This is a genomic window from Acinetobacter sp. YH12108 (genome assembly GCF_013419055.1).
GTDB lineage: Bacteria > Pseudomonadota > Gammaproteobacteria > Pseudomonadales > Moraxellaceae > Acinetobacter.
The window spans coordinates 1-47,404 of sequence record NZ_VPAW01000027.1; the positions used below are offsets into that span (position 1 = coordinate 1).

A 47,404-nucleotide genomic window follows, 5' to 3' on the forward strand; every position below is an offset into this window, starting at 1 on the left:
TCAGAAGTGAAACCTCTTAGCGCTGATGGTAGTGTGGGGTCTCCCATGTGAGAGTAAGTCATCGCCAGCTCATTATTCCAAAAGCCCTCTGCTCACGCAGGGGGCTTTTTTTATGCGTGGGGTTTAAAAAATTAAGTCAAATTATATTAATTTACAAATAGATTAATTACTGTTTAATAAAAATAAGTGATTAATAATGCTTAAAAAATTATATAAGAATGACGTTAAAGTTCATGAAATCATTATAGTTTTGTGTGTTTTTTTATCAAACTATGTTATAAAAGTTAAAACGGCATGAAAATTGCTTATAAAACGAGATTTTTATTAGGGGGTCATATGAAATTATCAGTGGGATTACGAATTGCCAACTCGCTGTCATTAACTCCACAGTTACAACAAGCAATCCGCTTATTACAATTATCCAGTCTGGAACTAGAGCAAGAAATCCAGCTACAACTTGATAGTAATCCTTTGTTAGAAAAAGTTGAAGAGCAAATCAGTGTTGAAAGTCTTTCTACTGTTGATGCGAGTCAAAAGGATTTAACCAATGAACTCAATGCAGACCATCTTCCGGACGATCTACCTGTAGATACCGACTGGGATGATGTCTATACTCATCAACCGACAAGTCTGGGTGCAGCAGAGTTCGAAGAGCGCGAAGACAATCGTCAAAGCCAGCAAAGCTTACAAGAATATATGCTCGAGCAGGTTAATCTGCTGCACTTTTCTCGCATTGATCAGCTGATTGCATACTGCATTATTGATTCTCTAGATGAAAAGGGTTTTCTGGATGCAGAAATTTCCGAAATTACTGCATCAGTACAACATCTTTTATCTTCCATGGATTATGAGGAAGAAATCGAAGAGGATGAAGTACTCGTTGTTCTTAAGCATATTCAGCGTCTTGATCCGATTGGAGTAGGTTCCAGAAATCTAGCTGAGTGTTTATTGATTCAGCTGGATAGCCTACCAGTTAATACCCCTTGTCGTAATGATGCGGTTAAATTGCTGCAACATTATGAGCTGCTGATTACCAATGAATTACCAAAACTCATTAAGCAAACTGGTTTAAATCAGGAACAATTACGCTGTGCGGTTGATTTGCTAAAAACTCTTAAACCATATCCGGGACTGGAGTTTGAAAGTAAGGAATCTGATTATCAGATCCCCGATGTCGTGGTAATGAAAAAGAATGACTGCTGGCAGGTGACGTTAAACCCTGATGTGATGCCAAAGTTAAGACTGAATTCTTTTTATACCAATATGATTCGTCGTGCTGATCAGAGCGAAGATAATCAATATTTGCGTAATCAGATGCTGGAAGCGAAAAACTTTATTAAAAGCATCGATGAACGTCATAAAACTTTATTGAAAGTAGCCACCTGTATTGTTGAACATCAGAAAAGTTTTTTAGAAATTGGCCCTGAAGGTATGAAGCCTCTGGTTTTACGTGATATTGCTGAAGAAGTGGAACTACATGAATCAACTGTATCTCGTGTAACGACTAACAAATATATGCTGACCCCACGTGGATTATTCGAACTGAAATACTTCTTCTCGAGTCATGTGGGAACGACTTCGGGTGGTGAGGCTTCATCTACTGCAATCCGTGCCAAAATTAAGAAAATGATTGCTGAAGAAAATGCACGTAAGCCTTTATCTGACAATGCAATTGCCAATCTTTTGAAAGAAGAGGGGATTGATGTGGCACGACGTACGGTCGCGAAATATCGTGAATCGTTACATATTCCTTCCTCTTCTGAGCGAAAAGTCTTGATCTAGTTTTTGAAATTTGATTATTCTAGAGATTCATTATGACATCGTAATGAATCTTTTTTTCTTTTGAGGAATGGTAAAAATGATCTGAATAAATGCTTTAAATCACGATTTTGCTTGAGCAAGTTATTGTATTCTTTTCATTTTTAACTGTGATTCTTCTGATCCTAACGAAGGTGAGGGATAGAACTATGCAAATAACAATTCGTGGACATCATTTATCAATTACGCCAGCGATTGAAGAAACTATAAAAACGAAATTTTCACAGATGACCAAACATCTGGATCAGGTGAACAGCATGCAGGTTAAGCTTTCCAAAGATCATCAGATTGATAAGCGCTCAAAAAGAGGCAGTAGTAACCATATCGCAGAAGCGATTGTCCGTTTACCGGGTATTGAGTTTTTTGCCCATGCTAATGCTGATGACATGTATACCTCAATTAAAATTTTGACGGAAAAATTAAAAAAACAGATTGACCGATATCGCGAAATGCAGCTGAATCATCAGAGTTTAGCCATTTAAGCGACCAAATGGGGAAAAAGAGGTTTTTAAAAGCCTCTTTTTTTATATATATAATGTATGTGACTAATGAATTATTTTTTACATTTATAGTAAAATGACTCGTTTTACACCCTTAGTCCTATAAGAGGTCTTGTGATGAATAATGAACAGCTCGCTGAAATTTTAAAAGCCGCTTTTCCTGAGGCGGATGTTGCTGTGAGTGGTCAGGGCGGAAAATTCGATCTCCGTATTGTGGATGATCAGTTTGAAGGTAAACGTCCGGTTGCACGTCAACAAGCTGTTTATGCTCCTCTCAATTCCCATATTGCCAGTGGTGCAGTGCATGCTGTGACCATTCGTGCATTGACCAAAGAAGAATGGCGTAAAGCAAGCTTATTTGGAGCTTAATCAATTAATGGATAAATTCTTAATTCAGGGCGGTATTAAGCTCGACGGTGAAGTGCGTATTTCTGGTGCAAAAAATGCAGCGCTTCCATTATTAGCAGCAATGATTCTTGCTGATACGCCAATCACACTTAAAAATGTTCCAAATCTAAAAGATGTAAATACCTTGGTAAAGCTGATCGCAGGTCTTGGGATCACGATTAGTTATGAAGGCGATACAGTTATTGCAGATACCTCTACTTTGGATAACCAGTTTGCACCTTATGAACTCGTAAAAACCATGCGTGCTTCTATTTTGGTGCTTGGTCCTCTATTGGCGCGCTACGGTAGTGCAAAAGTATCCCTGCCAGGTGGATGTGCGATTGGTTCTCGTCCAGTCGATCAGCATTTGAAAGCACTAGAAGCTTTAGGTGCCGAGATTGAGGTTGAGGCCGGCTATGTCCATGCTAAAGTCGATGGTCGTCTGAAAGGCGGTGAAGTTGTCTTTGATATGGTGACTGTGGGTGGTACTGAAAATATTCTGATGGCTGCAGTATTGGCGGATGGTGTGACCACGATTCGTAATGCGGCGCGCGAACCTGAAATTACTGATCTTGCCCAAATGCTGATTAAGATGGGTGCGAAAATTGAAGGTCTAGATACCGATACCCTAGTGGTTACCGGTGTAGAACGCCTGCATGGCTGTGAATATGCAGTAGTGGCCGACCGTATTGAAACTGGTTCTTATCTGGCTGCTGCAGCTATTACAGGTGGTCGTGTTAAAACCACACATACAGATCCAGCTTTAATGGAAGCTGTACTGGATAAGTTTGAAGAAATGGGTGCAGAAGTCACTCGTGGTGATGACTGGATTGAACTGGATATGATGGGCAAACGTCCGAAAGCGGTGAGCTTCCGTACCTTGCCACATCCAGATTTCCCAACAGATATGCAAGCCCAATTGATGGCAGTCAATGCTATTGGTCGTGGATTTGCCACAATTTCTGAAACGATTTTTGAAAACCGTTTTATGCATGTTCCTGAATTGGCCCGTATGGGAGCCAATATTCAGGTCGAAGGTAATGATGCTGTCGTAACAGGTGTAGAAAAACTTTCTGCAGCACCTGTGATGGCAACAGATTTACGTGCTTCATTCTCTTTAGTTCTTGCAGCACTTGCAGCCGAAGGAGAAACATTGATTGACCGTATTTATCATATTGACCGCGGTTATGAAGATGTCGAAGCAAAGTTACAAGGTTTAGGTGCCCAAATTAAGCGAGTAAGTTAATGAGTGATATGAGAAACGATGATCCAAACTTTGACGTAATGGGCAATTTTGATCATGGTTTAACGTTAGCATTAAGCAAGGGCCGTATCTTAAAAGAAACTTTACCTCTGCTTGAAACAGCAGGGATTAACCTGCTGGAAGATCCGGATAAATCACGTAAGCTGATTTTTCCAACCACGCATAAACAGGTGCGTATCCTGATTTTACGTGCCTCTGATGTGCCGACTTATGTTGAGAATGGTGCGGCAGATATCGGTGTAGCAGGTAAAGATGTGTTGATGGAACATGGCGCGCAAAATGTCTATGAACCATTAGATCTTAAAATTGCCAACTGCAAATTGATGACAGCAGGTAAAGTCGGCATGGAGCGTCCGAAAGGCCGTTTAAAAATTGCGACTAAATACGTGAATCTGACCCGTCAATACTACGCGAGCCTCGGTGAACAGGTTGATGTGATCAAGCTTTATGGTTCAATGGAACTTGCACCATTGGTGGGTTTAGGTGATTACATTGTTGACGTGGTCGATACAGGCAATACACTGCGTGCCAATGGTCTTGAACCACTTGAAGAAATCTGCAAAGTCTCTTCACGTCTGATTGTGAACAAAGCCAGCTTTAAACGTAAGCAGGCATTACTGAATCCGATTCTTGCTCAGCTTGAGCAAGCAGTGGAAGCACGCGAACAGGCGAAAAAAGCTTAAATTTAAGCTTTATCAAAGACCGTCCACTTTGGGCGGTTTTTTATTGCTGATTATAAATATAAGAAGCTCAATGCTTTCATCAATTTTATCAAAAGCTATTTCCAATAAAACTCATAGCACAAGTCTGTTCTAGCTACCGACAAAGTCTTTGAAAACAGGTAAACTAAAGCCTTCGAATTCAAACCTTATGGGTAAATTGATGCGACGTTTATCGACACAAGATCAAAACTTCAAGCAGGCGTTTGCTGACTTGTTGGCTTTTGAAACCGTGAATGATCCTGAACTTTTAAAAACTGTAGACCAAATTATTGCTGACGTACGTCAGCATGGTGATGCTCATGTTCTTAAATTGACTCAGCAGTTCGATCGACATCCAGCGCATCAATTTTCAGATTTGGAACTGACTCAAGAGCAACTTAAAGCAGCTTTCGAAGGCTTAACGACTGAAGTGCGTGAAGCTTTAGAATTGGCTGCAAACCGTATTCGCGAATTCCATCAGGCACAAAAACAGGATGGTTGGACGTATGTCGACGCTCTAGGTAATACCTTGGGTCAGAAAGTGACGCCTTTGGATCGCGTAGGGATCTATGTTCCAGGTGGCTTGGCTTCATATCCATCTTCGGTGTTAATGAATGCTGTTCCTGCACATGTGGCAGGTGTAGGTGAAATTGTTATGGTGGTGCCTGCTCCAAATGGTGAACTGAATCCATTGGTCTTGGCTGCTGCCTATCTGGCTGGCGTACACCGTGTATTTACCATTGGTGGCGCACAAGCGGTTGCTGCATTGGCCTATGGTACAGAAACCATTCCACGTGTCGATAAAATCACTGGTCCAGGTAACCGTTTTGTGGCTGCGGCAAAACGTGCAGTATTTGGTCAGGTCGGTATCGACATGATTGCTGGTCCTTCAGAAATTCTGGTCTATGCAGAAGGGCAGAACAATGCCAAATGGTTAGCGATGGATTTGTTATCTCAAGCTGAGCATGACACTGTTGCTCAAGCTGTATTTATTACGCCTGATGAACAGCTTCTCAATGAAGTAGAACAAGCAATTGAAGAGCATTTGCTAGCTCTACCAAAAGCAGAAATTGCCCGCACTTCAATTGCCAATCGTGGTGCATTAGTGCTTGTGAAAGATCGTGCTGAAGGTATTGAGCTGATTAACCAGGTAGCACCTGAACATTTAATGCTGTGTTTGGATGAAGCTCAAGAAATGGCTGAAGAGATTCGCCATGCCGGTGCGATCTTCATGGGACGTTATACGCCTGAAGCGATTGGTGACTATTGTGCAGGTCCAAACCATGTATTACCAACATCTGGTACAGCACGTTTCTCATCACCACTGGGTGTGTATGATTTCCAGAAACGTTCAAGCCTGATTATGTGTTCTGAAGATGGTGTGAAAACCCTTGCGAAAACTGCAGATGTTCTGGCACAGCAGGAAAATCTGGATGCGCATGCCCGTTCAGCACGCTACCGTTATCAGTAATTAAATACTTATATTAAATAAAAGATATTTCTTTCCCTTCGGGAGAGGTTAGGTAAGGGGAATTATTTGACCTCTCCCTAACCCTCTCCTAAAAGGAGAGGGAATTTGAGAATAGAAAATGTCGAATATCACAATAGAGCAAATGCGTTTTTGGAGCCCTGAAGTCCGTGAGCTAGAGCCTTACGTTCCAGGCGAACAGCCCAAAATTCAAAACCTTTTAAAATTAAATACCAATGAAAATCCGTATCCACCATCACCGAAAGTCGTGGAAGCGGTGCAAAAAGTTTTAGCCAATGGCGCAGATGTTTTACGTCTTTATCCAGATCCAGATGCATCTGAATTAAAATATGCCATAGCTAAACAGCAAAATGTTACTGTTGAAAATGTCTTTGTAGGCAATGGTTCTGATGAAGTCTTGGCACATATTTTTAAAGCCTTCTTTATTCAGGAACAGCCACTGCTTTATCCAGATATTACCTATAGCTTCTATCCGGTTTATAGCCAGTTCTTTGGTGTCAAAACCAAAATCTTGCCACTCAATGAAAATTTTGAAATTGTGGTAGATGATTATAAACAGCCAAATGGCGGCATTATTATCACCAATCCGAATGCGCCAACCAGTATTGCGCTTAGTTTGTCTGGCATTGAAGAAATCCTGCAAGCGAATCCAGATTCAGTAGTCGTCATTGATGAAGCCTATGTAGATTTTGGTGCTGAATCAGCAGTGAGTTTGATTGATAAATATGAGAATCTAGTAGTCTGTCAGACGACTTCAAAATCCCGCTCTTTAGCAGGCTTACGTGTCGGTTTTGCGATTGCCCAATCGCATTTAATTGCAGCACTTGAAGCGGTAAAAAACAGCTTTAACTCTTATCCAATGGATCGTTTTGCGATTGCGGCTGCGGTCGCTTCATTCGAAGATCAGGAATACTTTGAAGCACAAAATGCCAAAGTCATTGCCAGTCGTGAAAAACTGGTTAATCAGTTGAATGAGCTCGGTTTCAAAGTCTTGCCATCAAGTGCGAACTTTATTTTTGCTTCACTACCATCAAAAGATGCAGGTGAGTTAGCGGCTGAATTACGGGAACGTGGCATTATCGTACGTTACTTTAATAAACCTCGTATCAATCAATTTTTACGTATTACCATTGGTACAGATGAGCAAAATCAGCGTTTAGTGGATACATTGAAGAATGATATTTTAGCTTAATTAAATCCACCCTAACCCTCCTTTGATAAAGGAGGGAACCTTTTTCTTTTTAAAGAGAGAATCCCCCTCTTTGTTAAAGAGGGGTTAGGGGGGATTCAAGACTCTATGGAGCCGCTTTTTTATTTATTCGGGTTTATACCAGGTATTGAGTAAATCCAGCATGGCCTCGACTTTATCAAAACACTCCTGATATTCTGCATCACAGTCAGAAGAAATCGTAATTCCGCCACCAGCCCAAAGTGAAACCTCATCTTGATATTTCTGAATCGAGCGAATCAGAATATTCCAGCTTCCTGTTCCATCAAAATTAAAATAACCTAATGAACCACAATACGCTCCACGTGGAGCACCTTCTAACTCTTCAATAATTTGCATGGCGCGAATCTTTGGTGCACCGGTAATTGATCCACCTGGAAGTGCATACAGCAATACCTCAAAAGGATGCACACCTTCTTTTAAAGTCGCTTCGACTTCGCTAACCATATGATGTACTTGGTTAAATGACTCAATATTGAATAACTTAGGTGTCTTGACTGAACCTGTTTCTGCATAAACACTGAGGTCATTGCGTAGTAAATCTACAATCATGACATTTTCAGCCTGATCCTTCTTTGAGTCTTTTAAGCGTTGTTTGGATTGTTCATCAAGCACCGGATCGGCAAAACGTGGCATGGTACCTTTAATCGGTTTGGTGACAATTTTTCGATGTGCTTCAAAATCAATAAACAGTTCAGGTGAACAGCTCAATAATTCAAAATCACCAATACGAAGATAGCCCGCATATGGCGCATTGGTTAATGTCCAGAAAGCATGTGCAGTTTCTAATAATGAACCTTCAGCCAGTGCTGTAAATTCTTGGGTTAAGTTAATCTGGTAACAATCACCGGCTAGAATATAATCCTGAATATCCTGGAATGTCTGTGCATAGCGAGATTTGTCCCAACGTGGGCTACAAAGAGTTTTTAATTGAAACTTAGGCGCTATGGAGGCTTGATTTAATAGATTTTGAAGATGATTGAAAATATCTGCTGCTTGCGGATCATGACTATAAAATACCCATTGATCAGCTTCGAACTTGATATAAGAATCAAATTGACCGATAAATAAGCCAGGTTGAGCTCGCTCCGGGTATTGGATGTGCTGTTGAGCAGCGTAATCATAGCCAATAAACCCGACATAACCCCCAGAAAATTCATTCGTTTTAATATCTGGAGTTTGCTCAAGCTCTAAGATGAGTTCAGCTATATCAGCCTGATATTGCTCGATATCCACTCTCTTAAATGCCTGAATTTGTTCATCCTGCACCATAAAATATTTCTGTGCACAGCAGGCAATAAAAGGTTGCCCATTATTATTTAAATATATTAGGTGATCTAAGGGGCTTAATGCATGCAATAGATCTTTAAGCTGAAGAGATGCAAAACTTAAAGGACAATGGTAAGGAGCTTCGTTCATTCAGTAGCGCATATTTCGATATGACCCGGTATTTTATATCAAGAATAGGAAAAAATATTTCTAAATCATCAAATACCGTTTGTCGGTAAGCTCAATATTGCGACCAACGACAGTTGATCAAAATATGACTCGACGTTAAGTTAAGTGGGCGAGCAAAATTACTCAAGGAAAGATGCTTTGCGTTGTCAGAAAATAAAAAACACAACGTCGGCACTGAGTGATTCACAACCAAAAAAAAATAGTACTCTTGGGAGAGTAAACAATGAAAAAATTCACAAAATTGGCTTTAGCTGCTTCAGTTGCTTTTAGTGCAAACGCAATGGCGATGCAATCACTGGACGATGCATCTCTAAGCGCGACTACAGGTCAGGACGGTTTGAAAATCGGTATCGGTATTTCAAAAATTGAAATTGAAAAACTATTTATCCATGATAATGATGGTTTAGCTGAAGATTCTACTGCAACAGCGGGTGTTATTGAAATTTATAATAATGATGGAGTTGTTCTTCGCCCTGGAGAGGCTGCTAATGGTATTGTGGGTGGTACTGGTGAAGCAGGTGCGATCTATATCAAAGCAAATGGTAAAGGAAGAACAACAGCTAATGGTATCGTGATTGGTGCAAACTACGATGACAATGGTGCGTATTTATTAGATTCACGTAACCTTGCAGATTTAACCATTGACTCAGATGCTGGTGCTGGTAACCCGTTTATCAACATTGCCGCTGAAGTATCTGGCTTAGATATCAACATCGGTGAAATTGGGGTTGTAGGATCAGCTTCATCTCTTACAGATTATGAAAGTGGTTTAGCTTCAGCTACTAGTATTCGCCGTGGTGGTGCTGGTAAGGAAAATGCGATTTTATCTGGCCTATCACTTAAAACAGGTCCAATGTCTGCCAATATTCAATTAGGTGCTGCTCCACAGGGTGCAATGATTAAGTTGAATGCAACAATGACTGGCGGCTTAACAATTACAGATTTGGGTATTCTTGATAATTCAACGACTGGTGGACAAGTTGCTGACGGTGTAACCACTTCAGGCCCAGGTGAAATCTTCATTGAAAGCATCAAGTTAACCGATGCTGGTACTAAAGATTTGACATTGAACCAAAGCATCAGTGTATTTGGCGAATCAAGTGCAAACGATGGTTTCATTCGTATTATGAGTACAAGTGGTGCACATGATAACTATGTGAAAGGTATTCACCTAGGTAGCCAAAATGCAGCATCAATTGGTGATATGGAAATTCAAGGTCTGCAAACTTACTTTAGCCCGGCACCTGGCCAATATGCAAAAGGTGCAATTATTACCATTTCTGGTCACTAATTTTTACCTTAAAAAAGCGCGTGTTTACACGCGCTTTTTTTTATGACTACAACATCTATCTAAAAAAATAAAAAAAGACTGTATTTTTTTGAAAAAGAAGGTATCTTTCTAGTTACAGGGAAGTAGAGTGAAGACTCTATAAAAAGAAAAATTAGGCACATCATGCCAATGATAAGAAAAGTAAAAGAATATGTTAGAGATTGCATTGGGCTCGGCATTGATGTATTACGCTGCCAAAGAAGCTCTGGATATTAAAAAACAGCCACCAGGCGCTGTTCACTATACTGAAGTTCTTGATTCAAGAAATGATTCTTTCGTACGTATGCACCGCGAACATGTGGAAGTCAAACCTGCACTGTTAGACCAGTTTCAGGGAATTGTGCGTCAGGCTTATGATTATAGTTGTGGTTCGGCAGCACTTACGACTTTATTAAATGGCTATGTAGGTACCCGGCTGGATGAGCAGCAAGTCATGAATGGCCTAATGAAATTTGGTGAAACGGATAAAATCATCGAACGTCGTAGCTTTTCCCTTCTTGATATGAAACGTTTTGTTGCTGCCTTAGGTCTGGAAAGTGGTGGCTATCGTGGAGAATTTGAAGATCTGGTTAAACAGGGGCAGCCCGCCATTGTTCCTATTTCCTATGCAGGATTTAAACATTTTGTCGTGTACAAAGCTTATAAAAATGGACGGGTGTATGTTGCAGATCCTGCGCTAGGTAATATCAGTTTTGATGAACAGCGATTTAAGGAAATTTGGGAAAACAATACTTTATATTTAATTAATGTCCCTGAACAATATCGAAAAAACTTTTTGGCATTAAAAGAGTCGGATATGCGTCATGTCGAAGATGCAACCATTAACCGTTATGCTTTAGTTGATATGCAGTATCCACAGTTCTATATGGATAAAATTGCCGATAAAGCATCGACTATCCGTATGGATCGTAACCGTAATGTAGATTCAGAAAAATTTGGGGAATATCAATATAATTTTCTCAGACTTTATTACAAGAATAAATAAAACGAAAAGATGGCTATAGAAAAATTAAAAATGGTGAAATGGATATGAACAGTAAATGGATGAACAAGACATTCTTGGCGCTCAGCATTCAGATGGTCATGGGAGTGGCATGGGCTGCGGATGAGCCTGAACTGGGTGAGTATGAAACGGTTGAGGAAGAAGTAGTCGAGACTGCCGCATCCGTTGATATTCAGCCTGAACCAGCAGCAACTCAGGCTGTAGAAGAACCTGAACTTGGGGGGTATGAAACAGTTCAGGAGGAAGCTGTAGCAGAGCCTGAACTGGGAGGATATGAAACAGTTCAGGAAGAAGCTGTTGTTGAAACAGCTGCACCTGTTGAAGCTCCAGCCACTCAAGCAGTAGATGCATCTCAAGCCTTACAGAAAAAAGAAGGAGATGCTACTCAGGAAGCGAGTCTAGAAGAAGTATTTACTTCAAATGAGCGTCAATACTCACTTATTAAACAAGGTGAGATTTCATCCTATTATGATATCGATTATACCTATTATCGAGATACACAACTCGATATGGAAATGGCACAGGGCCAGTTGTATCAACTCCGTGTTCAGGAAAATGCAACACATAGCTTGACCAATACTTTCACTTTTCAGTATGGGGTGAAAGATAACCTGACCTTAACAGCTTCTTTACCTTTAGTCGCTAAAACAGATCTATTAAAAGATACCTCTACAGCAGGATTAGGGGATATTAGTTTAGGTGCACGTTGGGAGCCATTCCCTTTAAAAGCAGGTCGTTTACCACTTATTTTATTTGCTAATTTATCGACTAAAACAGGTGATAGCCCATATGAAATTAATGCAGCAAAAGATCTGGCTGCAGGCAAGGGATATTACTCAGCCGGTGTGGGGGCGAGTACACGTAAATATATTGACCCAGTGGTACTATTTGCCTCTGTTTCTGCAAATTATGGGTTTAAGGAATCTGGCTTAGATCAGCGTCGTGGTACACGAATTATTGAAGAATTTGAACCAGGAATTAGTGGTGGTTTCGCTTTCGGTTTCGCTTATTCATTTAACTATGATGTTTCCATGACCATGTCATATCAGCAAAGCTTTAATACTGGTGCCGAATTTAAGTATCACACGGGTGAAAGCTATTCAGCCGCTGATCAGACTAGCTCGACTTTTGCGATTTCTTTAGGAGTGCGTGTATCCCCAGAAACCATTGTAAATGGTACGGTCGGATTAGGGCTGACCGAAGATGCACCAGATGTTTCACTGGGACTTTCATTCCCACTTGATATTTTAGGTTTCGGTAAGAAATTCAGTTAATAGGGGTGTCGTATGAAAAACATTCGACTTAGCCCGTTATTAACAGGAATTATTCTTGCGGGCTGTTCAAGTTATACCTTTGCACAATTAGGGACCAACCTTTCTGTTGACCTGCGTGCATTGTCTATGGGGAACGCAGTTACTGCAGATCCGCCAGGAGTGAATGCAATTCACTTTAACCCGGCTGCATTGGCTAAAATTGAAGGCTTACAAACCGAACAGCAAATTATTGTTGCGAACTTTGATATTCAGCGTGAATTTACGGTTCCTGCTGGATATAACGTTTTTGGTTATTCAGATGATCCAATGGTCTGTAATGATGGACCTGAAGTGTCTTCTGATTTATGTACAGATTTTAAGGGCCCAGTGAAGGGTGATGTAGAGTATGTCAGTCTCTACGTACCAATTTTGAAAAAAATGGTGGATTTGGGTGAAGGCCTCCCGATGGCAGCACCTACCATGGGGGTCTCTTATAAACCACCAGGCTCTAAAGCAACTTATGCAACTGCCGTTTATGCACCGCTAGTTGCAGGTTTTGGTCATGAAGATGGTAATCCTGCCAATTTTATGGGACAACAGGTTGCTCTGGAGCGGATTACATATTTATCTCCATCAATTGGTTATGAAGTCAACGACCAGCTTTCGATTGGTGCTTCAATCGGGATGTCTTATCAAGCCATTGCCATGAAAACAGATTTACGTTTTCCCAATGAGCTGATTGGCATGTTGCGTATGATTGATGAAGTCGTATGTACACCATTTAAAGAAAATTCTGACATCATTACTGACATCTTGTTGCTCGGGATCTGTAATGCTGATGAAGGAATGAACCCATTTGGTAAATTTGGCCAAATGCAACTTTCATTAGAACAAAATTTAAGTCCAAGCTATAACCTGGGTGTTCTATGGGAGCCTACTGAAGATTTCAGTTTTGGTATGGTTTACCAGAGTGCGGCCAAAATGCGCTTAAAAGGTAAATATCATATCGATAATGCCAAAGCGCCACAGGAAATGATTAAAGGTCTGATGACCTCTCCAACTGGCCAGATTTTAGCTGCAATTCTTGGTTTTCCAAATTATATCCCTTCAAGTGAATCGGGTCTGGTTTCCATGGATTTCGAATACCCAGCTCACTTTCAGGCGGGGATCAAATATAAGGTAATGCCAGATCTACAAGTCAATTTTGATATTGGCTGGACAGATTATGCTGCTTGGGACCAATTCAAGTTTGAGTTCGACCGTACCCTGTCTGCCTTGAAGATTGCCAAACTGTTATCTGCCAATGTAACGGATTCTTCACTTGCATTACCGCTTAGGTTTGAGTCGCCATGGAACTTCGGGATCGGAGTAGAGTATTCAGCAACTGACCGACTGAAACTTCGTGCTGGCTATGAACCACGTACCAGTGCCATTCCAAAAGATAAACGCAATACTATGGTACCGATTAATGGTGCACAGCTATTTGGTTTAGGAGTGGGCTACCGTTTTGACGCAGATACGGATCTGGATCTATCTATTGGTTTCTTACGCAGTAAAGATAATATTCCAGCAAATACCAGTAGCCTAGCGAACCAGACCGGGGTAAATAACCTGTTACTGAATCCATATGCAGGCTTGAATGTCAAAACAGATACCAAGATCACAATTTTAGGTTTGAACTATCGCACCCGTTGGTAAGGAAGAAATGATCAGAACAGGGAACTTAGGGATAAAAATGGTACTGGCATTAAGTCTGGTACCATGGTCTTTTTATACAAATGCCAGAGAGTTTATTACGATCATTGGGCCCGATGGGCGACCATTAGTTGTGCCACGTCAAAATAATGAGCAGAAAGAAACAACAAAAAACCAAGCGGCCACTACTCCGAAAAAATTGACTACGCCCGTTACATCTACTGCACAGGATCTGAAAAAATCCGAGCCAAAGGCGGTGGAAAAAAGTGTGACAACAGGTGAGCAAAAAAATAATATGGTTGTACAACCAGTACAACCAGTACAACCAGTACAACCAGTACAACCAGTACAACCAGTACAACCAGTACAACCAGTACAACCAGTACAACCAGTACAACCAGTACAACCAGTACAACCAGTACAACCAGTACAACCAACTAAACACGTTGAGTCTAGATTACCGCAGCACTTACCACCAGTGACACAGCTTCAAACCCCTGAACCTGTCATTCAGGCAGTACCTGATCCTGTTCAAAAACAGGGTTTCAGTCAGATTGAAGGGGTGGAATATGTGGATAGTGAATATCTGGAAAATAAAGAATTTAATCTGGAAGGTAAAAAACGTTTCTATAGTATGCCTGAAGGGATAGTTGATAAAAATATTGGGTCAACACGTGTACAGACGATTGAGCGTGAAAAAGGAGTTGGACAGTCGATTATAAAATCCTTGTTTCAACAACCTGTCATAGATTCTGGTCCTGTTGTACTGGCCCAAACCTACTACCGTATTTCTCAGCCTGAATCTGTAGAAAGCTTAGGTAAGCAGTGTTTTAAAGATAAAAAAGTTAAGAATGCGAAAGAGATTAGTGCAGGTAAATCCATTAATCTGTGGCCACGGGCACCGCTGAAATCAGATGAGTTTGATTATGAAATTGTGAAGCTAAAATCTGATATTAAAAATATTCAGATTCAGTCTTATGCTTCCCGTCAGAATAATCCTGCCTATTACTGGCCATTTGTTGTATTTCTGGATGAACGAGGCTGTGTTTTAGAAGGGGCGGGCGGTTTTAAAAATCAGGAAGCACAAGCCAATATTATTCAACATGAGAAGATACAGGGAATTATTCAGATTCCTGCGCAAAGCCAATATGTATTAATGACCCCACTCGCTTCAGCCATAGATGTTGAAGACAAGATGCTGACAAATTATGGACAACTAAAACTAGTCGCCATTCGATAAGGACGATTCGAGTAGAATAAGATGAAAAATAAAATATTATATCCATTTGCTTTCACTGCTTTATTTGCCGCCCTCAGCGGATGCGGAGGTGAAAGTGCGAATGTCATACCAGAACAAAATGATGAAGCCACCACGAACGGTTCATGCTCTGCTACTGCAACGAATTGTCTGGAATGGGGGCTTGAATATCCAATTGATGGTCTTAACTTTAATTGTAGTGGTGATAAAGAAAATACCTTTATTACTTTATTTGACCAAAATGATGGGGTGGCGTCAGGTACTTGTCAAAAAGCAGATAGTATTGAATTTTATCTAAAAAGTTTTAGTGATACCAAAATCAAATTGGGTACTGTAAAGCTTTCAGAATATATGAACCTCAGTACATCGAGCCAATTACCCCGACTCAGTGTACTTGATATTGCCAAGGGGATTACTGGTCGTAACATTGCCAGAATCGAACAGACAGATCCAACCGTACAGGTGGCGATGAAACTGGTCAAAATCTGGCAGACCTTGGCACTGGAAAAAGGTCGTATCTATAATCCGACAGATGTACAGCCCTTGTATATCACAGAGGATATGCGAAAGAATCTGGGCAAAATTAATAAAGATATCAGCCTGACAGATGCAAATTTAGCAGAAACCCTTAAACCTTTTATTGATATTAGCCAGATTAGTGATGATCAGGCCTTTGAAGTCGTAAAAAAACTGGCCAATATTGCCAGTGCAGCAGTATATCAACCAGAATTTTCTCTGTTCTCAACCTCAGGCATTATTAGCAGTAACTTGACTGGTTCCGATGGTCTGGCGGGTTGTAATAAATCTGTATGTGACATTAAAGATAAAACGACTAAATATTTATTTGGACATTTTATCCTGATTACAGACCGCCAAGGTTATACCTTCGGTAGTGGACTACAGTGGCGTGATACTCAGCTAAAACTGGGCTCCAATAATCTGGGATCTTTGGGTGGCATTAATGCGGAATTGATCCGTAAGGTCAAACCACAGCAAATTACTGCAGTACCGCAAACCAGCTGGATTAGCCCTGCCACGAGAATGCTTTCATCAAATGCACCATATAAAATGAATGTGGCTAACAACAGCAATCCATTAGAAATTTACCAAGGCCGTTTGCTGAGCGATTATGTGATTGCTGGTAAAGAAGCATTTTATAAGATGGCCACAGGTAAAACTGAACTCAGCGATGCTGATCGTGCCAGTCTTGGCTTATGGCGTTTTAATGCCGATGATGACAACTATAGTGGCTCAATTGATCTTTATAAAATTTTCCCGATTAGCTATCTGGATCGTCAAGTCTTTAGAACAGCTGAAAATGTAGAGCCAGGTGAAGAATATATTTTCCCAATGTATGGCAACATGGAGTTTAAATTTAGCGAAAACTCAATTAGCCCTGTTACAGTGGGTGTTGTGATTGATAGTAATGGTGATGTGCGTACCAATATGCAGTCCGCGAGCAATCTTACAACTGATAGTATTAATGGTTGCCAGGGAGATATCTTACCGGCTGGACTTAAAGACAATAACGGCGTTCAACAATATCGTCTGGGTACATTAGGCCGTGCATTTATAGATGAAAAAACAGTATCTATGCGACTGGTCTTCGCTGATCCTGTATTTGGTTCATTAAATGGTGCCTTGGTAGGTATGAACTCCACTATTCAGGCTTCAACCAATACAGATGATAAGATTGTGATTGGTGGAGCATTACTCAATTTATCTAATGTACTGAATGGAACCAGTCGTGTGGGCTTTACCAACTCAGCTGGAGAAAGCGTAGGTTGGGCGAATACTTATGCCAGCTTCCAGAAAATCTATAACAACAATAATACTGATGAAACGACGGAGGAGACCAATCTGGCCAAGCTAAGTGGCGGAAGTGTTTCGTTTAAATTAGCGGATTGTTATAGCATCAAAACCAAATAATAAAAAAAAGCCCATCAAATGATGGGCTTTTTTATAAAAAGACATTTTAACCTGTGTGATCCAAACGGGTTCCCAAGGTCTCTAGGTGCATCGGGAAGTTATTGGTTTTACGGTCTTCAAAATAATGACGAAGCGTATGCTCTACACTCGGGAAAGCCAGTTCACTCCAGGGAATTTCATCTTCGTTAAATAAACGTGCTTCAATGGTTTCTTCACCTGCACCAAATTTTCCATCAATCAGTTGAGATTTGAACAGGACATAAATCTGGCCAATCCGCGGAATATTGTACAGGCAGTACAGCTGTTCAATATCCACTTCAGCTTCGGCTTCTTCACGGGTTTCACGTGCCGCGCCCTGTTCCATGGTTTCAAACAGTTCCATATAACCGGCAGGGAGGGTCCACAGTCCATAACGTGGTTCAATTGCACGGCGGCAGAGCAGGACTTTATCTTCCCAGAGCACCAATGCACCGCAAATCACTTTTGGATTAATGTAATGAATATATCCGCATGTAGTACAAACCTTGCGAACCTTCTGATCGCCTAAAGGAATTTTCTCTGTTGTTTTATGTCCACAGTTCACACAGAAGTTCATATTCATCATCAATGATAACAGTAAGGTCAGGATAACTGAAAAATCAAAATTTGGCATCATTTCTATCCCGCCAAATCAAAAATCAGCTATGATGAAATTATAGTCGCATAGGGAGCTGAATGAATGGATGAGCTGGGATTAATACAACGCTTGCAGAAACATTTACGATTTTCCAAACGGATTCAAACTGCACAGGCTGCTGTATTAATTGCGATCACAGATGAAGCTGATCCCAAAGTTTTGCTGACACGCCGTTCAGCTTATATGAATAACCATGCAGGAGAAGTCTCTTTTCCAGGTGGTAAACGCGATCCGCAAGATACCAGTAATATTGTAGTGGCTTTGAGAGAGGCGTATGAGGAAACGGCGCTTAATCCATTTGATGTGCATCTGATCGGGGATCTGCCGATGCAAAAGGCACGTAATGGAATGCTGGTCAAACCTGTGGTAGGTATAATTCCGCCTACCATTCAACTCATTCCTCAGCCGACGGAAATTGACCGGATTTTCTTTGCTTCCTTACAGCATTTGTTGGAAGCCCAGCCGATGCCTTATGAAGTACGGTTTGCCCAACAGTCTTTATATTTTCCAAGTATGCGGGTGGAAAATGAGATTGTCTGGGGACTGACCGCACGTATGCTGATCTCACTATTTCAGTACGGGCTTGACTATAAAAAAGACTGGCCATTTTTACTTAATTCACCTGCGTTTAAACGCTCAAAATTTTTTAACCGTTGAACAGGATTTCAGCCATGTTATATCAGTTTCAGGGACATACACCAAAAGCAACGCATCAGCCATGGGATGGTTGGGTGGCACCTACAGCGACGGTCATTGGACAGGTTGAATTAGGCAAGCAGGTGAGTGTCTGGTTTGGCGCCGTCGTTCGTGCAGATAACAGCAAAATCCGTTTAGGTGACTTCACCAATGTTCAGGAGAATTCCGTGCTACATACCGATGCTGGGATTGAAATGAATATCGGGAATTATGTGACTATTGGCCATCAGGCCATGCTGCATGGCTGTACTATTGGCGATAATAGCCTGATTGGGATTCAAGCGGTGATTTTGAATCATGCCGTGATTGGTAAGAATTGTATTATTGGTGCCAATGCCCTGATTCCAGAAGGGAAGGTGATTCCTGATAATTCGGTGGTGATGGGCTCACCAGGCAAAGTCGTGAAAACTTTAGATGAAGCCAGTATTCAAAAACTGAAAATGAGTGCCATGCACTATGCCGAACATTTCCAGAAATTTCAGGACCTGGAAGAAGTACAGCTTTAGGCTGTTATCTGAATAAAGTCCTCAGTTAAGCCTAGAATTTTCTAGGCATTTTTGTATCTGGCTTGGGAAAATCTCGCCTAGAAGATATGAGTGGAGTATTATATTCGACGTTTTTTATATTCTCTGAATTAAGGTTGTGCATGAAAGTGCTGGCATTGGAGACTGCCAATGAGCAGTGTTCCGTCTCTGTGATCGATGATACTCAAGAACTATTTTTTCAGCTTGATGCGCGCGCCAAGGCACAAACGCAAACCATTCTCCCAATGATTGAACAAGGCCTCAATGATCTGGGCTTGGCTGTATCTGATCTGACAGCAATTGCCTTTAGTCGTGGCCCGGGATCGTTTAGTGGTGTTCGCATCAATGCGGCTGTGACCCAAGCTTTGGCTTGGTCAAATGATCTGCCTGTAATTCCGGTATCCACTTTACAAGCTTTGGCGCAAGCGGCATATCGTTTGCATGGTTTAACTACAGTAACTGCCGTACTGGATGCACGGATGAATGAAGTCTACGTGGCCAGTTATCAGTTAGATGCTCAAGGGGTTATGCAGGCTGTTGATGAAGAACAGCTTTTGAGTTATGAACAAAGTGCTGAAGCAGTAAAATTTACTGTGGTGGGTTCAGGTGCCAATCTAGTTCAAGAAACAGCATCTGAATATAAAAATGTCAGTGCAACAGCGCAGGATATTGCCATGATTGCGCGTGCAGCAGCAAAAACAGAAAATTGGGTCAGTGCAGAATTGGCACTTCCGGTATATTTACGTGATAACGCATGGAAAAAAATTCCAGAACAAGGCAAAGCATAATTAATCAGGATTAAGCATGGATCTTTTACTGCTGCTGAAAGCAGCAATTATGGGTATTGTTGAAGGTATTACCGAGTTTTTGCCTATTTCCAGTACTGGGCATCTGATTTTGGCTTCAGAATTAATGAATTTCTGGACTAAACAAAAAAGCGATGTTTTTGTCGTCGCAATTCAGATGGGGGCAATTGCCGCGGTTATTTATGAATATTGGGCACGGCTTTGGGGGGCAGCAACCGGGATCGTAAGTGGTGAACCGCAAGGACGCCGTTTAGGGATTGGCCTGATTCTGGCTTCTATTCCCATTGTGCTGATTGGCCTGACTCTAGGGCAAACCGTAAAAGAGCTGCTATTCAATAATATTGCGATTGCCATTGGTTTGATTGTCGGTGGTCTGATCATTATCTGGATTGAAAAGAATCCACCCAAGGTACGTGCCCAGGAAGTTGAAGATCTGACCGTAAAAGATGCGATCTGGATTGGTCTGATTCAGGTCTTATCCCTGATACCGGGAACTTCACGTTCAGGTGCGACCATTATCGGGGCGATGTTCCTTGGCGTATCACGTAAGGCTGCAACTGAATTTTCATTCTTCTTGGGGATTCCGGTTATTATCGGTGCAGGCCTGCTCGATCTGTATCAAAGCTATGATGTTTACAGTACCACAGAAGACTGGACGGTTCTGGCAGTCGGTATCATCGTATCGTTCATCTCAGCGCTTTTATTAATCCGTGCCTTGGTAGCCTATGTGGCAAAACGTGATTTCATGGTTTTTGCCTGGTATCGCATAGCCTCAGGTTTACTGATTTTATTATTTGCCTTTACAGGTTGGAGATTATGGTAAGCACGATTCGCTTATATACCGAATCTGAGTATCAAGAGAAAGCACAGCACTTCGAGGCTGTGCTTTCTTCTCGTGGTGTAGAGGTTAGTATTGAGGTTATTGAAAAGCTGAATGCACGTTTCTTGCGTTTACATCCCGAACTGGCCCTGTGTGTTGATGCTGACGGCCTATGGCTCTGTGCCAATGGCATGAAAATGCAACCAGATTGGCAAGCAGAAGTAGGGCGTTTAAAACGTGCCTCTTTAAAATCGGAAATGATTGCTCGTGCTTGTAACCTCGGAGAAAAGCCGACTCTTATCGATGCGACAGCTGGGCTAGGTCATGACAGTCTGTTGATGGCACATTTGGGTGCTCAGGTGACCTTGGTCGAACGACATCCTATTTTATTTACCCTGCTTGAAGACAGTCATCACCGAGCGAAAAAGGATACTTTTCTAAGTTCGGTGGTTAACCGGATTCATCTGGTTTTTTCAGATTCTGCAGACTATCTGAAATCACAGGCTGAGCAGAATGCGGTCGTCGATGTGGTTTATCTGGACCCGATGTTTCCACAACGTGACCAGAATCAGCAGGCACCGAAAAAGCAGGCACAGGTGAAAAAACAAATGCAGTTATTACATTTGCTTTTACCGGAAGATGGTGAAATGGATCTGGGGGATAATCTCTTAGAATTAGCACAAAAAATTGGCAAGCGGGTGGTGGTGAAACGTCCTCGTCTGGCCGTATTTTTAGCTGGAAAAGAGCCAAATCATCAATGGTCTGGTGATGCTTGCCGTTTTGATGCCTATTTTCAGCATGAACTGGTTACTTAATATGAGAATTGCTTCAAAATAGATCAAGGATTTGTTATATATTTAAAAATTGGCATTGATAAAACTTATATCAAGCATAAACTTATTGGGCACATTAGCGAGCCACTCATCTCCCTGAAATCATATGATCGACTTTAAACCCTCCATCAATTTTTGGCACGATTTTAAAAGCAACCAAATTGCCGGGATGTGGTTATTTCTGGGATCTCGGCGTTCGCTGCAACTGGTGCGTCCCTCTATTCTGCAATTAGTGTTCTGGGGCATTTTGGGCGGCTGTGCTAATAGCCTGTTTAGCTGGCTCAGTTCCGGCCGCATGGGAGATTTTAACTCTCAAGGTTTGATCAGTTATGCACTTTGGCCCTTTATTGCCTTGATTGTCGGGATTTTCTTGTCCCAACGGGTGAATAATCCTCGTCTGATGCTGGTACCCGCATTGCTCTGGCTGGTGCTGGATACGCATATCATGCTGTTCCAGAGCTTGATCCAGTATCTGGGTGATCTGGATTATCTACCCTATATTTTCTATGCCTATATTCCGACCCTGTTTGTCATGCTGTTTGTCTGGCAAAGTCTGGCTGTGGTCTGGGTGATTTCACGTGAATTAAAATGGCCGTGGTGGGAACGGGCACTGATTATGCTGGCCACCTTGTTTACCTTGGTGGTGTGGCAGATTTCGGTGAAAGATCAGCCCATCTGGAAAGTTGAAGAAATTCCACCAAGTTTTGCTGAAGATGCTTTCTATGCTCAGCCGATCTTGCTGAATAAGGCGCTGGATGCAATTGAATATGGTGAATTTGCACAGTCGCATTGGTACTTTATGGGTGTGGCTGGCGCGAGTTATCAGGATGTGTTCTATTCAGAAATAGAGCGGATTAAAAAGCAGTTTGATACCCGGTTTGGGACTTTTGGCCGTTCGATTATGCTGGTGAATCATCCGGCAACACGGACTGAGATTCCACTTGCTTCCAAAACCAGCATGGAATTGGCCTTGCGCCGTATTGGCCAGCAGATGAACCGGGAAAGTGATGTACTGTTCCTGTATATGACCTCACATGGCTTGCCAAATGAATTTGAAATGGAAAATGCACCGCTAGATCTGGCATCAGTCGATCCAAAATGGTTGCGTGATACTCTGGATGCCTCAGGTGTACGCTGGCGAGTGATTGTTATTTCTGCCTGTTTCTCAGGTAGTTTCGCTTCGGCTTTGCAGAATGATAATACTTTAATTATCACAGCCTCTGCTGCTGACCGTCAGTCTTTCGGTTGTTCAAACGAAGCTGATTATACCTATTTCGGCCGTGCTTTCTTTGATGAGGCCATGCGTGAAAATAACAGCCTGAAAGCCTCTTTTGAGCAGGCCAAGACTACAGTGGCTAAATGGGAAGCAGCTCAGGGATTTGAACCGTCAGAACCACAATGGGTGATTGGCAAAAACATGGAATTGATGTTGCCACAACTGGAACAGCGTCTTTTCCCTCCAGCGACGACCACTTCAGCATCTCCGTCTGTCGCTTTGACTCCATAAACCAATCTACAACTTTAGAAAATAGAAAAAGGAATGATGATGGAACTGGTACAGAATAATCGAAGCTTTGAGGGTGAACAGCGGATTTATAGCTTTGAGTCTAAAATATTAAAAAAACCAACCAGATTTGGCATCTTTCTGCCGCCACAAGCTCTGGAAGGCCAAAATTGTCCAGCTTTGTTCTATTTAGCTGGCCTGACCTGTACGGAAGAAACTTTTGCAATCAAGGCACATGCCCAGCGTCTGGCGGCCCAGCTTGGCCTGATTCTGATTACACCAGACACTTCACCGCGTGGAGACGATGTTGCCAAAGGGGATCACTGGGATATCGGGCAAGGCGCTGGCTTTTATATCAATGCCACTCAAGCACCGTGGGCTGAACATTATCAGATGGAAAGCTTTATCGTCGATGAGTTGTATGAACTGGTGTGTGAAGAGTTCGTAGTTCAGGCAGATAAGATCGGGATTTTCGGTCATTCCATGGGTGGACATGGCGCTTTAACTTTGGCTTTTAAATATCCGGAAAAATTCTGTTCAGTTTCGGCATTTGCACCGATTTGTGCACCAAGCCAATGTCCATGGGGTGAAAAAGCATTCTCAAATTATCTGGGCGAAAACCGCAAAGAATGGTTGAAGCATGATGCAACTGCGCTGGTTCAGGAAAAAGGTGCACTGTTTAGCGATATCCTGATTGATCAGGGCTTTTCTGACCAGTTCTATAGCCAGCTGAACCCGGCTTTATTTCAGCAAGCTTGTGATGCTGTGAACCAGAAATTAACCTTACGTGAACATCAGGGTTATGATCATGGTTACTATTTTATTCAAAGCTTTGTAGATGACCATCTACAATTCCATGCCGTGCAATTAAATCCATAAGCCAAGCAACAAAAGCGCAGCAAACTTAAAAGTACAATGAAACTCCAAGAATAGATCATGTTTTTGGAGTTTTTATATGAATATCAAATAAATATAATAAAAATGGCATATAAGTTGCTATTTAAAAATCAGGTAGAACCAGTTGCAGTTAAGAACACGATGCACAATAAGCCTGAACCAGAGATTGATCAGCCATCACCTTCACTAGAAAAACATAGCTTCCGATTTCATGGCAGTGCCACTGAATATTTTGGAATCTGGATGGTGAATTTGATGTTAACCATCATTACGCTTACTTTGTATAGCCCGTGGGCAAAGGCACGCCGTATCCGCTATTTCTACGGTAATACCCAATTGTTAAAACATCGCTTTGACTTCATTGCTATGCCAAGCCGAATTCTGCTAGGTCGTCTACTGGCATTGGAGTTGTATGTGGTGACAGTGATCTTGACCAATTACTCCATTCTTGCCACCAGTTCATTATTTCTGATTGCTGCGATCTGTCTACCCTGGTTAATTCGGATGACTCTGAAATTTAAGGCCCGGAATAGTAAATATGGTAATGTCCGGTTTCATTTTTGTGGAAGCAATCGGGAAGCCTATAGAGGCTTATGGCTCGCGATATTGATCAATATTTTTACCCTGTTTCTTTTCAGCCCAGTGGTGATTTGGCTATACAAACGTTACTGCTTTAATCATTTATCGATCGGACAACTTCAGTTCAGGCTGGGAATTCAGTGGTCTAAATTTATGTCGGCAGTCTATATCCCCTTATGTCTGTGTCTGCTGATTGGTATCGCATGGAGCGCAGCAATCGTTTACTGGGTCGATTTGATCGGTACAAACCTGTTTACCTTGGGTATTGTATTGAGCTATCTGTTTTGTCTGGCCTTGGTCTGGCCGATGATATCTGCACGCTTATATATGTATACCTGGAATCATGTAGAGCTTGGTCAAAGCTACTTTAAAACCCGGGTAACGACATGGCGTTATAGCTGGATTGTACTGAGTAACTGGATTGTGCGTGCACTCAGTTTGGGACTCATGACCCCTTGGGCGAGCATTCGTTTATATGAATATCAACTGGCTAACCTGGAGCTTTATCTGGCAGAGGACGAAACTAATCTAAAAAATATCTTGCAGCGTGATCCAAGTGCTATAGCCGATGAAGTACTGGATATCTTTGATTTCGATGCATCGTTATAGGGGGCAAGTAGGATGAAGCGACCTGTTGAAGTCAGATTTTATGATGGAATTTTGGCTGAAGCTCAGCGTGCATGGATTGTCCCTGATCAGCAACGCGGGATTGCCCTAAAACTTAGTGAAGAAACACCCAAACAAGTGAGTGAAGCTGACTTTTATTTTACTTATCCCGATATGGCATATATTGGCGGGGTCGGGGGGCGTAAACCGATTATCGAACTGCCTGAAGATCGCCGGATTGAATTTTTAACCAAAGCGCCGCATTGGCTGAAGATTAAATCCAAAGAAATCTATCATGCCATATGGAAATTTGAACGTTCTCTACTCCTGATTTTCTTCTCGATGATTATCGTGATATGTGCGGTAATTTTTATTCTTAAATGGGGAATTCCTTATACGGCCCAGCAGCTCGCTCAATTACTTCCCGAACAGACCTTGATCGAGGTAGGAAAACAAACTGAGCAGAAATTAATTGAGCAAACTGAGCCATCCAAGCTCTCCGCAGAGTATCAAGCACGTCTAAAAAAATTGTACGAACAAAAAATTGCAGTAGGGAAACCCGCTAAGATTATTTTCCGTCAAGGCGGAGAAACTATGGGACTTAATGCAGCTGCAATTCCGAACAATACTATTATTGTCACCGATGAATTGGTCAAGCTCAGCGGCGCAGATGAAGAAGTCCTTGCAGTACTGGCGCATGAACAAGGTCATCTGGTGCAAAAACATAGCATGCAAAAAGTGATTTCCAACCTGGGCGCAGCAGGACTATTTGCCTTGGTAACAGGAGATTTAAGTGATGTCGTGGCGGCATCTATAGCGGTACTTGCCGATGCGGGATATTCACAGGCGCTTGAACTTGCTGCGGATGATTATGCCATGCAACATTTGCATCAACAGCAGATCTCCAGTATTCATTTATCGAACTTTTTGCAGCGGGTTGAAAACGCTAGAATCTTGGCAGAGCAGAATAAAACGATAAAAATGAAAAACTTTACTTTGAATATTGATGGAAAAGAACGGCAAATTACTGAGTCTGAGCTGAAATGGTTACGTTTGATTGGAAAACTCAAAAAATATCTGGAATCGCACCCCGAACTGGATAAAAGAATTGAACGTATTCATGCATTTGAAGAAAAAATGAGTCAACCTGTTTAGCCCTGATATTGAATGCAAAAACTCATATCTCTATATCCTGAGGATCGAGGCAAGTTTAGCCTCGATTTTTTGTTAATGGATATGCGAGTTTTCCTGTCTCAATCAATCATTTTCATCTAGGTCTAGTGATGTTAAGCATAAATACTGTCCAGCGTTACATAGCATTGTATTCACACAACATCCAAGTCACAGTAGCAGGACTGCATTTGGTATAATGAGAAAAATCCAATTTCAGTTAGCCAGGTCCTTTCATGTCCAAGCCTTATTTAATTGCACCTTCTATTTTGTCTGCCGACTTTGCCCGTTTAGGTGAAGAAGTTGAAAATGTACTTCAGGCCGGTGCAGACGTTGTGCATTTCGATGTTATGGATAATCACTATGTACCCAATTTAACCTTTGGCGCAGGTGTATGTAAGGCATTGAAAAAATATGGTATTCAGGCACCTATTGATGTACATCTCATGGTGAAACCTGTAGATCGCATGATTGGCGACTTTCTGGAAGCAGGCGCAGATATTATTACGTTCCATCCGGAAGCATCTGATCATATTGACCGTTCTTTACAGTTGATCAAATCGGGTGGTGCTAAAGCCGGTCTGGTATTTAATCCAGCAACACCATTGCATTATCTGGATTATGTACTGGATAAGGTTGACCAGGTCCTTCTAATGAGTGTGAACCCTGGCTTTGGCGGACAGAAATTCATTCCAATGACTTTGGATAAATTACGTCAGGCGCGCAAGATCATTGATGCTTCAGGTCGTGATATCCGTTTAGAAGTAGATGGCGGTGTGGGACCAGCAAATATTCGTGAAATTGCAGAAGCTGGTGCAGATATGTTTGTGGCTGGTTCAGCGATTTTTGGCAAGCCGGATTATAAAGCTGTGATTGATGAAATGCGTAGTGAGCTGGCTAAAGTCGGTCAAATCCAGCTTTAATCTCTAAAATGTTTAAGGTGCATAAATCTGTGGATAACTTTATGGATAAGTGTGTAGATATCTATGTTGATAACCATATGGATATGTTGCATATTTTGTAATCGTTTGTAGCTTGATTGATTGCATCTTAGACAAAATTTGTATAAAAAGAACTCAATTGGAGTTCTTTTTATATATGTCAGCCCTTGATTTTAGTGATCGTTTATTCATCAGAGGTTAATAATCAAGCCAAACAAAAAGTGATCAATGGGTCTTAGTTCTGTGTTTCATTGTGTAAGATCTCCACGCTATTTTTAAATTTAATTCATGTGCATAACTTAATAATATGGACTTATTCCTTGTTTGTTTTTCTTACTCAAGTCTCTGTAATGCCATAACACGATGTCCCATGTTGGCGTTCCTTAAGATAGGCTGAAATCTTCAAGTTGTCCTGAGCATTTGAGTAAGACATGGTTAAGTTAATTCTCATTCAGTCAAATTTTGTAAACGGCAGTTTGGTTTTGTCGTCTGTTTTATAAGATATTTATTTTTTTAGGAGGAACGACCTCCCTTGTTGATTAAATTTATAATATTCAACAAGAAAAATCGTCAGGACGGCCTGACTCTGTTAATCAGGAGGAAGGCAATATGGCCTGGATTATACTTGTATTTGCTGGGCTATTTGAGATTGTCTGGGCCTATTCCATGAAGCTCTCAGAGGGTTTTACCAAACTCACGCCGAGTATTTTTACGATTGTTTTTATGGTGCTCAGTTTTGTATTGTTGGCCTATGCCATGCGTACTTTGCCTTTAGGGACTGCCTATACCATCTGGACGGGCATTGGCGCAGTTGGCTCATTTCTGGTCGGTGTTATAGTTTTAGGTGAACCTGCTTCTGCTATGCGTATGCTGGCTGCGGTGCTGATTATTTCCGGACTTGTTTTGATGAAATTATCCTCCTCCTAAGAGCTGTTGAGCAGTTCTGATTTCGAGTAAAATAAAAACTGGCAAGCTTGATTCTGTAGGAGTAGGGCCATGCAACTCAGTTATATTTATATGGACTCGCCTGTAGGGCAGTTGCAGCTGGTCGCCAATGAAACGGCGCTGGTAGCTGTACTCTGGGATTGTGAAAAACCGAATCGGGTTAGATTGGCAACTCTGGTTGAAGATCCACAGCATCCTGTATTGATAGAAGCTCGGCGTCAGCTTCAAGAATATTTTGCCGGTCAGCGCAATGTTTTTGAACTGCCTTTAGATTTTGCCGGTACTGATTTTCAAAAAAAAGTCTGGCAGGCTTTGCTGAATATTCCTTATGGACAGACCCGAAGCTATCGGGAAATCGCTGAACAGGTCGGTAATGTTAAAGCAGTACGCGCCGTGGGTGCTGCCAATGGTAAAAACCCGATCTCGATTATTGCACCTTGTCATCGGGTGATTGGCAGTAGCGGTAAGCTGGTAGGCTTTGCGGGTGGTCTGGATAAAAAAGAAATTCTGTTAAATATTGAGCGAACCCATTAAGATCAAAATCATAAAATTAATGAAAATTAAAATATGGATCAGTTCGCAACACAAATCTTAGGCCAACTCTGGTCCAGTTTATGATGGGTTCTTCTACTTTTTATTGGTTTAATCATTTTTAAGTTATTTAAACCATTTTTAAAAGGGAAGCTGGGAGAGTTCGCTGTTGCCACGCATGTCAAACTTTATCTGAAAGACCCTGAGTATCGGTTATTAAACGATTTGACTCTTCCAGATGGAGAAGGGAGCACAACACAAATTGATCATCTCTTATTAAGTCCTTATGGCCTGTTTGTGATTGAAACCAAAAACTATAAAGGCTGGATCTTTGGTGGCGAGCGACAAAAAACCTGGACGCAAAAACTTTATAAAAATAGCTATAAATTTCAAAATCCGATTCATCAGAATTATAAGCACATCAAAGTTCTGGAGCAGTTGCTGGCTGATATTATCGAGCCAGACCAGCTGCATTCTGTGACTGTATTTATGCCAGATGCGGTATTCAAAACCCCAATGCCAAATTATGTATTTCGAGATGCAGGTTGGACAGATTATGTAAAAGGCTTTAATGAGAGAGTTATTTCTGACACCAAGATTAAACGTATCCAGATTCGCTTGGAGAAGGAAGTACTAGAAAAATCCTGGAAAACCAACCGTGAACATGTCGCAAATTTAAACAGGCGACAATCCGAACAAAAAAGCCTTTGAATCATTCAAAGGCTTTTTCTTAATTTTTCGAGGCTTTTAGCTTTTCAGTAATTTCAATCAGCTGTTTAATCCGTTTGACCTCATCCCAGAGTGCTTTGGCTTCAGGATAATGCTTGGACATCATCCCCAGCCATTGTTTATAACGACCGACCATATTCATTTCCTTTTTATAGGAACCATTCAGGAAACGGATTTGCAGTTCCAGTAGTTCATTCCAGGTGATGAGCGGCTCATCAGAATTCTGGCGAATACATTGGGTCAGATCAGGTGTAGTGACCGCACCACGGCCAATCATCAGGTCTTCACAGCCCGATTCTAGCTGACATTGCTTCGCATCGGTATTGGTCCAGATTTCACCATTGGCAATGACATTGATTTTTAAGGCTTCACGAATTGGTTGCAGCTGGTCCCAGAAGGCTGGCGGAGTATAGCCATCGACCTTGGTCCGCGCATGAACAGTGACCCAGGCCGCTCCAGCATCTTCAATGGCATGGGCATTTTCCATCATGAAGTTGCGATCCATATAACCCAGACGCATTTTTGCCGAAACCGGGATATGTGCGGGCACGGCATCACGAACAGCTTTGACCAGTTCATAAACGACTTCAGGTTCATCTAGCAGTACTGAACCACCACGATGACGGTTTACGGTTTTGGCTGGACAGCCAAAATTCATGTCAATTGCAGGGGCGCCCATGGCAGCGACTTTCACTGCATTGGCTGCCAGCATTTCCGGATTATTTCCCAGAAACTGTACATGCACCGGCGTACCGGCAGCAGTTTTGCCCTCATTTAACAGTTCAGGGCAGTAGGTGTGATAGATATGATCTGGCAGCACCGAATCTGTGACACGAATAAACTCGGTTACACACCAGTCGAAGCTCCCGACGGATGTCAGTACATCGCGCATAATCGGGTCAGTTAAGCCTTCCATGGGTGCAAGAACAAGTTTCAACGGTCAACACCTGTTAATTCGAAAAACGGTGTTATACGGCTTTTTGGTGGGAAAGTCCAGGCAGTTTAATTTTCATATGAATTGCAGAAAAAGATTGAGTGTAAATGAGTACCTATTGATCTTTTGCTATCTAAATAAAAAACCTTAAATCGGCTGATTTAAGGTTTGGATTTAAAGCTTGAAAATCTAATATTGTCTTAATCGATCAGTTTTTCGACTTTCATGCTTTCACGATAATACTGACAGCCTTTATACAGCAGGAACACACCAATCAGGCCGGCTATCGCATTGACGATAGAAATTGAATTTCCTACCATTAAGGTATTCTCATAATATCGGTCTGTAATCAGCGCCACCGCAGTTGTACCCACACCGAGTGCAATCAGGTTAGAAATCAACAGGAATTTGGCTGATACCTGAGAGCGCAACTGGTTCGGTGTCAGCATCTGGGTAGCAGCGGCTGATGCTGGAATCGGGAAGGTGGAGAAGAACATCGCTACAAAGATCAATGCGAATGAAAGCTGCATATTGTCGACCTGAGTAAATAGCACACTTGGAATGATCAGGGCAGCACAGCCAATTGCACCGGCACGGATTGCTGCATCGCTATAGCCACGTTTAGAAAAGAAGTCGATGAGCCAGCCACAGAATAAGGCACCTGAAGTATTTGCAACAAGAATAATACTTCCAAGGATATATCCGGTCTGGCTTGCATCCAGGCCAAAGTGACGCATGTAGTAGGCCGGTGCCCAGCCGAGCAGGGAATACAGCATCATAGTATAGAAAGAGAAGCCAATAAAATGACAGAAGAAAGTCTTTTTATGGGTTTTAATAAAACCGATGGAATTCTTAAAAGATGCTTTAACGGCGACACCATTCGCATCCATTTTGAGGCCTTTACGCTCGGGTTCCCGTACGGTCAAAATCATGAGCAGCGCCAGCAATACACCCGGTAAACCGACAATCATAAAGGTCAGTTGCCAAGTCTTGATCTCACCAATTACCGGTAAAGTAACGAAACTAACATCCTTGAGCAGACCGATGACATAACCGCCGATCAGGAAAGCCAGTCCTGAACCGATAAAGGCACCAATCGCATATACGCCTAGCGCACGACCCAGTTTATGTTTCGGGAATAGATCCGCCACAATGGAATAAAAGGCAGGGGAAAGTGCTGCTTCACCTGCACCGACACTGAGGCGAGCCAGGAACATCTGGATAAAGTTTTTACTGAGGCCACAGGCTGCAGTGGCCAGACTCCAGAAAGCGATCCCAACCGAAATAATTTTCACACGTGATTTCTTGTCGGCCAGTGCGGCGATCGGTACGCCCATAAAGGCATAAAACAGCGAAAAGGCCAGCCCCTGCAATAGGCTGAACTGGGTATCACTGAGCATCAAGTCGGCCTTAATTGGCTCAATCATCAAGGATAAAATCTGGCGGTCTACAAAAGACAAAATATAGGCCACCATACAAATGATCACCACATACCATTGATAGCTGCTACGTTCTGGAGCTGCTGGTGGAATTTCTGTAGCTACCTGTTCAGGGATAGGCGTAGTAATTTTTAGATGAGAATCGAGTGGTTGGACGTCATTGTCAACCTTGTCTATGACCAATGTTTTTTCATTCATCATGCAACATCCTGTGCAAGTTATAGTGATTGGTTTATTTGATACAAATTTAATTATTTTTATTTTTAATGTGTATCAATTAATCTAATCTAGGAGTAATTTGCACAGCCGTCAATATGTCTGGATTAAAAAGATACAATTATTTTTAAATCAATAAAAAAGGGAATCAAATAGATTCCCTTCTTACTTTAAGTGTCTGAAAATATTTGTTAAGCAGCTTTTTCTACGAGAGTTAGGATGTCATAGGTCGCGACCAGTTCATTGCGCTGGTTTTTCACCTTGATGTCCCAGACCACGACACCATGCGGTCTCTGCTCATCACGCAGCGGTTTTGGGGTTTTCTGCTTGCAGGTCAGTTCTACCTGAATGGTATCACCAATTTTCACCGGTTCTACGAAGCGCAGGTTGTCCATGCCATAGTTGGCAATAACTGGACCTGGAGCAGCATCAACAAACAAGCCGGCAGCGGCAGAGACAATGAAGTAACCATGTGCGACGCGTTCACCGAACAAGGATTCCGCAGCCGCAATCTTATCCATATGTGCATAGAAGTAATCTCCACTTAAACCACCAAAGTTGACAATATCAGCTTCAGTGATGGTACGGCGTGCAGTCAGCAGGCGTTCACCGATACGCAATTCATCAAAAGATTTCTTGAATGGGTGTACGCGGTCTTCAAATACCTCAGCACCTGCGGTCCAGCTATGACCGACCTGAGTCAGCGCATTTGGTGAGCCTTGAATAGCAGTACGCTGCATATAGTGTTTCACTGCACGCAGGCCACCGAGTTCCTCACCACCGCCAGCACGCCCCGGACCACCATGCACTAACAATGGCAGTGGTGAACCATGACCGGTACTTTCCTTAGCGCTCTCACGGTCCAGAATATGCACACGACCATGCCAAGGCGCGATCTTGCTGAGTAGCTGTTCAATATTTTCATCATGGTTACGCACAATTGAAGCAACCAGACTGCCTTCACCACGAGCTACTAATGTTGCCAGTTGTGGCAGGTCACTATAGGGCATCAATGTAACCACTGGGCCAAAGGCTTCGATATTGTGAATCTGTTGGGCCTGTACCGGATCTTTACATAACAGCACTGTTGGTGGATAGAAAGCAGATTTTTCTGGATGTGCGACCTGAATGCTAAAATCCTGGCGCAGGTGGCTACCCATGATGATTTCAGCTTCCTGTGCCAACTGTTCTACCTTGGCAGCAACATCATGCTTCTGTTTAACGCTGGCCAGAGCACCCATGGTTACGCCGTCCTGTGCAGGATCACCAATGACCACTTTCTGTAATTTTTCAGTCAGGCGTTGCTGTACGGTATCGAGCAATGCTGCTGGCACAAAGGCACGACGAATTGCAGTACATTTTTGGCCGGCCTTGGTTGTCATTTCACGGAAGACTTCACGCACAAACAGGTCAATGGTTTCATCGTTGGCTTGCTGGGTCAGAATGGCGCTGTTCACCGAGTCGGCTTCCATACTGAATGGAATAGAGTGGGCATTCAGGTGTGGATGAGCACGTAGTTTCTGGCCGGTAGCAGCTGAACCTGTGAAGGTTACGGTATCCTGTGCATTCAGGTGATCAAACAGGTCGTAAGTCTGACCGCAGATCAGCTGCAAAGTACCTTCTGGCAGTAAATTGCTTGCTAAAATGTCTTTAACGACTGCATGTGTCAGTTCTGCGCCTTCTGTTGCCGGTTTCACAATACATGGCACGCCGGCTAGTAAAGTCGGTGCAATTTTTTCCAACATGCCCCAGATTGGGAAGTTAAATGCATTGATATGCACTGCTACACCGGCTTTCGGGCTCAGAATATGTTTGGCACCAAAGCTGCCCTGTTTGGACAGTGGAATCCAGGCATCTTCTACCAGCGCCGTTTCATCGCTAAGTTCACGGCGAACCAGACTTGAATAGGCAAACAGGGTGCCGATCCCACCTTCAATATCAATCCAGGCATCTTTGCGGGTACAGCCAGTTGCGGCTGCCAGGCGGTAATAATCTTCCTTACGTTCCAGTAAATATTGCGCCACCTGTTTCAGAGCATTAGCACGCTGGTGGAAAGTCCAGTGGGCAATGACAGCACCTTTCTGTTTGGCATATTGCACTACGTTATGCATGTCGATGCCGTGGCTGCTGACCTGATAAATTGCTTCACCGCTAATGGCGTGATAAACCGTACGCAAGTCATTTTGTGCGCTATGTTCACCACCTAAAACCAGTGAACTCAATACTTTAACTTTAGCTGAGTAATTCGCCTGTATGTCGTCCTGAAGATCCGTGCTCTGGGTCGTGCTGTCCAGTTCCAACATTGTATAACTCCATTTATGATACGTTGTTGAGTTTATTTTTACTTTTGATGTTTCATAAATTGCAATCAAAAAGCTTAAATGTCAATCATAATCCGCTAACAAAAAAGTAACTTTCATCTAATTAAAAAATTAAAAATAATAAAAACAATAGCTTAATAAAAAATACTTTTAAAAAATATATGATACTTAAAAAATAGTATTGATTTTATATTTGTATCGTTTTAATTTGAGTGTATCAGCACTTGGGATAAGTGAGACAAACATGAATAAGCAACAACAAACATTCGATCAGAAGATAGAGCAGGATATTTCTATTGAAGCGAAGGACTGGATGCCGGATGCCTATAGAAAGACCCTGATCCGCCAGATTGGCCAGCATGGACATTCAGAAGTCATTGGTATGCTGCCAGAAGGTAACTGGATTACCCGCGCACCAACTTTAAAACGTAAAGCGGTATTGCTGGCTAAAGTACAAGATGAAGCAGGACATGGCCTATACCTGTACAGTGCAGCAGAAACGCTTGGTGCAGACCGTGATGACATGATGGAAAAGCTAATTGCTGGCCGCATGAAATACTCATCCATTTTTAACTATCCAACCCTAACCTGGGCAGATGTAGCGGCGATTGGCTGGCTGGTAGATGGGGCGGCAATCGTCAACCAGGTGGCACTGTGTCGCACATCTTATGGTCCTTATGCACGTGCCATGGTGCGTATCTGTAAAGAAGAAAGTTTCCACCAGCGTCAAGGCTTTGAGGCCATGATGCAACTGGCACAAGGCACGCCAGAACAGAAACAGATGGCACAAGATGCAGTGAACCGTTTCTGGTGGCCGGCATTGATGATGTTTGGTCCAAGTGATGACAATTCTCCAAACAGTGCACAAAGCATGCAGTGGAAAATCAAATTATTCAGCAATGATGCGTTGCGTCAGAAATTTGTCGATAACACTGTGCCGCAAGTATTGCAGCTTGGCCTGACTGTACCGGATCCAGACCTGAAGTTTAATGAAGAAACAGGCCACTATGAATTTGGCGAAGTGAACTGGGATGAGTTTTTCGATGTATTGGCAGGCAAAGGTCCATGTAACCAGGAACGTATTGAAGCACGTCGCAAGGCTTGGGAAGAGGGTAAGTGGGTACGTGATTCGGCAGCAGTTTATGCCAGCAAGCAACAGCAGCAGTCAGACAATAGAAAAATCGCCTAAGGCAACGGAATAGCACAAGGATATGCAAATGAACAAGAACAACTGGTCTTTATACGAAGTATTTATTCGCAGTAAACAGGGCCTCAGCCACCGTCATGTCGGCAGCCTGCGCGCCCCTGATGATGAAATTGCCCTGCAAAATGCCCGTGACGTCTATACCCGCCGCAATGAAGGGATAAGCATCTGGGTCGTGAAATCTGAACTGATTACCTCATCTCAACCAGATGAAAAGTCGGAGTTTTTTGATCCTTCACTGAACAAGGTCTACCGTCATCCGACCTTCTATCACATTCCAGATGGCATCGAGCACATGTAAGGTGGAGGGCAGAGCAATGACGAATCAGGTATTAGCACAATTTTTACTGCATGTTGGCGACAGCCAGCTCATCCTTTCACACCGTCTGGCAGAATGGTGCGGTCACGCACCTGAGCTGGAGCTAGATATTGCATTGGCAAATATTGGTTTGGACCTGTTAGGTCAAGCACGTACCGCGTTGAGTCTTGCCGGTGAAATTGAAGGACTGGGCCGTGATGAAGACAAACTGGCCTATTTCCGTACCGAGCGTGAATACCGCAATTTGCTATTGAGTGAACAGCCAAATGGTGACTTTGGTCAAACCATCGTACGTCAGTGGTTGATGGATCATTACCATGCTTTGCTGTTTGCAGCACTCAGCAATAGCAAGAATGAAAACATTTCTTCATTCGCCATCAAGTCGCTGAAAGAGGTGAAATACCATTTGCGTTTTTCAACCTCATGGATGGAACGCCTGAGCTTAGGTACGGCAGAAGCACATGAAAAAATCCAGAATGGTCTGAACCAGCTATGGCGTTTTACTGAAGAGCTGTTCAGCCTGACTGCAGATGAACGTCAGCTGGTTGATGCTCACCTGATTCCTGATCTGGAACCGCTGAAACCAAAATGGTTGGAAACCATATCTGCCGAGCTGCAACGTTTTGAACTCAGCCTGCCAGAAAGTGGTGCTTACCGTAGTGGCGCCAAGCAGGGACTGCATACCGAACATCTGGGTTATGTACTGGCGGAACTGCAATACATGCAGCGCAGCTATCCAGGCATGAACTGGTAAATCCAGCACATCACAGGGAGTGAGTGGCATGAACTTGATTAGACATGTAGAAGATCAATGCTGGGAGGTCCTGGCACAGGTTTCCGATCCGGAAATTCCAGTCCTGTCAGTCCTTGACCTGGGCATGATTCGTGGAGTGGAGATCAACCCACAGGATGAAATCGTGGTTCGATTGACCCCCACTTATAGTGGCTGTCCGGCAACCGATCTGCTCAAGGCGGAAATCATCCAGGCATTTGCAGCACATGAGCTGACGCCGGTCAAAGTCGTGGTCGATCTGTCAGAAGCATGGACCACTGACTGGATGAGTGAAGAAGGCAAACAGAAACTGCAGCAATATGGTATTGCCCCACCCAAAGGTGGTTCAAACAGCTGCGGTACCCATGTCGCACTTAGTGATGGTATTCAGTGTCCACATTGTCATAGCCACCACACCCGATTACTCAGTGAATTCAGTTCAACCGCTTGCAAGGCGCTGTACAAATGTCAGGAATGCCTGGAGCCGTTTGACTATTTTAAATGTATTTAAGGGCTTAAGCGCACAAGCCATAACAATAAAGCGTGAGATCGCCACAGCTTAAGAAGGATTTTGAAATGAGCCAGTTTATTCCGTTAACCATTAAATCGATTCAGCCTCAGACTGAACAGGCAATTTGCATTGCTTTTGAACTGAGTCCGGAACATGCCGAAAATTTTCAGTATCAGCCGGGCCAACACCTGACCATCCGTCATATGACAGAACAGGAAGAATTGCGCCGTTGCTATTCGATCTGTAGCGATAGTGATGAAGACATGAGTATTGCGATCAAGAAAATTGATCAAGGCCAGTTCTCAACCTGGGCCAATGAAAACCTGAAAGTGGGCGATGTACTGGAAGTGATGCCACCACAAGGTGTGTTTTTCCAGAAAGCGGCCAAGACTGGTGGTAAACATTATCTGGGTTTTGCTGCAGGTAGTGGCATTACACCAATTTTGTCTATTGTCAAAGCAGTGTTGAGCCGTAAGCAAGATGCCACTTTTACACTGGTTTATGGTAACCGTTCCTGGAAACAGACCATGTTCTCTGAACAGATCATGGATCTGAAAGACCGCTTTAAAGAGCGTTTGCAACTGATCAATATTTTCTCGCGTGAGCTAAATGACAGCGAGATTTTCAATGGTCGTATTGATGAAGAAAAATTGCAGCAGTTGTTCCAGGCGGGCCTGATTCCAGCAGAAACTGATCACTGCTTTGCTTGTGGTCCTGAAGAAATGATGAATGCGGTAGAAACCGTATTGCCAACCCTTGGGATCGAACGCAGCAAAATTCACACCGAACGCTTTAATACCGGTACTGCACCAAAAGCCTCTACACAGCAGATCGAAAGCCGTACCGAGGAAAAGGTCAACATCATTCTGGATGGTCGTGAGCTGATCATTGAAGTGTCCAAACAGGATGACAGCATTCTGGATGCGGCTTTACGTGCTGGTGCAGATCTGCCATATGCCTGCAAGGGCGGGGTATGCGCAACCTGTAAATGTAAGGTGCTGCAAGGTGAAGTGGAAATGGCAATCAACTATAGCCTGGAAGAAGAAGAAATCCAGAAAGGTTATGTGCTGAGCTGTCAGGCGCGTCCAACCACTCGAAATGTTCGTCTCAGTTTCGACGAGTAAAGATTTTAAATTAAGCACCATGCAGATAAATGCATGAACGAAATAGAAACTTAAAAGGTGTGTAATGGATTACCAAACAATTATTGTTGAAGAAAAAAATGCAGTGGGTTACCTGACTTTTAATCGTCCAAAACAGCTCAACAGTTTTAATGAAACCATGCATCAGGAAGTATCTTCTGTCGTAAAACGCTGGGCGCAAGATTCAGCAATTCGCGCAGTGGTGATTTCTGCAGAAGGTCGTGGTTTCTGCGCTGGTCAGGACCTGAACGACCGTGTAGTAGATCCAAATGCTGATGCTCCAGATTTAGGTTTATCCATTGAAAAATACTACAACCCGCTGATTAAACTGATTACTGAAATGCCAAAACCGGTGATCTGTGCCGTAAATGGTGTAGCAGCGGGTGCAGGTGCCAATATTGCTCTGGCTTGTGACATCGTGGTAGCAGCGAAATCTGCTTCATTTATTCAGGCCTTCTGCCGTCTCGGTCTGGTGCCAGATTCAGGGGGTACCTGGTTCCTACCACGCCTGGTTGGCCGTGCCCAAGCGATGGGTCTGGCGATGCTGGGTGACAAAATCTCGGCTGAACGTGCACTGCAACTCGGCATGATCTGGCAGGTAGTTGAAGATGATCAGTTAAAAGCAGAAGCTGAAAAAATGGCTGAACATCTGGCGACTCAGCCGACTTATGGTCTATCCCTGATCAAGAAAGCGATTCATGCCGCTGCAGACAATAATCTGGATGAGCAACTGATTCTGGAGCGGGATCTGCAACGTCTGGCGGGCCGTTCTAATGATTATCGTGAGGGCGTTCAGGCCTTTATGCAAAAACGCACACCACAATATAAGGGCTGCTAAATCTGCCGGAGATGGATTTGACTCGGCTCAAAGTTGTTGGATTTTTTCCTTTCAGTTATCGCTTAGCCACTTGGTCGAGTTGAATTATTACTGACAGGTATGAATATGATACCTATTTGGTCTGATGGTTAGCTAGGTCCTATGTTATATGTAGTAGTACCCTGATAGTAAATGAAATCTGAAAATATAGATTTATGCACTATTTTTCTACTCAAGCTATTGATTTTTAAATTATTATTTATTTTATTTATTCAGGTAAATATTTTGAATGAGTAAATAGAATTTAATATGACACAAATTTACAAATATTAAAAAATATGTATCGTATTTTTGGTGAAGAGTGATACAACCTGGTATATATTGAACTAAGCAGACAGCGCTAGGACAGGCGCAACAAGTATCGCCAACAGACTAAGGGATGGCGAGCTAAGGAACAAGAACGATGGAACATGTTTATATTTTTGACGGTATTCGTACCCCAATTGGTCGTTACGCAGGTGGTTTGAGCAGTATTCGTACTGATGACCTTGCTGCTTTACCGATCCAGTATTTAAAACAGCAGCATCCCAACCTGCCATGGGCAGAAGTTGATGAAGTGATTTTAGGCTGTGCCAATCAGGCCGGTGAAGATAATCGTAATGTCGCGCGTATGGCAGCACTTTTAGCGGGCCTGCCGGAAAGTGTACCCGCGATTACTGTAAATCGTCTCTGTGCTTCCGGTCTGGATGCTGTCGGTCTGGCAGCACGTGCAATTAAATCGGGTGAAGCGCAATTTGTAGTCGCCGGTGGGGTAGAATCCATGAGCCGTGCACCATTTGTACAATCCAAGCCCATCACAGCATTTAGCCGTACTCCTGAAATTTATGACACCACCATTGGCTGGCGATTTATCAATCCAAAATTCAAGGCAGGTTTCGGCGTAGATAGCATGCCGGAAACAGCAGAAAATGTGGCTGAAAAATATCAGATTAATCGTGAAGATCAGGATCTGTTTGCTTATCGTAGCCAGCAAAAAACTGCACAGGCACAGCAGAATGGTATTTTTCAGGCAGAAATCCTGCCAGTGGAAATCAAGGGCGCTAAGGGTTCTACTCGGGTGATTGCTGAAGATGAACATCCACGTGCCGATACTACTTTAGAAAAGTTATCTTCTCTAAAAGCACCATTTCGCAAGGAAGGTGGTTCGGTAACTGCGGGTAATGCGTCTGGTGTCAATGACGGTGCAGCCTGTGTGCTACTGGGTAATAGATATTTCGCAGAACAATATGGACTGAAACCATTGGTACGGGTAGTAGGAATTGCCAGTGCAGGAGTGGAACCACGTTATATGGGTGTCGGTCCAGTGCCCGCAGTGCAGAAAGTATTAAAACAGACAAACTTAAGTCTGGAACAGATGGATGTGATCGAACTGAATGAAGCCTTTGCCGCACAGGCGCTTGCAGTGCTACGTGAGCTAGGCCTTCAGGATGATGATCCACGAGTCAATCCAAACGGTGGTGCTATTGCCCTTGGCCATCCACTCGGAATGAGCGGTACACGACTGGTGATTACCGCCATGAAAGAATTACAACGCAAGCAAGGAAAATATGCCCTTTGTACCATGTGTGTCGGTGTTGGACAGGGTGTCGCACTGATTCTGGAAAATGTGGCTTAAGGACTGAATCAAAAGAGAAATCATCAGCAGTCAGGATGACTGCAGCAGGAGCAAGAATATGAATAACAATGCAATGGAACAGATTGAAACCGCTTCAGTAGATGAATTACGTAGCCTGCAATTGGAACGTATGAAAAAAACACTGCAGCATGCTTATCAGAAAAGTACGGTTTACAAGAAAAAGTTTGATGAAGCCGGTGTCCATCCGGATGACTTAAAATCACTGGAAGACCTGGCAAAATTCCCGTTCACCACCAAGCAGGATCTGCGCGAAAACTATCCATTTGGCATGTTTGCTGTGCCTCAGGAGCAGATTGTCCGTGTACATGCTTCTTCAGGTACTACAGGTCAGCCGACTGTAGTCGGTTATACCCAGAATGACATTAATACTTGGTCAGATGTGGTGGCACGCTCGTTACGTGCAGCAGGACTCAGCAGTAAAGATACGATTCAGGTATCTTATGGTTACGGCCTGTTTACTGGTGGTCTAGGTGCACATTATGGTGTAGAACGTCTGGGCGCTACCGTAATTCCAATGTCAGGTGGCCAGACCGACAAACAGGCACAATTGATTCATGATTTCAAGCCAACAGCTTTAATGGTCACACCATCTTATTGTCTGAACATTATTGAATGTCTGGAGAAAAAATTCGGGACTGCCAAGGATTGTTCCATCAAGACCGGGATCTTTGGCGCAGAGCCATGGACCAATGAAATGCGCCGTGAAATTGAAGAACGTCTGGGTATTGATGCGCTAGATATTTACGGCCTTTCTGAAGTGATGGGGCCGGGTGTGGCGATGGAATGTCTGGAATCCAAAGATGGACCTACCATCTGGGAAGATCACTTCTATCCTGAAATTATCCATCCGGAAACCGGTGAAGTATTACCTGATGGTGAGCTGGGTGAACTGGTATTTACCACCATTACCAAAGAAGGTATGCCGGTAATTCGTTACCGTACCCGTGATCTGACACGCTTATTGCCAGGTACAGCGCGTACCATGCGTCGTATGGACAAGATTGTCGGTCGCAGTGATGACATGATGATTATTCGTGGCGTGAATGTGTTCCCATCACAAATTGAAGAGCAAATCCTGCATATTCCGCAGCTTATTCCAAATTATCAGATTCAGATTTGTAAACAGGGTCACCTGGATACATTGCATATTCGTACCGAAATGCGTAAAGATAATGCTATAAATATGACACACCAGTTGGCAAATCAGCTGAAAGTACAAATCAAGACCATGGTCGGGATTAGTGTCAGTGTGGAAGTTTTACCGGAAGGTAGCTTGCCACGCTCTGAAGGTAAGGCTCAGCGGGTGTTTGATATCCGAAAGTCCGCTTAAATACGTCTGGATGACAGGCTCAGGTCTGTCATCCGGCTTTAACAAGGTAAATTGAACGTAATGAATCCGAAATTAAAACAAGTAATTGATGATTTCATTCAGAATGAGACCCTTAGTGGAACCTCATTGGTAATGACGATTTTTGGTGACAGTATTTATCACCGCGGGGGAGTCATTAGTCTTGCCAGCCTGATTCAACTGATGGATGTATTCGGCTTCAATGAGCGTTCTGTGCGTACCGCCGTATTCCGTCTGGTACAAAATGGCTGGCTGAGTTCTGAAAAAATTGGCCGCACCAGTTATTACCGTATTACCGAAAGCAGCCGTCAGCGTTTTATTACCGCAGACCAAAAGATTTACAGCTTCCAGCATAATGAATGGGACCAGAAATGGGATCTGGTTCTACTCAGTTCAGTTGAACTGGAAAATAAACAGACACTGAAAAAAGAACTGGAATGGTTAGGCTTTGCCAATATCGCGACCAATGTCATGGCCTATCCGGGGTGTGATCAGCAGAAACTGCAAAACCTCTTACTGAATAACAAGATGACCGATCAGGTCGTAGTGTTTCGTGCTGAAACTTTACAGCTTTGGCAGGAATCTTATCCAACCATTAAACGCATGGTCGAAACCAATTGGCCAATCCCGGAACTGCATCAGCGTTATGAAAAATTTATTAGCGATTTCCGCGAGTTTTTCTATCTGGTGGAAAATGAAGAGGAACTAGATCCGGTACAAGCCTTTCAGATCCGTATCCTGCTGATCCACCAGTATCGCCGTATTTTATTGAAAGACCCGAATCTGCCATTTGAACTATTGCCAACAGACTGGTTGTCACTGATTGCACGTAACTTAAGTACCAATCTATATCAGGCGGTATTTGCAGCAGGAGATGAGTTTTTCCTGGAGACTGCCCGGACCGCGGAAGGCCTTATGCCACCGGCACATCCACAATTTTATAAACGTTTTGGTGGTTTAAAGCAGCCGGAATTGACCTTTTAATATTTAAAAAAATCATGAATGTAATAGCTCAAGGAGGAGTCTATGCCATGTTATGCGATTGATGGGGTGATTCCTGTCGTCAGCCCTGAAGCTTATGTCCATCCTACGGCTGTGCTGATCGGTGATGTGATCATTGAAGCCGGAGTTTATATTGGTCCGTTCGCTTCGCTGCGGGCCGATTTTGGCCGGATTCATATCCAGAAAAATGCCAATGTCCAAGACTCCTGTACCATCCATGGATTTCCGGACAGTGTGACCTTGGTTGAAGAATATGGCCATGTCGGTCATGGTGCCATTCTGCATGGCTGCGTGGTACGAAAAAATGCCCTGATCGGTATGAATAGTGTGATTCTGGATGAGGCCGAAATCGGGGAGAATGTCATTGTTGGGGCCAACAGTACAGTCAAGGCTAAATTCAAAGTACCAGCAAATAATCTGGTACTTGGCAGTCCGGCGAAAGTAGTTCGTCCCTTAGAGGAAAAAGAAATTGCCTGGAAAAGCCATGGCACCGAGCAATATATCCAGCTCACTGCACGTTGCTTGAATACCATGCAGGAAGTAAAAGCTTTAACCGAAAATTCCGCAGAGCGACGTAGTTATCAGAACTTTAAAGCGGATTATCAAATCAAGCAAAATAGTTAAACTCGCTGATGTTTAAAAATTTTAGATAATTTAAATACGCTAATTTTTTAGTTTTAAAAATTATTGGAAATGAAACCAAATTACTATTGTCGCCTTTCTGGATCGAGTTAAGCTGTTAGAAAACAGGTCAGGAAAGTGCAGATGGAAAGGCGGGAATTTAAAGACCATTTCTCCCAGCAGTCCCAAGATTATGCCTTGTTTCGCCCGCATTATCCGGACACTTTGGGGAAGATGCTGGCAGAGCTATCAACGAGTACCAAATTGGCTTTAGACGTCGGCTGTGGCTCAGGACAGTTTTCAGAGGTTTTGGCGCATTATTTTGATCAGATCATTGCCATTGATGCGAGTAGCGAACAAATCGCACAGGCCAAACCTCATCCGAAAATTCAATATCATCAGGCCTTAGCCGAAGAAATCCCATGTGTTGACCAGAGTGTAGATCTGATTTCAGTCGCACAAGCTGCCCATTGGCTGGATCTGGACAAGTTCTATGCGGAAGTTCGCCGTATTGCAAAATCCAATGCCATTCTGGCTCTTATTAGTTATGGGGTATTCAGCATTGATGAAGAACATCTGAATCATTATTTCAGACATTTTTATGAAGTGACGATCGCACCCTATTGGGCACCTGAACGTCGCCATGTCGATGAAGGATACAAAAATCTGCCATTTCCATTTCAGGAAATTTCTGTACAGCCGCCGGTATTACAAGTCGAGTGGAACTTTTACCAACTGATAGGCTATATGAGTACCTGGTCAGCCGTAAAAGCAGCCACCCAGGCACTCGGACATAATCCGCTGAATGTACTGGCAGATGCCTTATTGCCAGAATGGGAAGATCCAGAATTGCCCCGGGTGGTGAGTTGGCCGCTATCGCTACGAGTGGGAAGGATAAATCCAGATCAAGAAAAGGATAATTAAATAAAAAGCCCAGTCTTAGCTGGGCTTTTATAATACCGATCGAAGATCAATCAGCTTATTTGTTTAACAGCATTTCTAGCACAAATTTGGAACCGATAAAGCCGAGCGCCAGCAGGCCAAACCCAAGCAGGGTAAAGCGCACTGCTTTCTGACCACGCCAGCCAAATTTCCAGTGGCCGATCAGTAATGCACCATAAACCAGCCAGGACACAATACTAAAGGCAGTCTTATGGGCCAGATGCTGGGCAAAGAAATTATCGATGGTAAAGAAGCCAAAACCCAATGCCAGTGTCAGTAAAATGAAACCGGTCATCAGCATATCGAACAATAAAGATTCCATATCCTGATAGGAGGGCAACAGATTCACCCAAACCCGACGTTTCTGTTTTTTCTTCAGTTCACGATCCTGAAACCGCAAAATGACGGCCTGAATCGTCGCCATCAATAACACAGCATAAGCGGATAGGGACAAGATAATATGAATATCCAGGCCTAGAGAATTCTGTGCAATGACTTTCGCTGGCTGGGTGAAACTGAAACCGAGAATTAGGCCGGTTGCAGCGACGGGGATACCAATCAGGTTTAAAGCAATAATCGGCCGATAGGTACTGTAAATGATACTTAGCAGCAGCATTAGCCCTGACGTAAAGGAAAGTAAGGCAAATACATCATAATTCATCCCCATCGGGGTATACATGTCACCTGATAAAACCAAAGCATGCAGTACCAGTCCAACTAAAGCTGTTAAGCCGACAAACCATTGATTTGGAGTACGTTTAGTCATTAAATGAATGAACAGATACCAAAAAGAGGAGGTATAAGCGATTAATGCTAAGATCGTGTAAACCAAGGGTAGGCTAAGCATGTCAAACCTTTTTAAGGGTGATGAATATTCATTTATATAAATTCAGTGCGAACTACAGTATCCTATAGCATTCTATGCATAAATTTTCTATTTTAAGAAACAATTTTTTGCTACTGGCTATTTTAAGCGGATTTTGCAATGTTTGATACCTTAACAGAACGACTCACGCAGAGTTTAAGAAATGTTACTGGCTCAGGGCAGCTAACCGAAGACAATATTAAAGATACGTTACGTGAAGTACGTATGGCACTTCTTGAAGCCGACGTTGCGTTACCTGTAACTCGTGAATTTATCGCGAAAGTTAAGGAAGAAGCATTAGGCCAGGAAGTGATGACTCAGTTATCACCAGGGCAAGCCTTCGTCAAAATCGTCTATGACGAATTGACCAAAATGATGGGCGAGGCCAATGAGAGCCTCGACCTTGCAGCAAAACCACCGGTGGTGGTACTGCTTGCCGGTTTGCAGGGTGCGGGTAAAACCACGACTGCAGCCAAACTTGCGCGCTTCCTGCAAGAGCGTCAAAAGAAAAAAGTAGCTATGGTGTCTGCCGACGTTTATCGTCCGGCTGCGATCAAGCAGTTACAGACAGTGGCTGGCGAAGTTGGCGCGATTTTCCTTGAATCGAGTGCTACTGAAAAACCGATCAGCATCGTTAATCGTGCAATTGAACAGGCAAAAATCCAGTTTGCCGATGTACTGATTGTCGATACCGCAGGTCGTCTGCATATCGATGACGATATGATGGAAGAGATTAAAGAGCTGCATGCAGCGATTAATCCGACTGAAACCCTGTTCGTGGTCGATGCCATGACCGGTCAGGATGCGGCGAATACAGCCAAAGCATTTAACGATGCGCTTCCTTTGACGGGTGTGATCCTGACTAAAACCGATGGTGATGCGCGCGGTGGTGCAGCACTGTCTGTTCGTGCGATTACTGGCAAGCCAATCAAGTTCCTCGGTATGGGCGAAAAACTGGATGCGCTGGAACCTTTCCATCCGGAACGTGTGGCACAGCGTATTCTGGGTATGGGTGACGTGCTTTCTTTGGTCGAAGAAGTTGAACGCAAAATCGACAAAGAAAAAGCCGAGAAAATGGCGAAGAAATTGCAGAAAGGCGGTAGCTTCAACTTTGAAGATATGCTGATGCAATTCGAGCAGATGAACAAGATGGGCGGCATGATGGGCTTCCTGGACAAACTTCCAGGCATGAGCAATTCTGGTATTCAAGACGCAATTGCGCATGCGAATCCTGAAAAGCAAGTGAAGAAAATGGAAGCGATTATCCAGTCGATGACTATCAAGGAGCGCCGTAACCCTGACCTGATGAATCCAAGCCGTAAAAAGCGTATTGCAGCAGGTTGCGGTATGGAAGTCTCAGAAGTCAACAAGCTGATTAAACAGCATGCGCAAATGGCGAAGATGATGAAGAAATTTGCTAATCCGTCGGGTATGGCAAAAATGATGAAATCACTGAGCGGTCTGCAAAAACAGTTTGGCGGTGGCGGTGGTATGGGCCCACTGTTCGGCGGGAACGACAAAAAATAACTGTTTTAAATAAAAAGGCGCATATAGCCACTGCTGTCCCATAGTTTGCTTTAAATAAAAAAACCTGAGTCCTAACAGTTAAAATATGAGTGCAAACAAACACTTTAACGACCAGGATTCAGGTTTTGTCCCATCAGAATACCGTATTTCATGAGCTA

General features: G+C 43.0%; 44 protein-coding genes. 38 read left to right on the top strand and 6 right to left on the bottom strand.

Going from position 1 to position 47,404, the window contains the following annotated elements; translation table 11 throughout:
- The first annotated feature begins 336 nt into the window (after nt 1–336).
- From FTU46_RS13995 to hisC, 7 genes are all read left to right on the top strand, one after another.
- Nucleotides 337–1,782 (top strand): RNA polymerase factor sigma-54, encoded by a 1,446-nt coding sequence (locus FTU46_RS13995; RefSeq protein ID WP_159124272.1) that lies wholly within the window; start codon nt 337–339, stop codon nt 1,780–1,782.
- Nucleotides 1,783–1,967: 185 nt separating this feature from the next.
- Nucleotides 1,968–2,300 carry a ribosome hibernation-promoting factor, HPF/YfiA family gene (gene hpf, locus FTU46_RS14000; protein WP_004783414.1) on the top strand — a complete coding sequence of 111 codons (333 nt, stop codon included), beginning with the start codon at nt 1,968–1,970 and terminating at the stop codon, nt 2,298–2,300.
- 135 nt (nt 2,301–2,435) lie between these two features.
- Entirely contained in the window at nt 2,436–2,687 is a 252-nt protein-coding gene (gene ibaG / locus FTU46_RS14005) for a BolA family iron metabolism protein IbaG (RefSeq protein ID WP_004783413.1), read from the top strand.
- A gap of 7 nt (nt 2,688–2,694) precedes the next feature.
- Nucleotides 2,695–3,951 carry a UDP-N-acetylglucosamine 1-carboxyvinyltransferase gene (murA, locus tag FTU46_RS14010; protein WP_180105206.1) on the top strand — a complete coding sequence of 419 codons (1,257 nt, stop codon included), beginning with the start codon at nt 2,695–2,697 and terminating at the stop codon, nt 3,949–3,951.
- A complete protein-coding gene (gene hisG / locus FTU46_RS14015) occupies nt 3,951–4,652 on the top strand; it encodes an ATP phosphoribosyltransferase (protein WP_005234128.1) in 702 nt (233 codons plus the stop codon). Before murA ends, hisG begins: the two co-directional genes overlap by 1 nt.
- 187 nt (nt 4,653–4,839) lie before the next feature.
- Entirely contained in the window at nt 4,840–6,141 is a 1,302-nt protein-coding gene (gene hisD / locus FTU46_RS14020; RefSeq protein ID WP_166139574.1) for a histidinol dehydrogenase, read from the top strand.
- A gap of 118 nt (nt 6,142–6,259) precedes the next feature.
- On the top strand, nt 6,260–7,351 hold the full coding sequence (gene hisC, locus FTU46_RS14025) for a histidinol-phosphate transaminase (RefSeq protein WP_180105207.1): 1,092 nt from the start codon (nt 6,260–6,262) through the stop codon (nt 7,349–7,351).
- Nucleotides 7,352–7,474: 123 nt separating this feature from the next.
- On the opposite strand, the gene FTU46_RS14030 is transcribed toward hisC, so the two are convergent.
- Complete coding sequence (locus FTU46_RS14030) at nt 7,475–8,806, bottom strand: anthranilate synthase component I family protein (RefSeq protein WP_180105208.1); 1,332 nt, start codon at nt 8,804–8,806, stop codon at nt 7,475–7,477.
- A 262-nt stretch (nt 8,807–9,068) separates the two neighbouring features.
- On the opposite strand from FTU46_RS14030, the gene FTU46_RS14035 reads away from it, so the two are divergent.
- The 6 genes from FTU46_RS14035 to FTU46_RS14060 all read left to right on the top strand — a co-directional run bounded on the left by FTU46_RS14035 (nt 9,069) and on the right by FTU46_RS14060 (nt 17,313).
- Nucleotides 9,069–10,136 carry a DUF6160 family protein gene (locus FTU46_RS14035; protein WP_180105209.1) on the top strand — a complete coding sequence of 356 codons (1,068 nt, stop codon included), beginning with the start codon at nt 9,069–9,071 and terminating at the stop codon, nt 10,134–10,136.
- 190 nt (nt 10,137–10,326) lie between these two features.
- Nucleotides 10,327–11,160 (top strand): C39 family peptidase, encoded by an 834-nt coding sequence (locus tag FTU46_RS14040; RefSeq protein ID WP_180003094.1) that lies wholly within the window; start codon nt 10,327–10,329, stop codon nt 11,158–11,160.
- A gap of 38 nt (nt 11,161–11,198) precedes the next feature.
- Nucleotides 11,199–12,452 (top strand): hypothetical protein, encoded by a 1,254-nt coding sequence (locus tag FTU46_RS14045; protein ID WP_171505611.1) that lies wholly within the window; start codon nt 11,199–11,201, stop codon nt 12,450–12,452.
- A 12-nt stretch (nt 12,453–12,464) separates the two neighbouring features.
- Nucleotides 12,465–14,129 carry an OmpP1/FadL family transporter gene (locus tag FTU46_RS14050; RefSeq protein WP_005234148.1) on the top strand — a complete coding sequence of 555 codons (1,665 nt, stop codon included), beginning with the start codon at nt 12,465–12,467 and terminating at the stop codon, nt 14,127–14,129.
- A gap of 7 nt (nt 14,130–14,136) precedes the next feature.
- Entirely contained in the window at nt 14,137–15,366 is a 1,230-nt protein-coding gene (gene filE, locus FTU46_RS14055) for a putative pilus assembly protein FilE (protein WP_180057754.1), read from the top strand.
- Between the two features lie 21 nt (nt 15,367–15,387).
- Entirely contained in the window at nt 15,388–17,313 is a 1,926-nt protein-coding gene (locus FTU46_RS14060) for a hypothetical protein (RefSeq protein WP_180105210.1), read from the top strand.
- A gap of 46 nt (nt 17,314–17,359) precedes the next feature.
- On the opposite strand, the gene FTU46_RS14065 is transcribed toward FTU46_RS14060, so the two are convergent.
- Nucleotides 17,360–17,908, bottom strand: coding sequence for an NUDIX hydrolase (locus FTU46_RS14065; protein ID WP_180105221.1), 549 nt, complete (start codon nt 17,906–17,908; stop codon nt 17,360–17,362).
- A 123-nt stretch (nt 17,909–18,031) separates the two neighbouring features.
- Between FTU46_RS14065 and FTU46_RS14070 the strand changes: the two genes are divergently transcribed.
- From FTU46_RS14070 to FTU46_RS14130, 13 genes are all read left to right on the top strand, one after another.
- On the top strand, nt 18,032–18,646 hold the full coding sequence (locus FTU46_RS14070) for a CoA pyrophosphatase (protein WP_034705731.1): 615 nt from the start codon (nt 18,032–18,034) through the stop codon (nt 18,644–18,646).
- Between the two features lie 14 nt (nt 18,647–18,660).
- The gene (locus FTU46_RS14075) at nt 18,661–19,191 is read left to right on the top strand and encodes a gamma carbonic anhydrase family protein (protein WP_180105211.1); all 531 of its coding nucleotides are present in this window, start codon (nt 18,661–18,663) and stop codon (nt 19,189–19,191) included.
- A 140-nt stretch (nt 19,192–19,331) separates the two neighbouring features.
- Nucleotides 19,332–19,997: a tRNA (adenosine(37)-N6)-threonylcarbamoyltransferase complex dimerization subunit type 1 TsaB gene (tsaB, locus tag FTU46_RS14080; protein WP_180017104.1), complete on the top strand. Its 666-nt coding sequence runs from the start codon at nt 19,332–19,334 to the stop codon at nt 19,995–19,997.
- A gap of 16 nt (nt 19,998–20,013) precedes the next feature.
- On the top strand, nt 20,014–20,838 hold the full coding sequence (locus FTU46_RS14085) for an undecaprenyl-diphosphate phosphatase (protein WP_034705726.1): 825 nt from the start codon (nt 20,014–20,016) through the stop codon (nt 20,836–20,838).
- A complete protein-coding gene (locus FTU46_RS14090; RefSeq protein ID WP_159124259.1) occupies nt 20,832–21,650 on the top strand; it encodes a class I SAM-dependent methyltransferase in 819 nt (272 codons plus the stop codon). The genes FTU46_RS14085 and FTU46_RS14090 overlap by 7 nt, the downstream gene beginning before the upstream one ends.
- Before the next feature lie 124 nt (nt 21,651–21,774).
- On the top strand, nt 21,775–23,175 hold the full coding sequence (locus FTU46_RS14095; protein WP_166136755.1) for a C13 family peptidase: 1,401 nt from the start codon (nt 21,775–21,777) through the stop codon (nt 23,173–23,175).
- 39 nt (nt 23,176–23,214) lie between these two features.
- On the top strand, nt 23,215–24,051 hold the full coding sequence (gene fghA, locus FTU46_RS14100; RefSeq protein WP_159124257.1) for an S-formylglutathione hydrolase: 837 nt from the start codon (nt 23,215–23,217) through the stop codon (nt 24,049–24,051).
- Between the two features lie 159 nt (nt 24,052–24,210).
- Nucleotides 24,211–25,257 carry a YjgN family protein gene (locus FTU46_RS14105; protein WP_306670143.1) on the top strand — a complete coding sequence of 349 codons (1,047 nt, stop codon included), beginning with the start codon at nt 24,211–24,213 and terminating at the stop codon, nt 25,255–25,257.
- A gap of 12 nt (nt 25,258–25,269) precedes the next feature.
- Nucleotides 25,270–26,409, top strand: coding sequence for a M48 family metallopeptidase (locus FTU46_RS14110; protein WP_180105213.1), 1,140 nt, complete (start codon nt 25,270–25,272; stop codon nt 26,407–26,409).
- Nucleotides 26,410–26,660: 251 nt separating this feature from the next.
- On the top strand, nt 26,661–27,347 hold the full coding sequence (rpe, locus tag FTU46_RS14115) for a ribulose-phosphate 3-epimerase (protein ID WP_034170624.1): 687 nt from the start codon (nt 26,661–26,663) through the stop codon (nt 27,345–27,347).
- Nucleotides 27,348–27,974: 627 nt separating this feature from the next.
- Nucleotides 27,975–28,292, top strand: a complete 318-nt coding sequence (gene sugE, locus FTU46_RS14120) for a quaternary ammonium compound efflux SMR transporter SugE (RefSeq protein WP_034170625.1) — start codon at nt 27,975–27,977, stop codon at nt 28,290–28,292.
- Between the two features lie 69 nt (nt 28,293–28,361).
- Complete coding sequence (locus FTU46_RS14125) at nt 28,362–28,844, top strand: methylated-DNA--[protein]-cysteine S-methyltransferase (RefSeq protein WP_034170626.1); 483 nt, start codon at nt 28,362–28,364, stop codon at nt 28,842–28,844.
- Between the two features lie 102 nt (nt 28,845–28,946).
- Nucleotides 28,947–29,552, top strand: coding sequence for a nuclease-related domain-containing protein (locus tag FTU46_RS14130; protein WP_180105222.1), 606 nt, complete (start codon nt 28,947–28,949; stop codon nt 29,550–29,552).
- Nucleotides 29,553–29,571: 19 nt separating this feature from the next.
- Here the strand turns inward: FTU46_RS14130 and FTU46_RS14135 are convergent, their stop codons facing one another.
- The 3 genes from FTU46_RS14135 to paaZ form a co-directional block, all read right to left on the bottom strand.
- Complete coding sequence (locus FTU46_RS14135) at nt 29,572–30,507, bottom strand: tRNA-dihydrouridine synthase (protein WP_180105214.1); 936 nt, start codon at nt 30,505–30,507, stop codon at nt 29,572–29,574.
- Between the two features lie 197 nt (nt 30,508–30,704).
- The gene (locus tag FTU46_RS14140) at nt 30,705–32,144 is read right to left on the bottom strand and encodes an MFS transporter (RefSeq protein ID WP_180105215.1); all 1,440 of its coding nucleotides are present in this window, start codon (nt 32,142–32,144) and stop codon (nt 30,705–30,707) included.
- A gap of 206 nt (nt 32,145–32,350) precedes the next feature.
- Nucleotides 32,351–34,462: a phenylacetic acid degradation bifunctional protein PaaZ gene (gene paaZ, locus FTU46_RS14145; protein WP_180105216.1), complete on the bottom strand. Its 2,112-nt coding sequence runs from the start codon at nt 34,460–34,462 to the stop codon at nt 32,351–32,353.
- A gap of 262 nt (nt 34,463–34,724) precedes the next feature.
- On the opposite strand from paaZ, the gene paaA reads away from it, so the two are divergent.
- The 11 genes from paaA (at nt 34,725) to FTU46_RS14200 (ending at nt 44,836) form a co-directional block, all read left to right on the top strand.
- Complete coding sequence (paaA, locus tag FTU46_RS14150) at nt 34,725–35,669, top strand: 1,2-phenylacetyl-CoA epoxidase subunit PaaA (protein ID WP_180105217.1); 945 nt, start codon at nt 34,725–34,727, stop codon at nt 35,667–35,669.
- A 28-nt stretch (nt 35,670–35,697) separates the two neighbouring features.
- Nucleotides 35,698–35,985 (top strand): 1,2-phenylacetyl-CoA epoxidase subunit PaaB, encoded by a 288-nt coding sequence (gene paaB, locus FTU46_RS14155; RefSeq protein ID WP_180031833.1) that lies wholly within the window; start codon nt 35,698–35,700, stop codon nt 35,983–35,985.
- 16 nt (nt 35,986–36,001) lie between these two features.
- Nucleotides 36,002–36,757, top strand: a complete 756-nt coding sequence (paaC, locus tag FTU46_RS14160) for a 1,2-phenylacetyl-CoA epoxidase subunit PaaC (RefSeq protein ID WP_180105218.1) — start codon at nt 36,002–36,004, stop codon at nt 36,755–36,757.
- Nucleotides 36,758–36,785: 28 nt separating this feature from the next.
- Nucleotides 36,786–37,286, top strand: coding sequence for a 1,2-phenylacetyl-CoA epoxidase subunit PaaD (gene paaD, locus FTU46_RS14165; RefSeq protein WP_180031828.1), 501 nt, complete (start codon nt 36,786–36,788; stop codon nt 37,284–37,286).
- A gap of 65 nt (nt 37,287–37,351) precedes the next feature.
- On the top strand, nt 37,352–38,410 hold the full coding sequence (paaE, locus tag FTU46_RS14170) for a 1,2-phenylacetyl-CoA epoxidase subunit PaaE (RefSeq protein WP_180105219.1): 1,059 nt from the start codon (nt 37,352–37,354) through the stop codon (nt 38,408–38,410).
- A gap of 64 nt (nt 38,411–38,474) precedes the next feature.
- Nucleotides 38,475–39,266, top strand: coding sequence for a 2-(1,2-epoxy-1,2-dihydrophenyl)acetyl-CoA isomerase PaaG (paaG, locus tag FTU46_RS14175; RefSeq protein ID WP_180031824.1), 792 nt, complete (start codon nt 38,475–38,477; stop codon nt 39,264–39,266).
- Nucleotides 39,267–39,708: 442 nt separating this feature from the next.
- The gene (gene pcaF, locus FTU46_RS14180) at nt 39,709–40,920 is read left to right on the top strand and encodes a 3-oxoadipyl-CoA thiolase (RefSeq protein ID WP_180105220.1); all 1,212 of its coding nucleotides are present in this window, start codon (nt 39,709–39,711) and stop codon (nt 40,918–40,920) included.
- Nucleotides 40,921–40,978: 58 nt separating this feature from the next.
- Nucleotides 40,979–42,271 carry a phenylacetate--CoA ligase PaaK gene (gene paaK, locus FTU46_RS14185; RefSeq protein ID WP_179993129.1) on the top strand — a complete coding sequence of 431 codons (1,293 nt, stop codon included), beginning with the start codon at nt 40,979–40,981 and terminating at the stop codon, nt 42,269–42,271.
- 60 nt (nt 42,272–42,331) lie between these two features.
- Nucleotides 42,332–43,273 (top strand): phenylacetic acid degradation operon negative regulatory protein PaaX, encoded by a 942-nt coding sequence (paaX, locus tag FTU46_RS14190; RefSeq protein ID WP_159123525.1) that lies wholly within the window; start codon nt 42,332–42,334, stop codon nt 43,271–43,273.
- 42 nt (nt 43,274–43,315) lie between these two features.
- Complete coding sequence (locus tag FTU46_RS14195; protein WP_180031818.1) at nt 43,316–43,915, top strand: gamma carbonic anhydrase family protein; 600 nt, start codon at nt 43,316–43,318, stop codon at nt 43,913–43,915.
- A 141-nt stretch (nt 43,916–44,056) separates the two neighbouring features.
- Complete coding sequence (locus FTU46_RS14200) at nt 44,057–44,836, top strand: class I SAM-dependent methyltransferase (RefSeq protein WP_179993127.1); 780 nt, start codon at nt 44,057–44,059, stop codon at nt 44,834–44,836.
- 55 nt (nt 44,837–44,891) lie between these two features.
- Here the strand turns inward: FTU46_RS14200 and FTU46_RS14205 are convergent, their stop codons facing one another.
- Nucleotides 44,892–45,701, bottom strand: coding sequence for an inner membrane protein YpjD (locus FTU46_RS14205; protein ID WP_004783358.1), 810 nt, complete (start codon nt 45,699–45,701; stop codon nt 44,892–44,894).
- Nucleotides 45,702–45,839: 138 nt separating this feature from the next.
- Between FTU46_RS14205 and ffh the strand changes: the two genes are divergently transcribed.
- Nucleotides 45,840–47,246 (top strand): signal recognition particle protein, encoded by a 1,407-nt coding sequence (gene ffh / locus FTU46_RS14210; protein ID WP_180052848.1) that lies wholly within the window; start codon nt 45,840–45,842, stop codon nt 47,244–47,246.
- Nucleotides 47,247–47,404: the final 158 nt, after the last annotated feature.

What these genes read in the sequence shown, in the direction of transcription:
- FTU46_RS13995 (WP_159124272.1), top strand. Translation starts at nt 337, where the DNA reads ATGAAATTATCAGTGGGATTACGAATTGCCAACTCGCTGTCATTAACT.
- hpf (WP_004783414.1), top strand. Translation starts at nt 1,968, where the DNA reads ATGCAAATAACAATTCGTGGACATCATTTATCAATTACGCCAGCGATT.
- ibaG (WP_004783413.1), top strand. Translation starts at nt 2,436, where the DNA reads ATGAATAATGAACAGCTCGCTGAAATTTTAAAAGCCGCTTTTCCTGAG.
- murA (WP_180105206.1), top strand. Translation starts at nt 2,695, where the DNA reads ATGGATAAATTCTTAATTCAGGGCGGTATTAAGCTCGACGGTGAAGTG.
- hisG (WP_005234128.1), top strand. Translation starts at nt 3,951, where the DNA reads ATGAGTGATATGAGAAACGATGATCCAAACTTTGACGTAATGGGCAAT.
- hisD (WP_166139574.1), top strand. Translation starts at nt 4,840, where the DNA reads ATGGGTAAATTGATGCGACGTTTATCGACACAAGATCAAAACTTCAAG.
- hisC (WP_180105207.1), top strand. Translation starts at nt 6,260, where the DNA reads ATGTCGAATATCACAATAGAGCAAATGCGTTTTTGGAGCCCTGAAGTC.
- FTU46_RS14030 (WP_180105208.1), bottom strand. Translation starts at nt 8,806, where the DNA reads ATGAACGAAGCTCCTTACCATTGTCCTTTAAGTTTTGCATCTCTTCAG.
- FTU46_RS14035 (WP_180105209.1), top strand. Translation starts at nt 9,069, where the DNA reads ATGAAAAAATTCACAAAATTGGCTTTAGCTGCTTCAGTTGCTTTTAGT.
- FTU46_RS14040 (WP_180003094.1), top strand. Translation starts at nt 10,327, where the DNA reads ATGTTAGAGATTGCATTGGGCTCGGCATTGATGTATTACGCTGCCAAA.
- FTU46_RS14045 (WP_171505611.1), top strand. Translation starts at nt 11,199, where the DNA reads ATGGATATGAACAGTAAATGGATGAACAAGACATTCTTGGCGCTCAGC.
- FTU46_RS14050 (WP_005234148.1), top strand. Translation starts at nt 12,465, where the DNA reads ATGAAAAACATTCGACTTAGCCCGTTATTAACAGGAATTATTCTTGCG.
- filE (WP_180057754.1), top strand. Translation starts at nt 14,137, where the DNA reads ATGATCAGAACAGGGAACTTAGGGATAAAAATGGTACTGGCATTAAGT.
- FTU46_RS14060 (WP_180105210.1), top strand. Translation starts at nt 15,388, where the DNA reads ATGAAAAATAAAATATTATATCCATTTGCTTTCACTGCTTTATTTGCC.
- FTU46_RS14065 (WP_180105221.1), bottom strand. Translation starts at nt 17,908, where the DNA reads ATGAACTTCTGTGTGAACTGTGGACATAAAACAACAGAGAAAATTCCT.
- FTU46_RS14070 (WP_034705731.1), top strand. Translation starts at nt 18,032, where the DNA reads ATGGATGAGCTGGGATTAATACAACGCTTGCAGAAACATTTACGATTT.
- FTU46_RS14075 (WP_180105211.1), top strand. Translation starts at nt 18,661, where the DNA reads ATGTTATATCAGTTTCAGGGACATACACCAAAAGCAACGCATCAGCCA.
- tsaB (WP_180017104.1), top strand. Translation starts at nt 19,332, where the DNA reads ATGAAAGTGCTGGCATTGGAGACTGCCAATGAGCAGTGTTCCGTCTCT.
- FTU46_RS14085 (WP_034705726.1), top strand. Translation starts at nt 20,014, where the DNA reads ATGGATCTTTTACTGCTGCTGAAAGCAGCAATTATGGGTATTGTTGAA.
- FTU46_RS14090 (WP_159124259.1), top strand. Translation starts at nt 20,832, where the DNA reads ATGGTAAGCACGATTCGCTTATATACCGAATCTGAGTATCAAGAGAAA.
- FTU46_RS14095 (WP_166136755.1), top strand. Translation starts at nt 21,775, where the DNA reads ATGATCGACTTTAAACCCTCCATCAATTTTTGGCACGATTTTAAAAGC.
- fghA (WP_159124257.1), top strand. Translation starts at nt 23,215, where the DNA reads ATGGAACTGGTACAGAATAATCGAAGCTTTGAGGGTGAACAGCGGATT.
- FTU46_RS14105 (WP_306670143.1), top strand. Translation starts at nt 24,211, where the DNA reads ATGCACAATAAGCCTGAACCAGAGATTGATCAGCCATCACCTTCACTA.
- FTU46_RS14110 (WP_180105213.1), top strand. Translation starts at nt 25,270, where the DNA reads ATGAAGCGACCTGTTGAAGTCAGATTTTATGATGGAATTTTGGCTGAA.
- rpe (WP_034170624.1), top strand. Translation starts at nt 26,661, where the DNA reads ATGTCCAAGCCTTATTTAATTGCACCTTCTATTTTGTCTGCCGACTTT.
- sugE (WP_034170625.1), top strand. Translation starts at nt 27,975, where the DNA reads ATGGCCTGGATTATACTTGTATTTGCTGGGCTATTTGAGATTGTCTGG.
- FTU46_RS14125 (WP_034170626.1), top strand. Translation starts at nt 28,362, where the DNA reads ATGCAACTCAGTTATATTTATATGGACTCGCCTGTAGGGCAGTTGCAG.
- FTU46_RS14140 (WP_180105215.1), bottom strand. Translation starts at nt 32,144, where the DNA reads ATGATGAATGAAAAAACATTGGTCATAGACAAGGTTGACAATGACGTC.
- paaZ (WP_180105216.1), bottom strand. Translation starts at nt 34,462, where the DNA reads ATGTTGGAACTGGACAGCACGACCCAGAGCACGGATCTTCAGGACGAC.
- paaA (WP_180105217.1), top strand. Translation starts at nt 34,725, where the DNA reads ATGAATAAGCAACAACAAACATTCGATCAGAAGATAGAGCAGGATATT.
- paaB (WP_180031833.1), top strand. Translation starts at nt 35,698, where the DNA reads ATGAACAAGAACAACTGGTCTTTATACGAAGTATTTATTCGCAGTAAA.
- paaC (WP_180105218.1), top strand. Translation starts at nt 36,002, where the DNA reads ATGACGAATCAGGTATTAGCACAATTTTTACTGCATGTTGGCGACAGC.
- paaD (WP_180031828.1), top strand. Translation starts at nt 36,786, where the DNA reads ATGAACTTGATTAGACATGTAGAAGATCAATGCTGGGAGGTCCTGGCA.
- paaE (WP_180105219.1), top strand. Translation starts at nt 37,352, where the DNA reads ATGAGCCAGTTTATTCCGTTAACCATTAAATCGATTCAGCCTCAGACT.
- paaG (WP_180031824.1), top strand. Translation starts at nt 38,475, where the DNA reads ATGGATTACCAAACAATTATTGTTGAAGAAAAAAATGCAGTGGGTTAC.
- pcaF (WP_180105220.1), top strand. Translation starts at nt 39,709, where the DNA reads ATGGAACATGTTTATATTTTTGACGGTATTCGTACCCCAATTGGTCGT.
- paaK (WP_179993129.1), top strand. Translation starts at nt 40,979, where the DNA reads ATGAATAACAATGCAATGGAACAGATTGAAACCGCTTCAGTAGATGAA.
- paaX (WP_159123525.1), top strand. Translation starts at nt 42,332, where the DNA reads ATGAATCCGAAATTAAAACAAGTAATTGATGATTTCATTCAGAATGAG.
- FTU46_RS14195 (WP_180031818.1), top strand. Translation starts at nt 43,316, where the DNA reads ATGCCATGTTATGCGATTGATGGGGTGATTCCTGTCGTCAGCCCTGAA.
- FTU46_RS14200 (WP_179993127.1), top strand. Translation starts at nt 44,057, where the DNA reads ATGGAAAGGCGGGAATTTAAAGACCATTTCTCCCAGCAGTCCCAAGAT.
- FTU46_RS14205 (WP_004783358.1), bottom strand. Translation starts at nt 45,701, where the DNA reads ATGCTTAGCCTACCCTTGGTTTACACGATCTTAGCATTAATCGCTTAT.
- ffh (WP_180052848.1), top strand. Translation starts at nt 45,840, where the DNA reads ATGTTTGATACCTTAACAGAACGACTCACGCAGAGTTTAAGAAATGTT.